48 protein-coding genes (2 of these 48 only partly in view) are annotated in these 55990 nt (G+C 74.2%); 28 read left to right on the forward strand and 20 right to left on the reverse strand.

Annotation, left to right across the window (positions count from 1 at the left end; genetic code table 11):
• On the forward strand, positions 1-229 hold the final stretch of the coding sequence (locus tag LY05_RS12515) for a 50S ribosomal protein L11 methyltransferase (protein WP_072748029.1). It extends 641 nt beyond the left edge of the window; 229 of the gene's 870 nt are visible here — the last part of the coding sequence; the start codon falls outside the window, past its left edge; the stop codon is at positions 227-229.
• 112 nt (positions 230-341) lie between these two features.
• Here the strand turns inward: LY05_RS12515 and LY05_RS12520 are convergent, their stop codons facing one another.
• On the reverse strand, positions 342-2183 hold the full coding sequence (locus LY05_RS12520) for a Na/Pi cotransporter family protein (RefSeq protein WP_148923384.1): 1842 nt from the start codon (positions 2181-2183) through the stop codon (positions 342-344).
• A gap of 89 nt (positions 2184-2272) precedes the next feature.
• Here LY05_RS12520 and LY05_RS12525 point away from each other — a divergent pair, with 89 nt between their 5' ends.
• Entirely contained in the window at positions 2273-2962 is a 690-nt protein-coding gene (locus tag LY05_RS12525) for an ImuA family protein (protein ID WP_249041947.1), read from the forward strand.
• Between the two features lie 1074 nt (positions 2963-4036).
• Here the strand turns inward: LY05_RS12525 and LY05_RS12530 are convergent.
• The 4 genes from LY05_RS12530 to LY05_RS12545 form a co-directional block, all read right to left on the reverse strand.
• Entirely contained in the window at positions 4037-4228 is a 192-nt protein-coding gene (locus LY05_RS12530; protein WP_072748028.1) for a hypothetical protein, read from the reverse strand.
• Positions 4229-4358: 130 nt separating this feature from the next.
• Positions 4359-5456, reverse strand: a complete 1098-nt coding sequence (ychF, locus tag LY05_RS12535; protein ID WP_072748027.1) for a redox-regulated ATPase YchF — start codon at positions 5454-5456, stop codon at positions 4359-4361.
• 75 nt (positions 5457-5531) lie between these two features.
• Positions 5532-6254, reverse strand: coding sequence for an aminoacyl-tRNA hydrolase (gene pth / locus LY05_RS12540; RefSeq protein ID WP_148923385.1), 723 nt, complete (start codon positions 6252-6254; stop codon positions 5532-5534).
• Between the two features lie 89 nt (positions 6255-6343).
• Positions 6344-6973, reverse strand: a complete 630-nt coding sequence (locus LY05_RS12545; RefSeq protein WP_072748025.1) for a 50S ribosomal protein L25/general stress protein Ctc — start codon at positions 6971-6973, stop codon at positions 6344-6346.
• 195 nt (positions 6974-7168) lie between these two features.
• Here LY05_RS12545 and LY05_RS12550 point away from each other — a divergent pair, with 195 nt between their 5' ends.
• The 3 genes from LY05_RS12550 to LY05_RS12560 are packed head-to-tail and all read left to right on the forward strand — an operon-like array spanning position 7169 to position 10112.
• The gene (locus LY05_RS12550) at positions 7169-7975 is read left to right on the forward strand and encodes a (Fe-S)-binding protein (protein WP_148923386.1); all 807 of its coding nucleotides are present in this window, start codon (positions 7169-7171) and stop codon (positions 7973-7975) included.
• Positions 7972-9453: a lactate utilization protein B gene (locus tag LY05_RS12555; protein ID WP_148923387.1), complete on the forward strand. Its 1482-nt coding sequence runs from the start codon at positions 7972-7974 to the stop codon at positions 9451-9453. Before LY05_RS12550 ends, LY05_RS12555 begins: the two co-directional genes overlap by 4 nt.
• Entirely contained in the window at positions 9450-10112 is a 663-nt protein-coding gene (locus LY05_RS12560) for a LutC/YkgG family protein (RefSeq protein WP_148923388.1), read from the forward strand. The genes LY05_RS12555 and LY05_RS12560 overlap by 4 nt, the downstream gene beginning before the upstream one ends.
• Positions 10113-10148: 36 nt before the next feature.
• On the opposite strand, the gene LY05_RS12565 is transcribed toward LY05_RS12560, so the two are convergent.
• Complete coding sequence (locus tag LY05_RS12565) at positions 10149-11072, reverse strand: alpha/beta hydrolase family protein (RefSeq protein ID WP_148923389.1); 924 nt, start codon at positions 11070-11072, stop codon at positions 10149-10151.
• A 156-nt stretch (positions 11073-11228) separates the two neighbouring features.
• Here LY05_RS12565 and LY05_RS12570 point away from each other — a divergent pair, with 156 nt between their 5' ends.
• The 7 genes from LY05_RS12570 (at position 11229) to LY05_RS12600 (ending at position 25952) form a co-directional block, all read left to right on the forward strand.
• Positions 11229-13010 carry an acyl-CoA dehydrogenase gene (locus LY05_RS12570; RefSeq protein WP_211356329.1) on the forward strand — a complete coding sequence of 594 codons (1782 nt, stop codon included), beginning with the start codon at positions 11229-11231 and terminating at the stop codon, positions 13008-13010.
• A gap of 444 nt (positions 13011-13454) precedes the next feature.
• The gene (locus LY05_RS12575; protein ID WP_148923390.1) at positions 13455-16907 is read left to right on the forward strand and encodes a pyruvate carboxylase; all 3453 of its coding nucleotides are present in this window, start codon (positions 13455-13457) and stop codon (positions 16905-16907) included.
• Between the two features lie 60 nt (positions 16908-16967).
• Positions 16968-17996, forward strand: a complete 1029-nt coding sequence (locus LY05_RS12580; RefSeq protein WP_148923391.1) for a class I SAM-dependent methyltransferase — start codon at positions 16968-16970, stop codon at positions 17994-17996.
• A gap of 79 nt (positions 17997-18075) precedes the next feature.
• Positions 18076-20046: an autotransporter assembly complex protein TamA gene (locus LY05_RS12585; protein WP_148923392.1), complete on the forward strand. Its 1971-nt coding sequence runs from the start codon at positions 18076-18078 to the stop codon at positions 20044-20046.
• Positions 20046-24287, forward strand: a complete 4242-nt coding sequence (locus LY05_RS12590; protein WP_148923393.1) for a translocation/assembly module TamB domain-containing protein — start codon at positions 20046-20048, stop codon at positions 24285-24287. Before LY05_RS12585 ends, LY05_RS12590 begins: the two co-directional genes overlap by 1 nt.
• Positions 24288-24417: 130 nt before the next feature.
• Positions 24418-25281, forward strand: coding sequence for an N-acetylmuramidase domain-containing protein (locus LY05_RS12595; RefSeq protein WP_170259000.1), 864 nt, complete (start codon positions 24418-24420; stop codon positions 25279-25281).
• Between the two features lie 44 nt (positions 25282-25325).
• Positions 25326-25952, forward strand: a complete 627-nt coding sequence (locus LY05_RS12600; RefSeq protein WP_148923394.1) for a hypothetical protein — start codon at positions 25326-25328, stop codon at positions 25950-25952.
• 6 nt (positions 25953-25958) lie between these two features.
• Here LY05_RS12600 and LY05_RS12605 read toward each other — a convergent pair whose 3' ends face one another.
• The 5 genes from LY05_RS12605 to LY05_RS12625 all read right to left on the reverse strand — a co-directional run bounded on the left by LY05_RS12605 (position 25959) and on the right by LY05_RS12625 (position 28657).
• A complete protein-coding gene (locus LY05_RS12605; RefSeq protein ID WP_072748016.1) occupies positions 25959-26378 on the reverse strand; it encodes a metallopeptidase family protein in 420 nt (139 codons plus the stop codon).
• Complete coding sequence (hemF, locus tag LY05_RS12610) at positions 26369-27286, reverse strand: oxygen-dependent coproporphyrinogen oxidase (protein WP_148923395.1); 918 nt, start codon at positions 27284-27286, stop codon at positions 26369-26371. Before hemF ends, LY05_RS12605 begins: the two co-directional genes overlap by 10 nt.
• Before the next feature lie 67 nt (positions 27287-27353).
• On the reverse strand, positions 27354-27794 hold the full coding sequence (locus LY05_RS12615; protein ID WP_072748014.1) for an NUDIX hydrolase: 441 nt from the start codon (positions 27792-27794) through the stop codon (positions 27354-27356).
• Positions 27795-27895: 101 nt separating this feature from the next.
• Entirely contained in the window at positions 27896-28219 is a 324-nt protein-coding gene (locus LY05_RS12620) for a DUF6280 family protein (RefSeq protein ID WP_072748013.1), read from the reverse strand.
• A gap of 153 nt (positions 28220-28372) precedes the next feature.
• Positions 28373-28657: a hypothetical protein gene (locus LY05_RS12625; protein ID WP_245728533.1), complete on the reverse strand. Its 285-nt coding sequence runs from the start codon at positions 28655-28657 to the stop codon at positions 28373-28375.
• Between the two features lie 117 nt (positions 28658-28774).
• On the opposite strand from LY05_RS12625, the gene LY05_RS12630 reads away from it, so the two are divergent.
• Positions 28775-29761, forward strand: a complete 987-nt coding sequence (locus LY05_RS12630) for an esterase-like activity of phytase family protein (RefSeq protein ID WP_148923396.1) — start codon at positions 28775-28777, stop codon at positions 29759-29761.
• Positions 29762-30303: 542 nt separating this feature from the next.
• On the opposite strand, the gene LY05_RS12635 is transcribed toward LY05_RS12630, so the two are convergent.
• Positions 30304-31941 (reverse strand): acyl-CoA dehydrogenase family protein, encoded by a 1638-nt coding sequence (locus LY05_RS12635; RefSeq protein ID WP_148923397.1) that lies wholly within the window; start codon positions 31939-31941, stop codon positions 30304-30306.
• 221 nt (positions 31942-32162) lie between these two features.
• On the opposite strand from LY05_RS12635, the gene LY05_RS12640 reads away from it, so the two are divergent.
• Entirely contained in the window at positions 32163-32786 is a 624-nt protein-coding gene (locus LY05_RS12640) for a glutathione S-transferase family protein (RefSeq protein ID WP_148923398.1), read from the forward strand.
• 396 nt (positions 32787-33182) lie between these two features.
• On the opposite strand, the gene LY05_RS12645 is transcribed toward LY05_RS12640, so the two are convergent.
• Positions 33183-34256, reverse strand: a complete 1074-nt coding sequence (locus LY05_RS12645; RefSeq protein ID WP_148923399.1) for a DUF2855 family protein — start codon at positions 34254-34256, stop codon at positions 33183-33185.
• A 317-nt stretch (positions 34257-34573) separates the two neighbouring features.
• Between LY05_RS12645 and LY05_RS12650 the strand changes: the two genes are divergently transcribed.
• The 8 genes from LY05_RS12650 to mscL all read left to right on the forward strand — a co-directional run bounded on the left by LY05_RS12650 (position 34574) and on the right by mscL (position 44753).
• Positions 34574-36286 carry an AMP-binding protein gene (locus LY05_RS12650; RefSeq protein ID WP_148923400.1) on the forward strand — a complete coding sequence of 571 codons (1713 nt, stop codon included), beginning with the start codon at positions 34574-34576 and terminating at the stop codon, positions 36284-36286.
• 115 nt (positions 36287-36401) lie between these two features.
• Positions 36402-36896 (forward strand): hypothetical protein, encoded by a 495-nt coding sequence (locus LY05_RS15200; RefSeq protein WP_170259001.1) that lies wholly within the window; start codon positions 36402-36404, stop codon positions 36894-36896.
• 58 nt (positions 36897-36954) lie between these two features.
• Entirely contained in the window at positions 36955-38739 is a 1785-nt protein-coding gene (locus LY05_RS12665) for a cation:proton antiporter (RefSeq protein ID WP_072748006.1), read from the forward strand.
• A gap of 88 nt (positions 38740-38827) precedes the next feature.
• Complete coding sequence (locus LY05_RS12670; RefSeq protein ID WP_148923402.1) at positions 38828-40057, forward strand: SAM-dependent methyltransferase; 1230 nt, start codon at positions 38828-38830, stop codon at positions 40055-40057.
• Positions 40054-40524, forward strand: coding sequence for a TrgA family protein (locus LY05_RS12675; RefSeq protein ID WP_072748004.1), 471 nt, complete (start codon positions 40054-40056; stop codon positions 40522-40524). The genes LY05_RS12670 and LY05_RS12675 overlap by 4 nt, the downstream gene beginning before the upstream one ends.
• Positions 40525-40626: 102 nt before the next feature.
• A complete protein-coding gene (gene pheS, locus LY05_RS12680; RefSeq protein WP_072748003.1) occupies positions 40627-41709 on the forward strand; it encodes a phenylalanine--tRNA ligase subunit alpha in 1083 nt (360 codons plus the stop codon).
• A gap of 55 nt (positions 41710-41764) precedes the next feature.
• On the forward strand, positions 41765-44197 hold the full coding sequence (pheT, locus tag LY05_RS12685) for a phenylalanine--tRNA ligase subunit beta (protein ID WP_148923403.1): 2433 nt from the start codon (positions 41765-41767) through the stop codon (positions 44195-44197).
• 124 nt (positions 44198-44321) lie between these two features.
• On the forward strand, positions 44322-44753 hold the full coding sequence (gene mscL / locus LY05_RS12690) for a large conductance mechanosensitive channel protein MscL (RefSeq protein ID WP_148923404.1): 432 nt from the start codon (positions 44322-44324) through the stop codon (positions 44751-44753).
• Positions 44754-44931: 178 nt separating this feature from the next.
• Here the strand turns inward: mscL and ald are convergent, their stop codons facing one another.
• Positions 44932-46050: an alanine dehydrogenase gene (ald, locus tag LY05_RS12695; RefSeq protein WP_148923405.1), complete on the reverse strand. Its 1119-nt coding sequence runs from the start codon at positions 46048-46050 to the stop codon at positions 44932-44934.
• Between the two features lie 135 nt (positions 46051-46185).
• Here ald and LY05_RS12700 point away from each other — a divergent pair, with 135 nt between their 5' ends.
• On the forward strand, positions 46186-46662 hold the full coding sequence (locus LY05_RS12700; RefSeq protein WP_148923406.1) for an Lrp/AsnC family transcriptional regulator: 477 nt from the start codon (positions 46186-46188) through the stop codon (positions 46660-46662).
• 10 nt (positions 46663-46672) lie between these two features.
• On the opposite strand, the gene LY05_RS12705 is transcribed toward LY05_RS12700, so the two are convergent.
• The gene (locus tag LY05_RS12705) at positions 46673-47005 is read right to left on the reverse strand and encodes an AzlD domain-containing protein (RefSeq protein WP_072747998.1); all 333 of its coding nucleotides are present in this window, start codon (positions 47003-47005) and stop codon (positions 46673-46675) included.
• Positions 47002-47739, reverse strand: coding sequence for an AzlC family ABC transporter permease (locus LY05_RS12710; protein WP_072747997.1), 738 nt, complete (start codon positions 47737-47739; stop codon positions 47002-47004). The genes LY05_RS12705 and LY05_RS12710 overlap by 4 nt, the downstream gene beginning before the upstream one ends.
• A gap of 120 nt (positions 47740-47859) precedes the next feature.
• Between LY05_RS12710 and LY05_RS12715 the strand changes: the two genes are divergently transcribed.
• The 5 genes from LY05_RS12715 to LY05_RS12735 are packed head-to-tail and all read left to right on the forward strand — an operon-like array spanning position 47860 to position 52394.
• Entirely contained in the window at positions 47860-48729 is an 870-nt protein-coding gene (locus LY05_RS12715) for a formate dehydrogenase accessory sulfurtransferase FdhD (protein WP_148923407.1), read from the forward strand.
• Positions 48726-49385: a molybdenum cofactor guanylyltransferase MobA gene (gene mobA / locus LY05_RS12720; RefSeq protein WP_148923408.1), complete on the forward strand. Its 660-nt coding sequence runs from the start codon at positions 48726-48728 to the stop codon at positions 49383-49385. The genes LY05_RS12715 and mobA overlap by 4 nt, the downstream gene beginning before the upstream one ends.
• The gene (gene mobB / locus LY05_RS12725) at positions 49382-49906 is read left to right on the forward strand and encodes a molybdopterin-guanine dinucleotide biosynthesis protein B (RefSeq protein WP_072747994.1); all 525 of its coding nucleotides are present in this window, start codon (positions 49382-49384) and stop codon (positions 49904-49906) included. The genes mobA and mobB overlap by 4 nt, the downstream gene beginning before the upstream one ends.
• Positions 49903-51210 carry a molybdopterin-binding protein gene (locus tag LY05_RS12730; RefSeq protein ID WP_148923409.1) on the forward strand — a complete coding sequence of 436 codons (1308 nt, stop codon included), beginning with the start codon at positions 49903-49905 and terminating at the stop codon, positions 51208-51210. The genes mobB and LY05_RS12730 overlap by 4 nt, the downstream gene beginning before the upstream one ends.
• A complete protein-coding gene (locus tag LY05_RS12735) occupies positions 51207-52394 on the forward strand; it encodes an MFS transporter (protein WP_170259002.1) in 1188 nt (395 codons plus the stop codon). The genes LY05_RS12730 and LY05_RS12735 overlap by 4 nt, the downstream gene beginning before the upstream one ends.
• A 153-nt stretch (positions 52395-52547) precedes the next feature.
• Here LY05_RS12735 and LY05_RS12740 read toward each other — a convergent pair whose 3' ends face one another.
• From LY05_RS12740 to hisS, 4 genes are all read right to left on the reverse strand, one after another.
• Positions 52548-53387 (reverse strand): pantoate--beta-alanine ligase, encoded by an 840-nt coding sequence (locus tag LY05_RS12740; protein ID WP_148923411.1) that lies wholly within the window; start codon positions 53385-53387, stop codon positions 52548-52550.
• A 100-nt stretch (positions 53388-53487) separates the two neighbouring features.
• Complete coding sequence (gene hisG, locus LY05_RS12745) at positions 53488-54210, reverse strand: ATP phosphoribosyltransferase (RefSeq protein ID WP_072747991.1); 723 nt, start codon at positions 54208-54210, stop codon at positions 53488-53490.
• The gene (locus LY05_RS12750; RefSeq protein ID WP_148923412.1) at positions 54207-55454 is read right to left on the reverse strand and encodes an ATP phosphoribosyltransferase regulatory subunit; all 1248 of its coding nucleotides are present in this window, start codon (positions 55452-55454) and stop codon (positions 54207-54209) included. The genes hisG and LY05_RS12750 overlap by 4 nt, the downstream gene beginning before the upstream one ends.
• Positions 55454-55990, reverse strand: the 3' end of a protein-coding gene (hisS, locus tag LY05_RS12755) for a histidine--tRNA ligase (RefSeq protein WP_148923413.1). It continues 969 nt past the right edge of the window; 537 of the gene's 1506 nt are visible here — the last part of the coding sequence; the start codon falls outside the window, past its right edge — the gene reads right to left on this strand; its stop codon occupies positions 55454-55456. The genes LY05_RS12750 and hisS overlap by 1 nt, the downstream gene beginning before the upstream one ends.

A 55990-nucleotide genomic window follows, 5' to 3' on the forward strand; every position in this document is an offset into this window, starting at 1 on the left:
CGAGGCCGCGCCCTACGGGCTGATCTTCGCCAACATCCTTGCCCGCCCCCTGCGCGGCCTCGCCCCCGACATCGCGCGCATGTGCGCGCCGGGCGGGCGCGCAGTGCTGTCGGGCATCCTCAACGAGCAGGCCGATTGGGTCGAGGGCATGTATCGCGCCCACGGCTTCGCGCGCGAGCGCCGCATCCGCCTGGGCGAGTGGACCACCCTTCAGCTGCGCCGCCTCTGACGGCGCAGGGGCCGGGGCGCGCCGGACCCGTCACGCGGCGCGTCGGCGGCGGAACGGGGCGTCGTCTCCGGCTCCGGCCGCGCCGGGGGCGGCCCTGGGCGCGCCGAACCCGTCAGCGCGGCGCATCGCCGGCGGGCGGCGCAGCGGCGGCGGTCGAGGTGGCCTCGGCTTCGGCTGCGGCCGCGTCGGGGGCGGCTTCGGGCGCGGCGGGAGGCTGCTCGAGCGCGGCGGGAGGCTGCTCGAGCGCCGCGCGCGCCACGCGCCGCGACAGCGAATAGATCAGCCGCAGCACATGCCCGATCTCGAGATCCCGGCGAAACCGCGCCACGGCCTCGGGCGTGGTGGCCGAGGGGGCATGCGTGATCCCCAGCGCCGCGACGCGGCGGTCGATGTCGTCCTCGGCGGCCAGGTTGCGCCGGGCCGCCTCGGCATCCTCTTCGCGCAGCGCGCGCACCGCGTCGGCGACGGCCGAGATGACCGCCTGGCGCAGCGCCTCGTTCACGCCTTGCGAGGCAAGCGCCGGCGCATGCCGCGACGCCAGGATCAGCCGCGCCACGGGGGCGATGCGGTCCAGCACCAGCTCGGACATCGCGTGGAACTCGCTGGCGCACAGCGCAAGGCGCTGCAGCTCGGCCGCTTCGTCCTCGGTCAGGCGGCGCCGGCCCAGCTCGGCCAGGTAGTCGACGATCATCTTGAACAGCGCGTCGGCGCGCTCGCAGGTCCGGGCCGCCTGCTCGAGCCGTGCGCGGTCGCGCCGCTCGAGCGCCTGCGAGGCCGCGCGCAGGGCGTCGAGCGCCATGTCGCCCAGCCGCGCCGTCTCCTGGCGCGCGGCGTGAAGCGCGAAGTCGGGCGCGGCGATCAGCGCGCGGTTCAGGAATTCGGGGCGCACGGCGCCGTCCTCGGGGCGATCGGGAACAAGGCGCCGCGCCGCCGCGGCCAGAAGATCGGCGAAGCCGATCATGACCGCGGCGTTGATCACGTTGAACAGCGTGTTGGCGTTGGCGATGGCGCGCGGCGCCTCGGCGGCGGCGCGCGCGGCGCCCTGCAGCTCGGGGTGAAGCGGCGAGACGGCGCGCGCCATCGCCGCAAGGGCGTCGATGAAGGGCAGCCAGGCCAGCGCCCCGATCAGGTTGAACAGCACATGCACCGCCGCCGCGCGGCGCGCATCCGCGGGCTTGCCGATCGCGGCCAGAACGGCGGTCACGCATGTGCCCACATTCGCGCCCAGCGCCAGGGCGATGCCGGTCTCGACCGACACAAGCCCCTGGCCCGCCATGACCACCACCACGCCCGTGGTCGCCGACGAGGACTGCATCAGCGCGGTCGCCGCCGCCCCCGCCGCCAGCGCCAGGGCGGGGCGGCGGCCCAGCTCGGTCATCAGCGACCAGAAGGCGGGGTCGTCGCGAAGCGGGGCCATGGCGCCGCTCATCATCTCCATGCCCAGAAAGGCCAGCCCCAGCCCCAGCGCCGCGCCGCCCGCGCCGCGGAGGCGGTCGTCGCGCGACAGGAACTCGACCGCGAAGCCGCCCGCCAGCAGCGCAAGCGCCCAGTCGTCGATGCGGAACGCCACGATCTGCGCCGTCACGGTGGTGCCGATGTTGGCGCCCAGGATCACGCCGACCGACTGCGTCAGGGTCATCGCGCCGGCCGAAACCAGCCCCACCACCAGAACCGTCGTCACGGACGAGGACTGGATCACCGCCGTCACCGTCGCGCCGGTCAGCAGCGCCGCGATGCGGTTGCCGGCGAAGCGTTCGAGCACGGCGCGCATGCGCTCGCCGGCCATGGTGCGCAGCCCGACCGACAGGCGGTCCATGCCCAGAAGGAACATCGCCAGTCCGCCGGCAAGCCCCAGCGCCATGCGCGCCAGGCCTTGCTCGCCCTCCTGCTGGGCGGCCAGGGCGGCGCCCGCGGCAAGCGCGGCGATGAGCAGGGCCAGGGCTGGGCGGTGCATGCGCGATCCTTTCGCCGCCGAAGCTAGCCGCCCGGCGTGCGCGCGCAAAGGCCGTTTTGGCGCGGCGGCGGCGGTGATAGAAACAAAGAGTGAACAAGAGGGAATCGCATCGCAATCTTGCAGCTCGGCTGGCGGCGCTGCGCCAGGCCGCCGCGCCGGCGCGGCCGGCGCTGCGTCTGGGGGCGGGGGCCGAGCTGCCCTTGGCCCGCGCGCATGAGCTGTGCGGGGCGGCGCGGATGATCTTCGCCGCGATTCTGGCCGGCGCGCTGGAGGGGGCGGGCGATCGGGGCCCGATCCTGTGGGTGCGCGCGCCGCGCTCGGGCGCACGACTGAACCCCGACGGGCTGGCGGCGTTCTTCGATCCCTCGCGGCTGGTGATCGCGGCGCCTCGGCGCGACGAGGATGTGTTCTGGGCGCTGGAAGAGGCGCTGCGCTCGGGCGCCTGCCGTCTGGCGGTGGCCGAGGCGCCCGGGCGCGCGCCCGGCTTGACGCAGGTCCGGCGCCTGCACCTGGCGGCCGAGGCGGGGGCCGAGGCCGCCGCCGCCCGCGGCGCGCCGCCGCCGCTGGGCGTGATGCTGACGCAGGGCGCGGGCGGCGCGGCGGGCGTCGAGACGCGCTGGCGGGCGGGATTCGCGCCCTCGGCGGCGGATGGCGCCGATCGTGCCCCGCGCTGGCGCATCGAGCTTGCCCGCGCGCGTCTGGCGCCGCCGCGCGCGTGGATCGCGCAGTGGGACGCGACGCAGAGGCGGCTGAGCTTGTCGGATGCGGGCGCCGCGTGATCTTGCGCCCTGACGAACGCGCCGGGGTCGCGCATCGGCGCGGTCGGCTTTCGCTCGGACCCAAGCCATCGCAACGATGGGCCGCGGAACCTTGCGCGCGGGGCCAATGCGCAGGGCGCCCCGCCGCGGGATGGCGCGCGCAGAGGGCCGAGACCGCAGGCCGGCGCGAGCGGGTCGGGCGAGGGAAAGCTGCGCGTGCGGCGCGCCCGCCCGCCGTTCGGGCGCGTATCGCGCTCGGTGCGCGCAGGGTCGGGATTGGGAGCCGGTGCGGGCCGCGGCGGAGCGAAGGAAGCTCGCGTGCGGCGCGATCGCCCGCCATCGCCGTCGCTGCGGCCTGATGTCGGCGCGCGCAGGCTTCCGCCGGAAAAGGCAGGCGGCGGCCGAGGAAAGCCCGCTCCAACGGGCGGGCGGGTTGCGTGAAGGCGGCGCGCGCCGGGCCGGGGGGGCGGCGCGTCCGAACGCGGCACGTGCGATGCCCGGGTTCTCGGATGGGGTGCCCGAGGGCGGCGCGTTGCGGGTCAGGGGCCGGGCGCGCCCGAAAGGCGGCCCGTTCGGGGCCGCGACCGGGGATGGCGTGCCGGGGCGCGGCGCGTGAGTCGCCCGGGATGTCGGATGGCGCGCCAGAGGGTGGGGGGGCCGGGGCTGCGCGCTCGAAAGGCGGCGAGATCCGGGTCGGGGGTGAGGCGCCCGAAGGCTGCGCGTGCGATCCCCGGGCTGTCGGATCACGCCCGAGCGCGGGGCGTGCCGGGGATGGGGTGTCGGAAGGCGGCGCGTGGGGCGCCGGGGTTGTCGGATGAAGGGCGCGAGGGCGGCGTGTCGGGAAGGGGTCGGGCCGTGCGCCAGAGGGCGGCGTGTGCCGGGCGGGGGCCTGGATTGCCGCTACGGAAGGCTGCTTGCGCCGGGCCGGGGCCGAACATGGCGCGCCTGAAGGCTGCGCGTGCGGGGTCTGGGGCTGGCGGCTGGCGCATCCGGCGGATGGCGCGGGCCGGCCTTGCGCTCGGGGCTGGGATGGCGTCCAAGGGGGCTTGCGCGCCGGTGCGTCGCGGTCGGCGTCGCTTGGGCGGGCGGGCGCGCTCAGACGTCGCCGGTTTCGCCGCCGCGGGCGAAGGCCGCGAGGGTGGCGGCGCCGACCAGCCCCGCCGCGCCGATGAGGCTGTAGGCGGCCAGGGCGACCAGGAAGTGCACGCCCGAGAGCAGCGCCGCGACGAAGGCCGCGCCGCCCAGAAGCATGCCGATGATGAGCGCTGCAAAAACCGTGTCCGTCATGTTCGTTCCCCTCGCGTTCACTGGGAACAAAATGCGGACTCTCGATTTCCAAACTCTTAACGCAGGCGCGTCCAAGGGGCGGAAATTGCGCGCGATTTTAGCGAAATGAGGCGCGACCGGGCCCGCGCCCTCAGGTGTTGAACAGGAAGTGCAGGACGTCGCCGTCCGCGACCTCGTAGTTCTTGCCCTCGATGCGCATCTTGCCGGCCTCTTTCGCGCCCTGCTCGCCGCCGCAGGCGACGTAGTCCTCGTAGGCGATGGTCTCGGCGCGGATGAAGCCGCGCTCGAAATCGCCGTGGATCACGCCCGCGGCCTGAGGCGCCCTGGTCCCGGCCTTGATGGTCCAGGCGCGGGCCTCCTTGGGGCCGACGGTGAAGTAGGTGCGCAGACCCAGAAGCTCGTAGCCCGCGCGGATCAGCCGGTCGAGGCCCGGCTCGGACAGCCCCAGCTCGGCCAGGAACTCGGCCCGCTCGGCGTCGTCGAGCTGGGCGATCTCTTCCTCGATGGCGGCCGAGATGACCACCGACGCCGCGCCCTGCTCGGCGGCCATGGCGGCCACCTTCTCGGACAGCGCATTGCCCGTGGCGGCCGAGGCTTCGTCCACGTTGCACACGTAAAGCACCGGCTTGGCCGTCAGCAGCTGCAGGGCGCGCCAGGCGCGCGCGTCCTCTTCGGCCACGGCGACGGTGCGCGCGGGGCGCCCCTGCTCGAGCGCCTCGGCGGCCATGCGCAGCAGGCGGTCCTGGTCGCGCGCCTCCTTGTCGCCGCTCTTGAGCCGCCGCGCCAGGCCCTGAAGGCGGCGCTCGACGCTTTCCAGATCCGCCAGCATCAGCTCGGTCTCGATGGTCTGGGCGTCGGCGATGGGGTCCACGCGGCCCTCGACATGGGTCACGTCGTCATCCTCGAAGCAGCGCAGCACATGGGCGATGGCGTCGACCTCGCGGATGTTGGCGAGGAACTGGTTGCCCAGCCCCTCGCCCTTCGAGGCGCCCTTCACCAGCCCGGCGATGTCCACGAAGGTCAGCCGCGCGGGGATGATCTGCCGCGAGCCGGCGATGCGCGCCAGCTCGTTCAGGCGCGGATCGGGCACCGAGACCTCGCCCACATTCGGCTCGATGGTGCAGAAGGGGAAGTTGGCCGCCTGCGCCGCGGCGGTGCGGGTGAGCGCGTTGAAGAGCGTGGACTTGCCGACGTTCGGCAGCCCGACGATGCCGCATTTGAAACCCATGGCGCTTTCCTCGATACAGCCTCGTTCCGGTCGGCCCGCCGCATGACATGCGCGCGCGGGCCGGTCAAGGGCGGGTCAGGAGAAGCGGCGCTTGAGCCGCTCGAGCGGCGAAAGGGCGGCGTCGTCCTTGGCCCCGTCGCCCCCCGCATCTGGCCCGCGGCGCCCTTCGTCGGCTTTGCGCCCGTCGTCGGCCGCGCCGCCCGGCGGGGTCTGCGCGGCGGGGCGCGGCGGGGGCGCCATGCGCAGCGCGACGGCGTTCATGAAGCCCGAGTCGTCGTCCTCGGCCAGCCTGGGGGCGGCGTCCGAGACGGCGCGCAGCAGATCGTCGAGCCAGGCCTCGTCCGCCTTGGCGAAGTCGTGCAGCACATAGGCGGCCACCTGCGCCTTCTGGGCCGGGCGGCCGATGCCCAGGCGCACGCGCGCATAGTCGGGCCCCGCGTGCTGGTGGATCGAGCGCAGGCCGTTGTGGCCGGCATGGCCGCCGCCGCGCTTGACGCGGCACTTGCCCGGGGCCAGGTCCAGCTCGTCGTGGAAGACGGTCACATCGGCGGGGTCGAGCTTGTGAAAGCGCATGGCCGCGCCGACCGACTGGCCCGACAGGTTCATGTAGGTCTGGGGCTTGAGCAGCAGGACCTTCTCGCGCCCCAGCCGGCCTTCGCTGACCAGGCCCTGGAACTTGGCGCGCCAGGGCGAGAAGCCGTGATCGGCCGCGATGCGGTCGAGGGCCATGAAGCCGATGTTGTGGCGGTTGCGGGCGTATTTCTCGCCCGGGTTCCCAAGGCCGACGAACAGTTTCATGGCGTCATGCTCCTTGCGCGCGGTCCTGAACGCAAGCCGCCGCCCGGCGGGGCCGGGCGGCGGCGAGGGTCAAGGGCGGCCGGGCCCCGTCACTCCTCGGTTTCGGCCTCGGCCTCTGCCTCGGCCTCTTCCTCGTCATCGGCCGAGCGCAGGCTGGAGGGCGCCGAGATGTTCGCGATCACGAAGTCGCGGTCGGTGATGACCGGGCGCGCGCCCTTGGGCAGCGCGACGTCCGAGATGTGGATCACGTCGCCGATGTCGCGGCCGGCCAGGTCCACCACGATCTTCTCGGGGATGTCGCCGGCGGTCACGCGCAGCTCGACCTCGGGACGCACGACGACCAGCGTGCCGCCCTTCTTGATGCCGGGCGCCTCTTCCTCGTTCACGAACTCGACGGGGATGTAGAGGTTGATGCGGCTGCGCTCGGACAGGCGCAGGAAGTCGACATGCGTGGGCAGGTCGCGCACGATGTCGCGCTGCACGCCGCGGCAGATCACGCGGTTGTCCTCGCCGTCGACGCGCACGTTGATCAGCGTGGCCAGGAACTTGCCGGCCTTGAGGCGCTTGATCAGCTCGTTGAACTTCACGTTGATCGCGACGGGGTCCTTGCCGCCGCCATAGATCACGCCCGGAACGAGGCCCGCGCGACGGGCGGCGCGGGCAGCCCCTTTGCCCGTGCCTTCGCGACGCGTGGCTTCGAGAATCGGCATCTCGGCCATGTCATGTCTCCTGTCTGTGAGGCGCGGCGATCCTCCAGGGGTGTAAGCGCCGCGAACCGCGGGCTTTTAGCCGAGTCGGCGGGCGAAGGCAAAGGGAAAGCCGCTCCGATGGCCGCGGCCGCGCGGGCCGGCGCGGCGGGCTTGCGCGCGGGGCGAAGAATTGGATAAATGTTCTGACCAATTCGGGAGGCGCCCATGTCAACCACCCCCGCGCCGCGCGTGGCGCTGTTCGTCACCTGCCTTGTGGACGCGTTCCGTCCCTCGGTGGGATTCGCCGCGCTCAGGCTGCTCGAGGAGGCGGGCTGCGAGGTCGAGGTTCCGGCCGTCCAGACATGCTGCGGCCAGCCCTCGTGGAACTCGGGCGACCGCGAGGGGGCGCGGCGCATGGCCCGGCGCGTCGTCGAGGCCTTCGATGGCTACGATCACGTGGTCGCCCCCTCGGGCAGCTGCGCGGCCACCGTCGCGCGCGACTATCCGGCCATGTTCGAACCCGGCGATCCCTGGCGCGCCCGGGCCGAGGCGCTGGCCGCGCGCACGCACGAGATCGTCAGCTTCCTGACCGACGTTCTCGGGCTGAGCGAGGTGTCGGCGCGGCTCGACGCGGCCGCGACCTATCACGACAGCTGCTCGGGGCTGCGCGCGCTGGGGGTCAAGGCGCAGCCGCGCAAGCTCCTGGCCTCGGTGCAGGGGCTGGAGCTGCGCGAGATGTCCGATCCCGAGGCGTGCTGCGGCTTCGGCGGCACGTTCTGCGTCAAGTATCCCGAGATCTCGGGCGCCATGGTCGCCGACAAGGCCGAGGACATCGCCGCCACCGGCGCCGATCTGGTGCTGGCGGGCGACCTGGGCTGCCTGATGAACATGGCGGGCAAGCTCTCGCGCCAGGGGCGGGCGATCCGCGCGCGCCACGTGGTCGAGGTGCTGGCCGGCATGACCGACGGCCCCGCCATCGGCGAGGCCCCCGAGGCCGACGCCCGCGACGCGCGCAAGGGGAAGGCGACATGACCCATCTGCAGACATCGGACCGCTTCGCGCAGAATGTGCGCGAGGCGCTGGCCGACGCCAACCTTCAGGCGGCGCTGCGCGGCGCGCGCGGCAACTTCATCGCCAAGCGCGCCAAGGCGGCCGCCTTGGTGCCCGAGTTCGACGCCATCCGCGACGCGGCGCGCGACATGAAGAACGCGACGCTGGCCGATCTGGACCTGTGGCTCGAGCATTACGAGCGCAAGGTGACCGAGGCGGGCGGCGTCGTGCACTGGGCCGAAAGCGCCGAGGACGCCCGCGCCATCGTGCTGGACATCTGCCGCAAGGCCGGCGCGCGCACGGTCAACAAGGGCAAGACGATGATCTCGGAGGAATGCGGGATCAACGACTGGCTCGAGCGCAACGGCATCCGCCCGGTCGAGACGGATCTGGGCGAATACATCATCCAGCTGCGCGGCGAGACGCCCAGCCACATCATCGCCCCGGCCGTGCACGTCACCGTGCCGCAGGTGCGCGAAGAGTTCCGCAAGGCCCATGCCGACCTGCCGCCCGACCGCGACCTCGAGGGGCTGGACACGCTGCTGACCGAGGCCCGCCGCGTGCTGCGGCGCAAGTATTTCGAGGCCGAGGTTGGCATCACCGGCGCCAACATGCTGATCGCCGAGACGGGCCAGAGCGTGATCGTCACCAATGAGGGCAACGGCGATCTGAGCCAGTCGCTGCCGCGGGTGCACATCGTGCTGGCCTCGATCGAGAAGGTCGTGCCCACGCTCGAGGACGCCTCGACGGTGCTGCGCCTGCTGGCGCGCTCGGCCACGGGGCAGGAGATGTCGGTCTACACCACCTTCTCGTCCGGCCCGCGCCGCCGCGACGACCCGGACGGCCCCGAGGAATACCACGTCGTGCTGCTGGACAACGGGCGCTCGAACATGGTCGGCGGTCCGTTCCAGGACATGCTGCGCTGCATCCGCTGCGGCGCGTGCATGAACCACTGCCCCGTCTATCAGACCATCGGCGGGCACGCCTATGGCTGGGTCTATCCGGGGCCGATGGGGGCGGTGCTGACGCCGGCGCTGACGGGGATCGAGAAATCGCGCGACCTGCCCAACGCCTCGACCTTCTGCGGCCGCTGCGAAGAGGTCTGCCCCATGCGCATCCCCCTGCCGGGCATGATGCGCCACTGGCGCGCGCAGGAGTTCGAGCGCCGCCTGACCCCGGGCGCGGTGCGCTGGGGGCTGGGCGCGTGGACCTGGCTGGCCGAGCGTCCGCGCCTTTACCGCGCCGCCACCCGCGCCGCGGCGCTGGCGCTGCGGGCGATGGCGCGCGGCGGGCGGCTGCGGCGCCTGCCGCTGGGGCGCGGCTGGACCGCGCATCGCGACTTCCCGGCGCCCGAGGGCGACACCTTCATGGCCCGCTATGCGCGCGGCGAGCGCCCGCCCGCGCGGCAGGCCGCCGCGCCGCCGCCGCGCGCCCAAGCGCAAGACGGAGCGCGGCCATGAGCGCGCGCGACCGCATCCTGTCCCGCATCCGCCGCGCCACGGCGCAGGGCCGCGACGAGGCCGAGCGGCGCGAGGCCGTGCGCGCGCGCCTGGCCGCCGCGGGTCGTCAGACCGCCCCCACCCCCGCCGGCGCCCGCACGCCGCCCGAGGCCCGCCTGGCCCAGTTCGAGGACAAGCTGCGCGCGGTGGACGCCACCGTGTCGCATGTGCCGCGGCTGGCCGATCTGCCCGCGGCGCTGGCGCATGAGCTGCGCGCGCGCAACCTGCCGCCGTCGCTGCGCATGGGCGAGGAGCCGGCCTTCGCCGCGCTCGACTGGACGGGGCTCGAGGTCTCGCGCGGCCCCGGCCGGCTCGAAGAGCCCGCCGCCCTCTCGCGCGCCTGGTTCGGCGTGGCCGAGACCGGCACGCTGGCGTTGCTTTCGGGTCCCGACAACCCGGTGACGCTGACCTTCCTGGCCGAGACGCATTTCGTCGCCCTGCGCCGGGCCGACATCCTGCCCGGGCTGGACGAGCTGTGGGCCGCGCTGCGCGCTTCGGGGCGCGACGCGCGCACGGTCAACCTGGTCACGGGGCCGTCGCGCTCGGCCGACATCGGCCAGGTGCTGCAGCTGGGCGCGCATGGCCCGGTGGCGCTGCATGTGTTCGTGATCGACGACTGAGCCGGCCGGCCCGCGGGCGCGGCGCGGCGCCGCGGCTCAGTCGTCCCAAACGAGCGGCCAGGCGGCGGCGTTCGCCTGGCGGAACAGGCCGACATGACCGATCGCCCGCGTTCCCGCGTCGCGGGGCGAGATCACGCGCAGCTCGGACTCGGCTTCGGGGTGGAACTCGGCCAGGCGGGCCGCGGTGGCGGGCGAGAGGATGGCGTCGTCCTCGATCGCGGCGATGATCAGGCGCCCCGAGAAGGGCGGCGAGACGGGCGCGGGCAGGCGGCCGCCCCAATCGGGCCGGTGCAGGTCGCGGTTGCAGCACCAGCGTTTCCATTCGCGGAACACGCCGGGGGGCATGTCCTCGCCCAGCCCCAGCCGGCTGCCGGGCAGGTAGCCCAGCGCGCGCACGGCCAGAGGCCCCAGAACATGCCAGAACAGAAAGGCCATCGGCATCCCGCGCAGCGGCGCGGCGCGCCACCATGCCGGCCCCGAGGCCACCGCGATCAGCCGCGCCACGCGGTGCGCGTCCTTGTGGAACATGGTCATGAACCCGCCCAGCGAGTGCCCGACGACGCGGATCTCGGCGTCGGGGTGGCGCGCGCACAGCCATGCCAGCGCCGCCTCCTGATCGCACACCCCCCAGTCGGACATGCCGACGGTCGAGCGGCGCAGCGCGCGCGGGCTGCGGTCGTCGGTCGCGCGATAGCCGTAGATCAGGCAGGCGACGCCGCGCTCGGCGGCCAGCCAGCGGGCGAAGCGGGCGTAGTAGTCGCGCGGCACGCCGGTGGCGGGGTGAATCACTGCCGCGACCTCGGGCGTCCGGCCCTCGGGTTCGAACAGGCGCCCGCGCAGCGTCAGCCCCGGCGGGGTCGGACCCGACAGGGTGCGCGCGACGGGGATGCGCACGTCGCTCACGCGCAGCTGCGCCTCCTGGCCCTCGGCGGCGGGCGAAGGGGAATCGGCAAGTGTCATGGTCGGCCGTCGCTCGTTCCGTTCCGCGCGCCATGCGATTGCTTTCGGCGCGATGCTGTGGAACAACGTTCCGCAAGGATCGGCGGCGGGTCAACCGCGACCGCGCGTCAGCGCCCGGCCCCGACCGCGACAAGACGCCAACCGGGGGGGGGGATCATGCCCGACATTCTGCGCCGCGAGGACCTCGACTTTCTGCTCAACGACGTCTTCGACCTCGAGGAGCTGTGCCGCCGGCCCTTCTACGCCGAGCATGAGCGCGCCGACATCGACGCCATGATGGACACCGCCGAGCGCCTGGCCGAAGAGGTGTTCCAGCCCTTCGCCGCCAAGCTCGACGCCAACGAGCCCACCTTCGACGGCGAGCGCGTGCACATCATCCCCGAGGTCCCCGCCGCGCTGGAAACCTACCGCCAGGCGGGCTTTCCGGCCATGGCCTTTCCCGCCGAGATCGGCGGCATGGGCCTGCCCTACATGGCGGCCACGGCCATCGGCGCCTGGTTCGCGGCGGCCAACGGCCCGGCCATGGGCTATCTGAGCCTGACGGGCTGGGCGGCGAACCTTCTGGCCACTCATGGCTCGGAAGAGCTCAAGGCGCGCTATCTGGGCCCGATGTGCGAGGGGCGCTATTTCGGCACCATGTGCCTGAGCGAGCCGCAGGCCGGCTCGTCGCTGGGCGACATCCGCACCCGCGCCGAGCGGCGCGAGGACGGAACCTTCCGCCTGTTCGGCTCGAAGATGTGGATCTCGGGCGGCGAGCACGACATGTCCGAGAACATCATCCACTTCGTCCTCGCGCGCATCCCCGGCGCGCCGCCGGGCGTCAAGGGCATCTCGCTGTTCTGCGTGCCGCGCATCCTGCCCGACGGCGCGCGCAACGACGTGCGGCTGATGGGGCTGAACCACAAGATGGGCAATCGCGGCACGGTGAACACCGCCCTCGCCTTCGGCGAGAAGGAGGGCGCCGTGGGCTGGCTGGTCGGGCAGGAGAATCACGGCCTGGCCTGCATGTTCGTGATGATGAACGAGGCGCGCGTATCCGTCGGCCTGTCGGCCGCCGCGCTGGCCATGACGGGCTATCTGCACGCCCTGTCCTACGCGCGCGAGCGCCTTCAGGGCCGGCCGCTGACGGGGCGCGATCCCTCCGCGCCCATGATCCCCATCATCCAGCACGCGGATGTGCGGCGCATGCTGCTGCAGGCCAAGTGCTACGCCGAGGGCGGCATGGCGCTGTGCCTTTACGCGGCGCGCCTGATCGACGATCTGCGCTCGGGAACCGACGAGGACGCCGCCGAGGCGCGCCGCCTGCTCGAGATCCTGACCCCGATCGTCAAGTCCTGGCCCTCGGAGTTCGGCCTGCGCGCGAACGACAACGCGATCCAGGTGCATGGCGGCTACGGCTACACGCGCGACTACCCCGTCGAGCGCATGTATCGCGACAACCGCCTGAACCCGATCCACGAGGGCACGAAGGGCATCCAGGGCCTGGACCTGCTGGGCCGCAAGGTTCCCATGGAGGGCGGCGCCCCCTTCCGCGCCCTGCTGGCGCGCATGCGCCGCACGCTGGCCGAGGCCGAGGGCGACGAGGCGCTGGCCGACATCCGCGCCGCGGTGGCCGAGGCCGTCGACGGCGCCGAGCGCACCACCGCCGCCATGCTGGCCGCCGCGCCCAAGGCGGGCGCCGAGGCCTTCACCGCCAACGCCACCATCTATCTCGACATGCTGGGGCATGTGACGGTGGGCTGGCTGTGGCTGCGCCAGGCGCTGGCGGCGCGGCGCGCCCTCGCCGCCGGCGGGGCGGGGCGCGAGGACTTCCTGCGCGGCAAGATCGACGCCGCGCGCTGGTTCTGCCGCTACGAGCTGCCGCTGACGCATGCATGGCGCGGCATGATCGAGGGGCTCGACCGCACCACGCTGGACACGCCGCCCGAACATCTGTGAGCGCGCCGGCGGCGCCGGGCCGCCCCCGCCCCCGCCCCCGCCCCCCTTGCGCCCCCGCCGCGGCGGGTCCGAGGGGGCGGGGTCGGCCGCCGCTTCGCCCCCTTCGCCGGGCTCGGCTGCGCCTGATCCGCGCCGGCCGCCGGGCGCGCGCCCGGTGCGACGCCCATGGCCGCGCCGGGGGACGGCTTCGGAGAGGGGTTCGGAGCCGCCCGCGGCCTCCGCGCCCGGCCCCCCGCCGCGCGCGGCGGCCAGCGGCCGCGCCCGCGCGCAACGCCGCCTCCGGCCCCGCCGATCATCCCCCGCTGCGCTCCCCCGCCGCCGCGCCCGCGCCTTGCAGCCTGGTCTGCGCGCGCGCCTTGCCTGCGCGCGCGCTTGCGTGCATTGTGCAGCGCGTCATGGGGCCGCGGGCTCCGCCGTCGTCGCAGAAGGGGTGAGCAGGTCGCAATGCGCAGCTTCCAGAAGATACTCGTCGCCAACCGCTCCGAGATCGCCATCCGCGTCATGCGCGCGGCCAACGAGCTGGGCAAGCGAACCGTCGCGGTCTATGCCGAGGAGGACCGCCTGGGCCTGCACCGCTTCAAGGCCGACGAAGCCTACAAGATCGGCGAGGGGCTGGGGCCGGTCGAGGCCTATCTGTCGATCGACGAGATCATCCGCGTCGCGCGCGAAAGCGGCGCCGACGCGATCCACCCGGGCTATGGCCTGCTGTCCGAGAACCCCGACTTCGTCGACGCCTGCGAGGCCGCCGGCATCGCCTTCATCGGCCCGCGCGCCGAAACCATGCGCATGCTGGGCGACAAGGCGTCGGCCCGCCGCGCCGCCATCGAGGCGGGCGTGCCCGTGGTGCCCGCCAGCCCGGTGCTGCCCGACCCCGACCAGGGCATGGACGAGATCCGCCGCATGGCCGAGGAGATCGGCTACCCCCTCATGCTCAAGGCCAGCTGGGGCGGCGGCGGGCGCGGCATGCGGCCGATCATGGGGCCGGACGAGCTGGAAGAGAAGGTGCGCGCCGGCCGGCGCGAGGCCGAGGCCGCCTTCGGCAACGGCGAGGGATACCTTGAAAAGCTCATCCCCCGCGCGCGCCATGTCGAGGTGCAGATCCTGGGCGACGGCCAGGGCAACATCGTGCATCTGTTCGAGCGCGACTGCTCGGTGCAGCGCCGCAACCAGAAGGTGGTCGAGCGCGCCCCCGCCCCCTACCTGACCGACGAGCAGCGCGCCGAGCTGTGCGAGCTGGCCCTGCGCATCGCCCGCCACGCGCGCTATCAGAACGCCGGCACGGTCGAGTTCCTGCAGGACATGGCGACCGGCGAGTTCCATTTCATCGAGGTCAACCCCCGCATCCAGGTCGAGCACACCGTGACCGAAGAGGTCACCGGCATCGACATCGTCAAGGCGCAGATCCGCATCGCCGAGGGCGCCGACATCGCCCAGGCCACCGGCGTTCCGGGGCAGGAGGCCATCAAGCTTGCCGGCCACGCCATCCAGTGCCGCATCACCACCGAGGACCCGCTCAACAACTTCATCCCCGACTACGGCCGCATCACCGCCTATCGCGGGGCGACGGGCTTCGGCATCCGGCTTGACGGGGGCACCGCCTATTCGGGCGCGGTCATCACGCGCTACTACGACAGCCTGCTCGAGAAGGTCACCGCCTGGGCGCCGACGCCCGAGGAGGCGATCGCGCGCATGGACCGCGCCTTGCGCGAGTTCCGCATCCGCGGCGTGGCCACCAACATCGCCTTCGTCGAGAACCTGCTCAAGCACCCGAAATTCCGCGACAACTCGTATCACACCAAGTTCATCGACGAGACGCCCGAGCTGTTCGACTTCAAGCCGCGGCGCGACCGCGCCACGCGGCTGCTGACCTTCATCGCGGACGTGACCGTGAACGGAAACCCCGAGGTCGCCGGCCGCCCGCGCCCGCCCGCCCATGCGCGCCAGCCCCAGCCCCCGCGCCTTCTGGCCGAGGCGCCCGCGCCGGGAACGAAGACCCTGCTCGAACGCGAGGGGCCCAAGGCCGTGGCCGACTGGGCGCTGGCGCAGCGCGCGGCGCTGATCACCGACACGACCATGCGCGATGCGCACCAGTCGCTGCTGGCCACGCGCATGCGCTCGTTCGACATGCTGCGCGTCGCGGACGCCTATGCGCGCAACCTGCCGCAGCTGTTCTCGGTCGAGTGCTGGGGCGGCGCGACCTTCGACGTGGCCTATCGCTTCTTGCAGGAATGCCCGTGGAAGCGGCTGGTCGAGCTGCGCAAGAAGCTGCCCAACGTGATGACGCAGATGCTGCTGCGCGGGGCGAACGGGGTCGGCTACGCCAACTATCCCGACAACGTGGTGCGCAAGTTCGTCCATCAGGCCGCCGAGTCGGGGGTGGACGTGTTCCGCGTCTTCGACAGCCTGAACTGGGTCGAGAACATGCGCGTGGCCATGGACGCTGTGCTCGAGAGCGGCCGCGTGCTCGAGGGCGCGATCTGCTACACCGGCGACATCCTGGACCCCGACCGCGCGAAATACGACCTGAAGTATTACGTCTCGATGGCGCGGCAGCTGCGCGACGCGGGCGTGCACATGATCGGCGTCAAGGACATGGCGGGCCTGCTCAAGCCCGCCCAGGCGCGCATCCTGATCCGCGCGATCAAGGAGGATGTCGGCCTGCCGATCCACTTCCACACCCATGACACCTCGGGCATCGGCGCGGCGGGCGTGCTGGCCGCGATCGAGGCGGGGGCCGACATCGTGGACGCGGCCATGGACTCGATGTCGGGCCTGACCTCGCAGCCCTGCCTCGGTTCGATCGTCGAGGCGCTGCGCTTCACCGAGCACGAGACCGGGCTCGACCCGGCGGCCATCCGGGCGATCTCGGATTACTGGGAGCAGGTGCGCCTGCAATACGCCGCCTTCGAGACCGAGATGAAGTCGGGCGCCTCGGAAGTCTATCTGCACGAGATGCCCGGCGGCCAGTTCACCAACCTCAAGGCCCAGGCCCGCGCGCTGGGGCTGGAAGAGCGCTGGCACGAGGTCGCGCGCATGTATGCCGAGGTGAACCGCATGTTCGGCGACATCGTCAAGGTCACCCCCTCGTCCAAGGTGGTGGGCGACATGGCGCTGATGATGGTCTCGGCCGGGCTGACGCCGCAGGACGTGCTCGACCCCGAGAAGGAGATCTCGTTCCCCGAGTCGGTGGTGGGCATGATCCGCGGCGATCTCGGCCAGCCGCCGGGCGGCTGGCCCGAGGCGCTGACGCGCAAGATCCTCAAGGGCGAGGCGCCGAGCCTCGAGCGGCCGGGCGCCAAGCTGCCCCCGGTCGATCTCGAGGCCGAGCGCGCGGCGCTGTCGAAGCGGCTGGGCGTTCCGGTCGACGACGAGGATCTGTGCGGCTACCTGATGTATCCCAAGGTGTTCGTCGACTACCGCGAGCGGCACAAGGATTACGGCCCCGTGCGCGTCCTGCCGACCAGGACCTTCTTCTACGGCATGGAGCCGCAGGAAGAGGTCGAGATCGAGCTCGAGCCGGGCAAGCGGCTTCAGGTCGTGCTCTCCGCCATCGGCGAGACGGCCGAGGACGGAACGGTGAAGGTGTTCTTCGAGCTGAACGGCCAGCCGCGCACCATCACCGTGCCCAACCGCCACGTCGCCGCGGCGACGGCGCGCCGGCCCAAGGCCGACCTGTCGAACCCCGCCCATGTCGCCGCGCCCATGCCGGGCATGGTCGCGTCGGTGGCCGTGCAGCCGGGGCGCGCGGTCAAGGCGGGCGATCTGCTGCTGACCATCGAGGCGATGAAGATGGAGACCGCCATCCACGCCGAGCGCGACGGCGTGGTCAAGGCCGTGCACGCCCCCGCCGGCGCGCAGATCGACGCCAAGGATCTGCTGCTGGAATTCGAGGACTGAGGCCCCATGCGCCGCGCGCGGGCGCTGGCCCGGCGCGGCGCTTTCTGCTAGGCCGAAGGCATGTTCGATCCGATGACGCTGCTGGCCGCGCCATTCGCGCGCGGCGATCTGCCCGCGCCGGGGCCCGAGGCGCCGATGGCGGTCCTGCGCGCGCGTCCGCCTTCGGCCCCGGTCTTCGCGCCCGGCGATCTGAAATGCGAGCAGGGCATGCGCCCGCTGCACGATGCGCTGGCGCAGGCGGGTTTCGACGTGACCCCGCGCCTTGACGCGCCCGAGGGCGCCTTCGCGGCCGCCGCCGTCGCGCTGACCCGCGCCAAGGCCGAGAACCGCGCCAATTTCGCCCGCGCCTGGCGCATGACCCGCCCCGGCGGCGCGGTGCTGGCGGCGGGGGCCAAGACCGACGGCGTGGAAAGCCTGCAAAAGGACCTGCGCCGCGTCATCGCGCTTGACGGCGCGATCCCCCGCGACCATGGCCGCGTCATCTGGGCGCGGCGCACGTCCGACACGCCGCCCGAGTTCGACCGCTGGATCGCCGAGGCGGCGCCCGCCATCCGCGTCGAGGGCCGCTTTCGGACCGTGGCCGGCGCCTTCAGCTGGACCGAGGCGGACCCCGGCTCGCAGCTTCTGGCGCAGAACCTGCCGCCGCTGTCGGGCAAGGTGGCCGATCTTGGCGCGGGCTGGGGCTGGCTGGCCGATGCGGCGCTGCGCCGCGGCGCGCCCGAGGCGGTGGACCTGTTCGAAGCCGACGCGGCCGCGCTCGACTGCGCGCGCCGCAACGTCGCCGACCCGCGCGCGCGCTTCTTCTGGGCCGACGCGGCGGGTCCCGAGATCCCGCGCGGGGAATATGACTGGGTCATCTCGAACCCGCCCTTTCACGAGGGGCGCGCGGTGTCGATCGCGCTCGGCCACGGGTTTCTGGAGGCGGCGGCGCGGATGCTGGCGCCGGGCGGAACCTTCATGCTGGTCGCCAATCGCAGCCTGCCCTACGAAAGGCGCCTGAACGAGCTGTTCGGCCAGGTCGAGCAGCTGGCCCTGACGCCGCGCTACAAGGTGCTGAGCGCGCGCCGCCCCCGCCGCCGCCGCGCATGAGCGCGCGTCGCCCGCTTTTCGCCGCATTGGCGCGGGATGGATCGGGGCGGGTCCGGCCGATGAATCGCGAGGAGCGCGGATGAGTTCGTCCCTTCGCCGCAGCTGCGTCGCCGCATGCGTCATGGCCGCGCTGGCCGGCGCCTTGCCGGGCTGCGCGTGGCTTGGGGGCGATGCGGCGCCCGGGCTTGCGCCGGCCGCCGAGGCCTTCGAGGCGCCGCGCACCCAGGTGCGCTACGAGGTCGAGCTGCGCGGCGCGCCGGACGACGATGTGGCCGCGCTGCTCGAGCAATCCCTGGCCCTCTACCGCTTTCAGGACGAGGGGGCGCAAAGCGTCGCCTTCCTGCGCCGCCGCGCCGAGCAGGACGCCGAGCTTGCGCGCAAGATCCTGCGCTCGCGCGGGTATTACGAGGGCAAGCTTGCCTTTCGCATCCTGCGCGGCGAGAAGGCCGCGTCCGGGGCCGCGCCCGCGCCGGCCGCCGATCCCTTCGCGCGCGAACCCGCCGCCCCGGCCGAGGCCGGCCCCGCGCACGAAGCCGCGCCACAGCCTGCGCCCGACGCGGCCGAGCGGGTGCGCGTGCGCCTGCGCGTGAAGCCCGGCCGCCCCTTCATCCTTGCCGAGCACCGTTTCGTCGTCGTCGATCATGGCCAGGGCGCCGCCCCCGTCCCGCCCGACGCGGCGGCGCTGGGCTCGCCCGTGGGGCGGCGCGCGTTGGCCGCGCGCATCCTGGGCGCCGAGCAGGCCGCCGTCGCCGCCCTGCGCCGCGACGGGCGCCCCTTCGCCCGCATCGAGGGCCGCCGCGCCGTCGCCGACATGCAGGCGGCCCGCCTCGAGGTCGAGACCATCCTTTCCGCCGGTCCCGAGCAGCGTTTCGGCCCCGTGCGCTTCGAGGGCCTGTCGCAGGTGCGCGAGGACTACCTGCTCAGCTACCTGCCCTGGCGCGAGGGCGAGCCGGTCGACGCCGACAAGCTGGCCGAGTTCCAGAAGCGCCTCGCATCGACGAACCTGTTCTCGACCGTGGTCGTGCGCCTGCCGGACGGACCGGCGCCGGACGGCGCCGCGCCGGTGATCGTTGCCGCCGAGGAAGGCCCCCCGCGCACGGTGGCGGCAGAGCTGAACCTGTCCACCGCCCGCGGCCCCGAGCTGGCGGCGTCGTTCGTCCACCGCAATCTGTGGGGCGCGAACGAGCGTCTGGGCGCCGAGCTCGATCTGGGCTTCGCGCTGCAGGCCCTGTCGGTCGAACTGCGCAAGCCGCAGTTCCGCCGCGCGGGGCAGGAGCTGGCGCTGGGCGCTTCGGCGCGGCACGAATCCGACGACGCCTTCGAGCAGTCGGCCCTGACGCTGACCGCCGGCGTCCAGCGCGCGCTCGACCCGAGTCTGACCGTGGGCTTGGGCGGGCTGGCCGAGGTCTCGGAGATCGACGACGGCGCCCGCCAGGAGGACGCCTTCCTGCTGGGCGCGCCCGCCTTCGCCCGCTACGAGGGGGCCGACGACCTGATCAATCCCACCCAGGGCTGGCGGGCCGAGCTCAAGGCCGCGCCCTTCGCGGGGCTGGTCGGCGGCCGCGCGGCGCCTTTCCTCGTGGCGGACGCGCGCGGGGCGGTCTACTTCCCGCTGGATGCGGGCGGGCGCACGGTGCTGGCGGCGCATGGGCGGGCGGCGGCGATCCTGTCGGAATCGCTGGGCGACGTGCCCGCCCCGCGCCGTCTTTACGCCGGGGGCGGGGGCTCGGTCCGCGGCTATCGCGAACGCTTCGTCGGGCCGCTCGATTCGGCGGGCGACCCGATCGGCGGACGCTCGGCGCTCGAGCTGGGCGCCGAGCTGCGCTGGCGCGTGCGCGGCGATCTGGGCGCGGCGGCCTTCGTCGACGCGGGTTCGGTCTCGACCAGCGTCTTTCCCGACTTCGCCGAGGGCGTGCAGCTCGCCGCCGGGCTTGGCGCGCGCTACTATTCGCCCGTGGGGCCGCTGCGCCTGGACGTGGCCGCGCCGCTGAACCCCCGGGACGCGGACGACGCGTTCCAGATCTATTTCTCGATCGGGCAGGCGTTCTGATGACCGTATCGCGCCTTGCACGCCTTTCTCGCGCCGCGCTCGTGGGCGCCGCGCTGGCCTTGGCGCCGCCGCCCCCGGCGGGGGCGCAGATCTCGATTCTGGGGCTGAAGAACTCGCTGGTGCAGTTCGCGCTCTCGCAGCTGTCCACGCCGGGAAGCCTCGAGATCACCGCCGAGGGCGTGGCCGAACCCGAGGACGGCGTGACCGAGCTGCGCGGCCTTGCGGTGGCCGACGCGCAGGGCGTGTGGCTGCGCGCCGAGGCCGTGGGCGTCAGCTGGAGCCCCTCGCGCCTGTTGTCGGGCGAGCTGGCGATCCGCGCCCTGACCGCGCGCGGCGTCGAGGTGCTGCGCCGGCCGGTCCTGCCGCCCTCGGAGGCGCCCGCGAAGGACGAAGCGCCGCAAGAGAGCGGCGGCGGCTGGCCGCGCGCGCCGCTGACGGTGGTGGTCGATGCGCTGACGCTGAGCGGCGTGCGCCTTGCGCCGGGGGTGGCGGCGGCGCAGGGGGTGGCGTTCGACGCGCAGGGCGCGGCGCGCGACGAGGGCGACGTGCAGGCGCTTGAGCTGCGCATCGCGCGCACCGATGCGGTCGAGGGCGTGTTCGACCTGCGATATGCGCGCGACTTCGCCGCCGATACGCTGCGCGTCGCGCTTGACGCGCGCGAGGGGCCGGGCGGGCTTGCGGCCGAGTATGCGGGCCTGGGCGCCGGCGCGCCCAGCCGCCTGAAGCTGGACGCCGACGGTCCGCTGAGCAACTGGCGCATGACCGCGGCGCTCGACGTCGAACGGGTGCTGAGCGCGCATGGCTCGGCGCTGGCCGATCTCGAGGCGCCGGTGCGCCTGGAGGCCGACTTCGTGGCCGCGCCCGGTCCCGACGCGCCGCCCGAGGCGCAGGCGGCCCTGGCGCCGCAGGCGGCGCTGGGGCTGCGCGTGGCCGAGGGCGCCGACGGCGTGATCCGCATCGAGCGCGCGCGCCTTGCGGCGCCGGCGCTCGACGCGCGCGCGGCGGGGTTCTACCGGCGCGCGGACCGGGGGCTGGAGCTTGACCTGTCGCTCGAGGCGCGGCGCGCGCTTGCGGCGCTTGTCCCCGGCGTGGATTTCGCGCGCCTCGGCTTCGACGGTCGCCTGAGCGGCGCCGCCGACGACCTGACCGCCAGCGGCGCGGCCACGCTCGAGGGTCTTGCTTCGGACGCGGTCGATGCGGCTTCGGCGCGGCTGGACGTGACAGGGCGCCTGCGTTCGCAGGACGGCCCGCAGGGCGAGCTGACGCTGCAGGGCGCGGCGACGGGCGTGCGCCTCGACCGGCTGACGCCCGATCTGATCGGACCGGCGCGGCTGTCGCTTCAGGCGGCCTATGACGGGCGGCGTGCGACGGTGAAGGCGGCGCGCTTTTCCTCGTCGCTGCTCGAGGCGACGGCCTCGGGCGTCGTGGCGCTGAGCGAGGGCGCGCATGACCTGACCTATGCGCTCGACGCGCCCGACCTTGCGCCGATCGCGCGCGCTTACGGGCGCGAGGCGGCAGGCCGGCTGAGCGCCGCCGGCGCGCTGGGCGGCGCGGTCGGCGCGGCGCGGCTGACCGGCGAGGCGGTTCTGTCCCACGCCGTCGCCGCCGGGCGCAGCTGGGGCGAGGCGCGGCTGACCCATGACGTGACCATCGCCGAAGGCGTTGCGGGCCGCGCCGCGCTGAGCGCGCGCGGCGGGCCCATCGGGCCGGTGGACGCCCAGTTGCGCGGCGCGCTGCGCGGCGTGCGCCTGACGCTGGATGCGCTGTCGTTCGAGGGTTTGCGCAGCGCGCTCGAAGGGCGGCTGGACGCCGATCTCGACGCACGCCTGGCCGAGGGGGCGCTGCGCTTCGAGGCGCGCGACCTGTCGGCCTTCGAGGCCTTCGCCGACCTGTTCCCGCAGCTTGCCGGGGCGGGGCTGGGCGGCGCGGTTTCGGGAACGCTCGAGCTGAGCGCGCCCGAGGGCCGACAGGCCGCGACGCTGCGCGCCCAGGCGCAAGGGGCCCGCGGTTTCGGCGCGGCGATCGAGGCGGCCGAGCTGGCCGGATGGGCGCGCGATCTGTTCGGCGCGCCCGAGGGCGGGCTGACGGCCAAGGCGCAGGGCCTGCGGGCGGGCGACGCGGCGCTGAGCGCGCTCGACGCCGGCGCCGAACTGGCGCAGGCCGACGGCGCGGCCGCGCTGACGCTGCACGCCGACGCGCCCGATCTGCGCCTTGCCGGCGCCGCGGCGCGCGGCCTGCGGTTGCGCGCGCGGGCGGATGACGCGCTGGGCGCGGCGCCGCGGCTCGAGGTCTCGGCCGGCGCGGGCGGCGCCGCCATGGGGGCTGTGCGGCTTGGCCGGCTCGAGGCGCGGGCCTCGGGTGCGCTGGACGCGCTTGACGTGCGCTTCGACGCCGAAGGAGACGCGCCGCGGCGCAAGAAGGCCGGCCGCCGTCCGCTTTTCGCGCGCCTCGCCGCGCGGCTCGATCTGAGCGGCGAGGCGGCGGCCGGGACGCTGACGCGCCTCGAGGCGGGCTTGGGCAAGGCGCGCGCGCGCCTGCGCGCCCCCGCGCGGATCGAAAGCGCGGGCGGCGTGACGGCGCTGCGCGGGCTTGATCTGGCGTTGCCGGGCGGACGGCTCCGGGGCGATCTGGGCGCGGGCGCGCAGGGCGCGACCGGCGACGTGACGCTGAACCTGCCGCGCCTGGTCGAGGCCGCGCGCCTGGCCGGCGCGCCGATCGAGGGCGGCGCCCTGCGCGCGCGGGCCCGCTTCGACACCCGGCCGGGCAAGCCCTTCGCCCGTATCCGCCTGAATGCCGAGGGCCTCGATCCCGCCGGCGTCGAGGCCGAGGATGCGCTCGACGCCGAGGCGCGGCTGGACTGGGACGGAGGCGAGGCGACGGCGCGCGCCAGCCTGTCGGGGCGCTTCGGCGAGCCGGTCCGGCTGCGCGCGCGCGCGCGGGCGCGGCCGGCGGGCGTCCTGCCGGCGCTCGAACCCGGCGCCCCGATCGAGGCCCGGGCCAGCTGGAAGGGGCGTCTTGGGGCGTTCTGGGGCTATGTGCCGGCTCCGGCGCATGTGCTGGACGGCGATCTGGACCTGGATCTGGGCGCCAAGGGACTGCCCGGGCGTCTGCGCCCGACGGGGCGGCTGGTCCTGACCAACGGCCAGTATCAGAACCTTGACCTGGGCACGATCCTGACCGGGATCGAGGCGCGCACCCGTGTCGGCGACGGCGCGGATCTGACGCTGGACCTGCGCGCGACCGACGGCTCGGGCGCGCCGCTGAGCGCCAGCCTGACCGTGGACGGCCAGACGCTGCGGGGGCGCCTGTCCGCCGACGGCGCGATCCTTGTGCGGCGCGACGACGTGACGGCGAAGGTCAGCCTTGACCTCACGGCGGCGGGGCCGTTGAGCGCGCCGCTGATCGCCGGCGAGGCGGTGATCGACCGCGCCGAGGTGCGGCTGGTCAACGCGCTGCCGCCTTCGGTGGCCGATCTGGGCGAAGTCGCGGTCAAGGGCGCGCCGCCGCCGGAAGAGGACGCGCCGCCGCCGGCAGACTCGGACGGCCCGCAGCTGGACCTGCGCGTGCGCGCGCCGGGCGGCGTGTTCGTGCGCGGGCGCGGGCTCGACAGCGAGTGGGAGGCCGATCTGAGCATCAAGGGCCCCGCCGCCGATCCCATCGTCGTCGGCGCCGTCGAGCGCCGCCGCGGCGAGCTGGACCTTCTGGGCAAGACCTTCGAGCTGACGCGCGGGCGCATCGCCTTTTCGGGCGCAAGGCCGCCCGACCCGGCGCTTGACGTCGCGCTTTGGACCGAGAGCGACGACATCGAGGGCGGGATCGTGGTTTCGGGAACCGCGTCGGCGCCGCAGGTGTCGTTCGCCTCGCGCCCGGCGCTGCCAGAGGAGGAGGTGATGCCGCGCCTTCTGTTCGGGACCTCGCGCCAGTCGCTGTCGGCCTCGCAGGCGCTGCAGCTGGCCACGGGGCTGGCGACGCTGCTCAACGGCGAGGCGGGGCTGCTCGACGGGGTGCGGGGGGCGCTGGGCGTGGACATGCTGAGCGTGGACCAGTCGGGCGAGGAAACCGCCGTGCGCGTGGGCAAGTCGCTGGCCGACGGGGTGTTCGTGGGCGCGCGCCAGCCGCTCGACGGCGGGCCGGCCTCTGTCGAGGTCGAGGTCGAGCTGTTCGACGGCGTCTCGGCCACCAGCGAGGCCGGCGGCGCGGGCGGCGCCTCGGTCGGGCTGCGCTGGAAGAAGGATTTCTGAGTCTGCATTGACGGGATGCTAACCATTTTCCGCTAAGTCTCGAGGCGGGACTCGCGCAGGCCGTTCGGCCGCCGCCCGCCACGCGCCAGGCGTCGGCATCGGTCCTGCATGGATCGAGAGGTTGGCGGACATGAACGCTTTCAAGGGATCGGCCCTGCCGATCCGCACGGACGCGCCTTATCGGGCGTTGGCCGACGAGCTCGGCTGCGAGGTCGCGGCCATCAAGGCGGTGGCCGAGGTGGAAAGCCGCGGCGCGGCCTTTCTGCCCGACGGGCGGCCGACGATCCTGTTCGAACGGCATGTCTTTCGCCGCCTGACGGGCGGCGCCTTCGACGCCGCCGCGCCCGATCTTTCGGCGCCGGCGCCGGGGGGCTACGGGCCGGGCGGCGCGGCGCAATACGCGCGCCTCGAGCGCGCGACGGCGCTCGACCGCGAGGCGGCGCTGCGCGCGACCTCGTGGGGGCGCTTCCAGATCATGGGCTTCAACGCCGAGCTGGTGGGCTTTGCGGGCGTCGAGCCCTTCGTCGCCGCGATGTGCGAAAGCGAGGCGGCGCAGCTGGCCGCCTTCGGCGCCTATGTGCGCGCCGCGGGGCTGGCCGGCGCGCTGGCGCGGCGCGACTGGGCGGCCTTCGCGCGCGGCTACAACGGCCCCGACTGGCGGCGCAACGCCTATGACCGCAAGCTGGCCGCGGCCTATGCCCGCCATGCCGGCGACGGGAGGGGCGAAGGGCCGAGCGACCGGGCGGCGGGCGCGTTTCGCGTGCGCGGGGTGCGCGAGCTGCAGGCCGCGCTGGATTACCTGGGCGCAGACCCCGGCCCCGCGGACGGGCTGATGGGCCCGCGCACCGCCGCCGCCATCCGCCGCTTCGAGCGCCAGTGCCGCCTGCCGCCCACGGGCGCGCCCGGCCCCGCCCTGATGGCCGCCGTGCAGGCGGTGTATTTCGCTCTGGGCGGACCGGAGCGCCCCGAAGCGGCCCTGCGCGGCGCCGCGTGACCTTGCCCGCCGCGGCGCCCCCTGCAAGCAGAAAGGACCCTTCCATGCCCCTTGTTTCGCTGATCCTGCCCATTCTTTCCGCGGTGGCGCCTTCGCTGGTCAAGGCCGTGGCCGGCGACGACGAAAACGCGCAGGTCATCTCGCGCACCGTGCGCGACGTGGTGGCCGAGGTGACCGGCGTCGCCGTCACCACCGCCGAAGAGCGCGACGAGGCCCTGCGCCGCATCCGCGAGGACGCCGAGCTGCGCGCCGAGCTCAAGCTGCGCCTGGCCGACATCGCCCTGCGCGAGACCGAGGCCCTGCTGGCCGACCGCGCCGATGCGCGCCGGCGCGACGTCGAGCTGACCCGCGTCACCGGCCGCGTCAACGACCGCGCCACCAACATGCTGATCGCCGCCTTCGCCGCGGTGGCGGTGATCACGGTGGCGCTGATCGTGCTGAACTTCTACGTCTCGGCCGAGAACGACCGCTACATCGGCGCGGTGATCGGCTTCCTGACCGGGGTCGGGGGCATGTTCGCGCGCAACATCGGCACGGCGTTCGATTTCGAGTTCGGCTCGTCGCGCGGCTCGCAGATCAAGAGCAGCCAGATCGAGGCGCTGTCGGCGCAGATCGCGCGCGCGCCCGAGGCGCCGCTCGAGGCCTTCCGCCGGCGGCTGGCGGCCTACTGAGCGCGGTCACTCCCACCAGCGGTCCACCTGGGCGATGTCCTCGTCGGACCAGCCCAGGTGGTGCGCGATCTCGTGCACCAGCACATGCGTCACCAGCCGCCCCAGGGCCACGTCGCCGCGGGCGATCCATTCGTCGAGGATCGGGCGGCGGAAGAGGATGACCTCGTCGGGCAGGCGCACGGGATCGTCCACGCTGCGCTCGGTCAGCGGCACGCCGCGGTAGAGGCCGGTCAGCTCCCACGGGTCGTCCAGCCCGGTCTCGGCCAGCATGTCGTCGTCGGGCAGCTCCTCGACGCGGATGACCAGGCCCTCGCACGCGGCGCGCACGCCCTCGGGCAGGCGCGCGAAGGCCTCGCGGGCCATGCGGGCCAGGTCCTCGGCGTCCGGCGCGCGGGCGCCGGCCAGGCGCGGGCGGGTCAGGGCCATTTGGCGACGGGCGGCAGGCTCATGAGCACGGCGTCGGGGTTGTGCCCGGTCTCGAGCCCGAAGCGCGTGCCGCGGTCATAGACCAGGTTGAACTCGGCGTAGCGGCCGCGCTTGATCAGCTGCCATTCGCGCTCTTCCTCGGTCCAGGGCTCGCGCATGCGTTTGCGCGTCAGGGCCGGGAAGGCGTCGAGGAAGGCCTCGCCCACGTCGCGGGTGAAGGCGAAGTCGGCCTCCCAGTCGCCGGTGCACAGGTCGTCGTAGAAGATGCCGCCCACGCCGCGCGGCTCGTTGCGGTGGCGGATCATGAAATACTCGTCCGCCCAGGCCTTGAAGCGCGGGTAGTAGTCGGGATCGTGCCGGTCGCAGGCGGCGCGCAGGCGCTGGTGGAAGAAGGCGGTGTCCTCGGGGACCTCGACCATGGGGTTGAGGTCGGCGCCGCCGCCGAACCACCAGGCCTGCGGGGTCCAGAACATGCGCGTGTTCATGTGAACCGCCGGCGTGCGCGGCGAGCGCATGTGCGCCACAAGGCTGATGCCGGCGGCCCAGAAGCGCGGGTCGCGGTCAAGGCCGGGAATGGACTTGCGCGCGGTCAGGCTGGCGCGGGCGCGTTCGGCCAGGCGTCCGTGAACCGCCGAGACGTTGACCCCGACCTTCTCGAACACGCGCCCGCCGCGCATCACGCTCATCACGCCGCCGCCCCCGTCGGCGCCGTCCTCGTCGCGGCGGAAGGTGGGGGTGCGTTCGAAGCGGCCGGGGGGCAGATGGGCGTGGGGGCCCTGGTCAAGCTCGTCCTCGATCGCCTCGAAGGCGGCGCAGATGCGGCCCTGCAGCTGCTCGAACCAGGCCTTCGCGCGCGCCTTGCGCGCCTCGAACTCGGGATCGGCGTCGGTGGGGGGCGTTTGCGTCACGGGCGTCTCCTTCGCGGCTGGCCTGGCGATGTAGCCGCGCGCGCCGCCTGCGCGCAAGGGGCGCGGGTCAGAAGCGCGCCAGCAGCTCGGCCAGCTCGGGCTCGGTCACCACGCCGGCGGCGTCGCGCAGCGCGAACCAGCGGCGCTGGCGCTGGTGCGCCTCGGGCCAGTCTTCGGCCAGCGACAGCACGCGCGCGGGATAGACGATGACGCGCACGGCGCGCGGCTCGCCGCTCTTGAGCCGCTTGACCGCCGGGTAGTCGCCAAGCGGGCGGGGCGCGGCGAGGGCGATGCGCACGCCCGCTTCCTCCCACGCCTCGCGCAGGGCCGCGCCGGCTTCGCCGAGGCGCGCGATGGGCCAGCCCTTGGGCAGGATCCAGCGCCCGCCGCCGCGGCTGGTGACCAGCAGCCCCTCGCGGCCGCAGGGGGCCTCGCGCCAGCAAAGGGCGGCGATCTGGGTGTCGCGCGCGGTCTGGCCGCGCGGCTTGGCGTCGGCGGTGATCGCCATGGCGCCGCCCTCCTGGCGGATCGGAAATCGGGAAAGGGGATCGTCGCAAATGCGAGCGGGCGGCCGCACGGGCCGCCCATCGCGCAGGGTCCTGGGCGCGCTCAGGCCGCGATCTTGTCCGAGCCGCCCTCGGAATCGTCCGAGTCATGCTCGCCGCGCAGGGCGACCGAGGTGCGCACGCCCTTGGCGACGAAGTCCATCATGCCCTTGACGGTGCGCTCGTTGGGATCGATCCCGGCGCACATGAGAACCTCGCGCCCGTCGCGCGAGCGCGCCCAGCGGGCGATGGCCTCGACCCCGGTTCCGTTCTTGCGCTGGTCGGCGATGGCGTCGTCCAGAGCGGCCAGCACCACGGCTGCGAACATCTTGCGCGCCCGCATGCCCTGCTCATGCGAAAAAGACTGCTTGTCGGCGTCGTCGAACATCGCGCCGCTTCTCCTCGTGATTTTGAGTGCAAAGGATTACTGCGGCGCAATATGACGCTTTCGCGACGCCAGGGTAGCCCATGCGGCGCATGGCAGATATGCGCTCAGCGCATGGCTGGCGCGTTCTCGCAACGTCCGCAGTCTCTTGCGTCGTTATCGTGGCAAATTCTGCGAGCGAAGAAAATGCCTCAATGCGCCCATCAAGGCCGCCGCATGCGACATGTCGCCGCGGGCGCGGGCGGCGCGGATGTCGTCGGCGATCATTTGCGCGACGATTCGGGGGCCCTTCTCCTGATGCATCAGGTAGTCGGCCAGCGCCGCCGCGGCGGCTTCGGGAATGTGCTCATGCTCGGCGACGGCGTCGATCTCTTCGCGCGTCAGGCCGGTCATGCCGATGATGTCCTCGATCGAGATCATGCCGATTCTCCCCTTTTCCATTCCCATCATGCGCCTTGCCGGCGCGCGGGGCCTTGACCGGTGTCAAGCGGCGGGCGCTTGGCGCGCGGGGGGCGGCGGTCTAGGCTGGCGCCGGATCCGGGCGCGAGGAAGGACGGCATGGGCATGCGGCGAAAGGCGGCGCTGGCTCTGGCGCTTGGGCTGGCGGGGGCGGCGGGCGCCTGCGCCCTGGGCGGGGCCGAAGGCGAAAGCGCGCGCCCGGTCGAGCTGCGCCTTGACGCGGGCGCGCGGGCGGTCTTCGCCGGCGGGATCGAGCTGCGCTCGTCGCGGCCGACCTTCGGCGGGCTTTCGGGGATCGAGGTCTCGGCCGACGGGCGGCGTTTCGTCGCCGTTTCGGATGCGGGCCGCTGGGTCGAGGGCGCGCTGGAGCGCGGCGCGAATGAGCGCCTGACCGGCTGGCGGCTCGAGATTCTGGCGGGGATGCTGGGCCCCGACGGCGCGCGCGCCGCCTATTCCGAGCGCGACGCCGAGGGGCTGGACATCGCCGCGCCCGACCTGTCGGGGCCGCGGCTGGTCTCGTTCGAGCGCGACCACCGCATCGCGCGCTTCGCCGGTCCGCGCGCGCCCGAAGAGCTGCTCTGGAGCCTGCGCGCCTGGAGCCGCATGCCCATCAACAACGGCTTCGAGGCGCTGGCCCGCCGCCCCGACGGCGCGCTGCTGGCGATCCAGGAGGCCGATGCGGGGCCGGGCCGCCAGGCGGCGCAGCTCCTTTTCCCCGACGGCCGCGTCCTGCCGCTGGCGCTGCCCAGAGAGAAGGGGTTGATCATCACCGGCGCCGATTTCGGCCCCGACGGGCGGCTTTACGTGGTCGATCGCGGGCTGAGCTTCTGGCGCGGCTTTCACATGCGCCTTCGCCGCCTGACGCTGGAGGGCGCGCGCGTGATCGCGGAAGAGGAGCTGGCGCGCATCTCGGGCGTCATGGGCGCGGACAACGCCGAGGGCATCTCGATCTGGCGCGACGGCGCGGGGCGTCTGCGCGCGCTGGTGGCGACGGACGACAACTTCAACATGCTTCAGCGCACGCTGCTGCTGGAATTCATCCTGCCCGAGGCGGACGCGCCGCAGGCCGGGGCCGGCGGCGGCTGAAGGCGCGCGGCGCGCAAGGCCAGGGCGCGGCCAGCCGCAGCGCCCGTCTCGCCAGGCGGTCGGGTCGGGCATGGCGGGCGGTATCGGCGCGACGGCGCAAGGTCGTCCCGGCGCGGGCGCCGTGGCTGACGGGCGTCGGCCGGCTTGGATGGGGGGCGGATGGCGCAAGCCCGGTCGGGGCGGCGGCGGTTGGAACGAGGGCGGTTGGGGCGAGAGGGGATGGGGCGTGAAGGGCCGAGGCGACGACGCTTGGGACGAGGGCGCCGCGCGCGACCTGCGCCGCCGTTTCCCCGGCCCGTCGCATGGGCCCTTGGCCCGGACCCGTGGCGCCGGCCGCTCGCCCTTGTCCGTCGCCCCGGCACGTCCGGCACTTTCGCGCTGCGAGAGGGTGGGGCGGGCCGGCGCACCGGCCAATCGCTTGGGCCCTTCGTCCCGGCCAGCCGCGTCGGCCAGCCGCGCAGGCCCGCAGCCCCGGCCCGCCGGCCCCTCGGCGCCGGATGCCGCGATGGCGGGGGCGCCTCTCGCGCCGCCCCTTCGCGCGGTCAGATCAGTGCCGCGATGCGCGCCGCGTCCACCCCCTGGGGCAGGGCGCCATGGGTGCGCCCCCAGTCGCCCCCCAGCCGCGTGCGGCAGAAGGCGTCGGCCGCCGAGCCGTCGCCGTGGCGCAGCAGCTCGGAGCCCTGCAGCAGAAGCGCCAGCCGCTCGGCGATCCAGCGCGCCTCGGATTCGTGCGGCCCGCGGCTCAGCGCCGCCTCGGCCTCGGCCAGCGCGGCGTCGTAGCGGCGGTCGGCGCCACGCGCGCCGCGCAGCTCGCCCAGCAGGGCGTCCACGGCCTGCGGCGCGCGCGCCATGGTGCGCAGGATGTCGAGGCAGATGACGTTGCCCGACCCCTCCCAGATCGAGTTGAGGGGCGCCTCGCGGTAGATCCAGGGCATGGGGCTTTCCTCGACATAGCCCGCGCCGCCCAGGCACTCCATCGCCTCGTAGGCGACGACGGGGCAGCGCTTGTTGGACCAGAACTTGGCCAGCGCCACCGCGATGCGGGCGAAGGCGCGCTCGGCCGGGTCGCGCTCGGCGGCGTCGAAGGCGGCGGCCACGCGCATGGCCGCGGCCAGCGCGCCCATCCAGTCCAGCGCCAGATCGGCCAGCACGGCGGTCATCAGCGGCTGATCGATCAGCCGCTTCTGGAAGGCCGAGCGCCCGCGCGCCCACCAGGCGGCCTCGTCCAGCGCGCGGCGCATCAGCGCCGCCGGGGCGACGGCGGTGTCGAGGCGCGTGTGATGCACCATCTCGAGTATGGCGTTGACGCCGCGTCCCTCTTCGCCGACCAGCTCGGCCCAGGCGCCGTGATACTCGATCTCGGACGAGGCGTTGGCCTTGTTGCCCAGCTTGTCCTTGAGCCGCATCAGCTGGAAGGCGTTGCGCGTCCCGTCGGGCGTCCAGCGCGGCATCAGGAAGCAGGACAGCCCCTTGTCGGTCCAGGCCAGCGTCAGGAAGGCGTCGGACATGGGCGCCGAGCAGAACCACTTGTGCCCGGTCAGGCGCCAGCCCTCGCCGTCGCGCGCGGCGCGGGTGGTGTTGGCGCGCACGTCCGATCCGCCCTGCTTTTCGGTCATGGCCATGCCGAAGGTCAGCCCGGCCTTTTCCGGCGCGGGCCGCGAGGCCGGATCGTAGCGCCCCGACAGCGCGCCCCATTCCCACCTGGCGGCCAGCTCGGGCGTCGCGCGCAGCGCGGGCACGGCGGCGTAGGTCATGGTCATGGGGCAGCACACGCCCGGCTCGATCTGGGTGGACATGTAGACCATGGCCGCATGGGCCACATGCCCGCCGGGCGCGCCGCTCCAGGCGCGGGCGGCGTAGCCGCCCTCGAGCCCCCGGCGCATCAGGGCGTGATAGGCGGGGTGAAAGGCGACCTCGTCGATGCGCCGCCCGGCGCGGTCGAAGGGCCTGAGCTCGGGCGCGAAGCGGTTGGCCGCGCGGCCGTCCTCGACCGCCTCGGGCGCGCCCCATGCGGCGGCGTAGCGGGCCAGGGCGGGGGCCTCGTCCGGCGCAAGGCGCGCGACGGCCGCGCGCAGGGGGCCGTCGCCCTCCCACAGCGCGACGGCGTCGCGCGGCTCGGGCTGGTTGAAGACCTCGTGCGTGGCCAGATCGGCGCGGGGGCGAAGGGGCGCGGTCATCATCTCCTCCTTTTTGCGCAGATTGGGCGCGCGCCCCGCGCCGCCGTCAAGGCGGTCGTGGCGTCAGGCCCGGGCGCCGCGGGGCGGTTCGGGTCCGGGGCGGCGAGGGTCCGGCGCGGGGCGCGGCACGGGGCGCGGCTCGGGGCCGGGGCGGCGCGGCGCTTGCGCCCGGCGCGCCGGCGGGCATGATCGCAGGCCCAACGCCATAGCCAGGGAGCAGGACCATGATTCTATACGGGCGCGACCTTTCGCCCTTCACCCGCCGCGTCGCGATCTGGTGCGCCCTTCAGGGCCGACCCGTCATCCGCCGTCCGCTGATGGTCAGCGGCGAGGATTTCGACGCCCTCAAGCGCATCAACCCCCTTGGCCGCGTGCCGATCCTGCAGCTGGACGACGGCGCGACGCTGATCGAGACCTTCGCCATCATCGACTGGCTCGAGGACACGGCCGAACCGGGCGCGCGCCTTCTGCCCGAGACCGGCCTGCCGCGGCGCAAGGCGATGCAGGAGATCGCCTACGCCAATTCGGTCGCCGAGAAGGCCGTGGCGCTGGTCTACGAGCACAACCGCCGCCCCGAGCAATACCGCTGGCCCGAATGGTGCGCGCGGCTCGAGGGGCAGATCCGCGGCGGCCTCGAGGCGATGGAGGCCCACGCCCCCGAAGAAGAGGGCTGGCTGGGCGGCGCCACGCCCTATGGCGGCGACGTGGCCTTCGTGTGCGCCTACGACTTCATCGCCGCGACCAACCCGCGCCTGCTCGAAGGGCCGTCCTATCCGCGCCTTGCGTGGCTGTCCGAGCGCGCGAACCGCATGCCGGCCTTCGGCGACTCGCGCCCCGAGCCGGCCTGAGCGCCCGGCCCGCCGGGCGCTTGGGGCGCGGCCGACAGGAAGGCGCCGGCGGCGTGGCGGGTTCCCGCGGGCGGGGGCGAGGGTTCGCGCCGGCGGCGGGGCGCCGACGGCCGCGATCGCCCGCGCGGCGGCGCCGTCCGGCATGATCGCCGAGCCGCGGCCGATGCGGGGCCGCGGCGGATGCGGGGGGGCCGCGGCGGATGCAGGTGGCCGCGGGTGGTCCGAGCGCGCAGAGCGCGTGGTCGATCAGGCTGCCCGCGACGCCGCGCGACGCATCATCGCCCGCGCGCGGAACGCCGCGCTTGCGCGGAGGCGAGGGGGTGGGGCCGCCTGCGATCCGCCGCGCGCCGCGCCGCCCGCGCGTCGCGCAGGCGCAAGGGGTGGCGCGCTTGCGCTTCAGTCCAGCGTCACGATCAGCCCCTGGTCGGGGGCGACGCGGCCTTCGGCGGCCTCGGCCCAGGCCGCCTGCGCCGCCTCGGGGCCGTTGACCCGCGTCACCTTCAGCCAGCGGCGCGAGTCGCGCGCCAGCCGCTCCCACGCGCCGTGGATCTCGGCCTCGATCCGCTCGCGCCCCCACTCGGCGCGGCGCTTTTCCGACTGGCGCGGCGCGAAGAAGAATTCCGGCTTGGGGCCGGGCAGCGCCGTGCCGGGCGCGAACTTGTCCCAGTGGCTGGTGCCCACCGCGATCGAGCGCGTCAGCGCGTCGCCCAGCCGCGCATGGACCGCCTCGCGCACCGGCGCCGAGCCGGCCATGTCCACGAAGACCGACGGCGCCTGCGGCAGCGCCTGGGCGATCTCGTCGTAAAGGACCACGCGCGCATAGGGGCCCAGCCCCTCGACGAAGGCGCGGTTGCCCGCCGAGGTCAGCCCCGTCACCTTGCGCCCCGCCTCGGCCAGAAGGCTGGCCAGCCCGATCGCGGTCTTCGAGCTGGCCGAGGACAGCACGAACGCCTCGGCGCCGAACCAGTCGTTGTCGCGCAGATAGTCGAACAGCAGGAACGAGGTCGCGTAGAGCGGCTGGAGCAGCGCCATGCGGTCCTCCATGTCCTCGTCCATCGGGGGCAGGGCGTCGAGGCGGCGATAGGCGTTGTAGATGATCGGCAGCTCGCGCCGGTGGGCGGCGCCGTCGAGAAAGCCCGCCGGGGTGACGCGCTCGGGCGCGGCGACGAAGGCCTGGGCCATGGGCAGAAAGCCGTAGACCCGCGCGCCCTCGGGCAGATCGGGGTGCAGGCTGCGCTCGACCTCGGCGAAGCCCCATACCGGCGTCAGGCCCCATTCCTCGTCCACCGGAAAGAACTGCCAGTAGCGCAGCACGTCGCCGCTGGCGGCGTAGGTGACGTTGTTGGCCGTCAGGGCGAAGCGCCGGACGCGCAGCCGCGCCTCGCCGGGGGCAAGGGGGCGCTCGGGCGCCGCGACCGCGCGGGTGCGGCGGATGTCGTCGCGGCGGGTCTGGATCTGAAGGTCGCTCATGGGGGCTCCGTATTTCTTGCGGTTTCGCGGCATTCTGTAGCGGAACGGCGTTTCGCGAAAGCCCCCGCATGCGCCTTGCGCGGGCTTTCATCTTGACGTTGCGTCAGATTCGCGGCTAGCATTCCTGGCATCAGATACGCATGGCGCTCGCGTCATGCGCGACGCGCGGCCGAGTCGGCGGCGCACCGGGCCTCGGCCAACGCCGAGGTCCGATTTCTTGCGATCCCCTTTTCAAGCGATCTCGCGGCCTCGACCGTCGGCGCCGCTTGCGCCCGGCCCGCGCGCGGCTATGCTGCGTTGCGTCAAGGAGCGTGCCCATGATCGAGCTTCCCCGCCGCCCCGATTGGGACAGCGTGCGCGCCGACTTCCGCTGGCCGCGGCTGGCGCAGTGCAACATCGCCGAGCAGATCTGCGGCGTCTGGGCCCGCCGCGCCCCCGACCGCGTGGCGCTGATCTATCTGCGGCCCGACGGCGCGCTGCGCGAATACACCTACGCGCAGCTGGCGCGCGCCGCCGCGCGGCTGGCCAACGCGCTGGCCGCGCACGGGCTCGGGCGCGGCGACCGCTGCGCGGTGCTGCTGCCGCAGACGCCCGAAGCGGCGCTCACCCACATCGCGTGCTACATGCTGGGCGCGGTGGCGACGCCGCTCTTCACCCTGTTCGGCGAAGACGGGCTGCGCTACCGCCTTGCCGACAGCGGCGCGCGCATCGTGGTCACCGACGAGGCCAGCCTGCCCAAGATCGCCGCCATCCGCGACCAGCTGCCCGAGCTGCGGGCCGTCTTCTCGATCGACCGCCCCGGCCCCGGCGCCTGGGGCTTCTGGCAGGAGCTGGGCAAGGCCGCCGAGCTGGCCGCCCCCGCGCGCACCGGCCCGGACGATCCCGCCTTCCTCAGCTACACCTCGGGCACCACGGGCCCGCCCAAGGGCGCGCTGCATGGCCACCGGGTGCTGATGGGCCACATGCCCGGCTTCATCGCTCAGCACGACTACGCCCCCGCGCCGGGCGACCGCATCTGGACGCCGGCGGACTGGGCCTGGATGGGCGGACTGACCAATGTGATGATGCCCGCCCTGGCGCTGGGCATTCCCGTGGTCGCGCACCGCATGCCGAAATTCGACCCCGAGCGCGCCGTCTGGCTCATGGCCCGGCTCGAGGTGCGCAACGCCTTCATGCCGCCGACGGCGCTCAAGCTCATGCGCCAGGCCGGGCTGCGCGCGGCCGCGCCGCTGCGCTCGCTGGCCTCGGCGGGCGAGGCGCTGGGCGCCGAGCTGCTCGAATGGGGGCGCGAGGCCTTCGGCCTGACCATCAACGAGGCCTATGGCCAGACCGAGTGCAACCTTGTGCTGGGCAATTGCGCGGCGGCCTTCGCGCCCCGGCCGGGCTCGGCGGGCAAGGTCACGCCGGGGCACGAGGTGGCGGTGATCGACGCCGAGGGCCGGCCGCTGCCCGACGGCGAGACGGGCGAGATCGCCGTGCGCCGCGGCAGTCCCTCGATGTTCCTGCGCTACTGGAACAAGCCCGAGCGCACGGTCGAGAAATTCGCCGGCGAGTGGATGCGCACCGGCGATCTGGGCCGGCGCGACGCCGAGGGCTACTTTCACTTCGCCTCGCGCGCGGACGACGTCATCACCTCTTCGGGCTACCGCATCGGGCCGACCGAGATCGAAGACTGCGTCGCCGGCGATCCCGCCGTGGCGATGGCGGCGGCGGTGGGCCTGCCCGACCCGATCCGCACCGAGGCGGTGACCCTGTTCGTGGTCCTGCGCGACGGCGCCGCGCGCGACGGTCTGGCCGCGCGTCTGACCGCCCGCGTGCGCGAACGCATCAGCCCCCATGTCGCGCCGCGCGCGGTGCGGGTGGTGGACGCCCTGCCCATGACCGCGACGGGCAAGATCATGCGCCGCGAGCTGAAGCGCCAGGCGCTGGAGCAGGCCGCCTCGGCCGCCGGGCGGGGCGACGCGGGCGACGGGGGCGCAGCGGGCGACGGGTGCGACGGGGGCGACGGGGGCGCCGCGCCGTCGCGCTGACCGCCGGCGCCCGCTGCGCTCTTGCCGCGGCGCGCGGCGTTAACCGGACCGCAATGCGCGCGCGCGCACCATGCGGGCGGCGGGCGCCGGGTCCGCCGCATCCGTCGGAGGAGTCATGCGCGCCGTCCCGCCCTTGCTTCTGGCCGCCCTTCTGGCCTTGCTTGCGACCGCCCTTGCGCCGACGGGCGCCGCGCTTGGGCGCGGGCGCTTGTCCCCTCGGCGGCCCCGCGACGCGCGCCGGTGCGGGGGGCTGACGCGGCCCGCCCGGGGGTCCGACGCTTTCCGGCCCGCGGCGGCTCTGGCGGCGGCTCTGGCGTCGGCGCTGGCGGTCGGCGCGGCGCCCGCCGGCGCGGCGGCGGCCGAGCTTGAGGCGCGCCTGCGTCAGGACGTTCCCGCGGGCGTGTGCTGGCACGAGGGGCGCGAGTATTCGCCCGGCGCCGTGGTCCGGCGCGAGCTTCCGCGCGGCTGCACGCGCGAAGGCACGCGGCTGCTGCGCATGTCCTCGACCCTTGTGTGCGAGGCGGGCCCCGAAGGGCCGCGCTGGCGTCCGCTCTACGAGATCCCGCTCAAGAACGTCACGCGCGAGGTCGGGCCAGATTGCGAGCCCTAGCGGCCCATGCGCGCCGCGTGTAACGTGCGCGCCGGACCACGGTGAGGGGGCGCGCAGCATGACCGACACGACCACGGCGATCGCGCTGATCGGCGCGCTGGGCATCGGGGCGCAATGGCTGGCCTGGCGCTTCCAGCTGCCCGCCATCGTGCTGATGCTGCTGGCCGGCATTCTGGCGGGGCCGGCGACGGGGCTCGTCAGCCCGCGCGCGCAGTTCGGCCCCGTCATCGACGCCGCCGTCGGCGCCGCCGTGGCGCTGATCCTGTTCGAGGGCGGGCTGACGCTGAACTTCAACGAGCTGCGCACCGCGCGCCCCGCCGTGCGCCGTCTGGCGGCGCTTGGCGCGCCGCTCGGCTGGCTGACGGCGACGCTGGCCGCGCATTGGGTGGCGGGGCTGAGCTGGGAGGTGGCTGCCGTGTTCGGCGGCGTGCTGGTGGTGACGGGGCCGACCGTAGTCACGCCGCTCTTGCGCCAGGCGCGGCTCGACCCGCGGCCGGCCTCGATCCTGCGCTGGGAGGCCATCGTCAACGACCCTCTGGGCGCGCTGGCGGCGGTGCTGGCCTTCGAGATCGTCGCCGCGCTGGCGGCGGCGGGCGGCCACGCGGTGCCCATGGCGCTGGCGCATCTGGCGCTGGGGGTGGCGATCGCCGGCGCCGCGGGCTGGGCGGCGGGCAAGGCGCTGGCCGCCGCGTTCCGCCGCGGCGCGGCGCCCGAATTCCTGAAGGCGCCGGCCATGATCGCCGCGGTGCTGGCGGTGTATGCCGCCTGCGATTCCCTGCTGCACGAAAGCGGGCTTCTGGCCGTGACGGTGATGGGCGTGGTGATGGGCAACGCGCGCCTGCCCTCGCTGGGCGAGCTGCTGCGCTTCAAGGAAGCGGTGACCGTGCTGCTGGTCTCGGGCGTTTTCATCGTGCTGGCCGCGGGGCTGGACGCGCCCATGATCGCGGCGCTGGACTGGCGCGCGGCGCTGTTCGTGCTGGCGGTGATGTTCGTGGCCCGCCCGGCGGCGGTGCTGGCCTCGCTGATCGGCACGAACCTGCCCTGGCGCGAGCGCGCGATGATCGCCTGGATCGGCCCGCGCGGCATCGTGGCGGTGGCGATCTCGGGCTTTTTCGGCGCGCGCCTGGCCGAGCTGGGCGTGCCCGACGCGCACATGCTGGCGCCGCTGGCCTTCGCGCTGTCGGCGGCCACGGTGGTGGCGCACGGCTTCTCGATCGGACCGGCGGCGCGGCTTCTGGGGCTGACCTCGACCGAGCCGCCCGGGGCGCTGATCGTGGGCGGCTCGCCCTGGAGCGCGGCGCTGGCCGAGACGCTGCTCAAGGCCGGGGCGCCGGTGCTGGTCGCCGACCGCAACTGGTCGCATCTGCGCCATGCGCGCGTGCTGGGCGTGCCCACCTATTACGGCGAGATCCTGTCCGAGCAGGCCGAGCACAGCCTGAACCTGAGCCGCTACGGCTGGCTTCTGGCCACCACCGACAATGACGACTACAACGCCCTCGTGTGCACCGATTTCGCGCCCGAATTCGGCCGTCGCAACGTGTTCCAGGTCGGCCGCTCGGACGAGGACGAGGGCGAGCGCGGCCTGCCCGTGACGCTGGGCGGCCGACCGCTGGGCGCGGGGGGCGACCATGCCGCCTATGCCGAGCGCTTCGCGCGCGGCTGGCGCTTTCGCCGCACGGCGCTGACCGAGGATTACGGCTTCGAGGACTGGCGCCGCGACCAGCCCGAGGCCGAGCTGATCGCCGTTCAGGGGCGCAGCGGCGCGCTGGCCTTCTCGGGGCCGGACGATCCGATCACGCCCCGCCCCGGCGCGGCGATCATCTTCTTCGGCCCGCCGAAATAACGCCCGCGGCGGCTTTTCGCGCGCGGATGTGGCGCTTTTTGCGAATTTGGCGCTAATCTTCGTCCTGTGAGGACAAGGGAGCGTCACGATGAGCGTGAAGTTGACGAGCGCAAAGGGGCAGGGCGGCCTGCCGCGGTGGTTCGGCTCCGTGTTCGGCGCGGTGTCGCGCATCGAGCGCGGCGCGTTGGAGTTCGTGCTGCCCGACGGGCGCGTGTTCCGCGCCCAGGGGCCCGAGCCCGGACCCGAGGGGCGCGTGATCGTGCGCGACGGGCGCACCTTCGCGCGGCTGGTGCGCGACGCCGACATCGGCTTCGCCGAGGCCTACATGGACGGATGGTGGGACACGCCCGATCTTCAGGCGGTGCTGGACGTGGCGCTGCTGAACAACGACCAGGTCGCCCGCCGCTTCAGCGCCGCCCCGCTGGCGCGCATGATCGAGCGTCTTCGCCACTGGATGAACCGCAACACGCGCGAGGGCGCGCGGCGCAACATCGCGGCGCATTACGATCTGGGCAACGCCTTCTACGCGCGCTGGCTGGACCCGACGATGACCTATTCCTCGGCGCTGTTCCGCGGCACGCAGGAAACGCTCGAGGCGGCGCAGATCAACAAATACGCCGCCATCTGCGATTCGATCGCCGCGCCCGAGGGGGGGCATGTGCTCGAGATCGGCTGCGGCTGGGGCGGCTTCGCCGAATACGCCGCGCGCGAGCGCGGGCTGCGCGTCACGGGGCTGACCATCTCGCGCGAGCAGCACGATTACGCCCGCCGCCGCATTCACGAGGCGGGCCTGTCCGAGCGCGTCGAGATCGTGCTGCGCGACTACCGCGACGAGCGCGGAACCTATGACGGCATCGCCTCGATCGAGATGATCGAGGCGGTGGGCGAACGCTGGTGGCCCGTCTATTTCGACGCCGTGCGCGAGCGCCTGCGCCCCGGCGCGCGGGCGACGATCCAGGCCATCACCATCGCCGACCGCCTGTTCGACGGCTACCGGCGGGGGGTGGACTTCGTGCAGAAGCACATCTTCCCCGGCGGCATGCTGCTGTCGCCCTCCGAGCTGCGCACGCAGGCGCGGCGCGCCGGGCTCGAGATCGTGGGCGGGTTCGAGTTCGGCCAGTCCTATTCCGAGACCTTGCGCCGCTGGCGCGCGCGGTTCCTCGAGGAATGGGACGAGATCGCGCCCCTGGGCTTCGACGAGCGCTTCCGCCGCATGTGGGATTTCTACCTGGCCAGCTGCGCCGCGTGCTTCCTGGCCGGCACCACCGACGTCACGCAGGTCACGCTGCGCGCGGCGGGAGCGGGAGCGGGCCGATGAGCGCCCTCGCCGCGCGCGACCGCTGGTCGGCCGGGCGTCTGGTGGCGGCGGCGGGGCTGGCGCTGGCGGCGATGGGGGCGGCGAACGTGATGTTCCAGGTCGCGCCCCCCGCGCCGGGCGAGCCGGTGGGCCCGGTCTATCTGGCCGCCGCCGCCGCGGGCGCGCTGGCGGGCTGGGCGCATCTGGGCCGGCAGCTGGGGCGCGGCTTCGCCCATGCCATGGTCATGGGGCTGGGCGCGGCGGGGCTGGCGGCGCTGTATGCGCTGCTGGCCGGGGCGCTGCGCGACGTGGTGCATGTCTATTCCTATGCGGGCTTTTCCAGCGTCATGCGGCTGCTCGACTACATGGCGGTGCGGTTTCTCGAGCATCTGTGGACCTTCGCGCGGCCGCGGCCCCTGGGCGCGCTGGCGGTCGGGGCCATGATCGCCGGCGTCTTCGCCGAGCATTACCACCGCCTGTGGCGCTGAGAACGCCGGGGCGGGGTTGCTTTTGGCGCTGCAGATGGTATCGCCTGCCACGGCGACGGCGCGATGCGCGCGCCGCCGGGGACGACATGCCGGGGGATAGACATGCAGGGCCTTGACGAGCTGCGCGACCGCCACCTTGCCGCCATCGAGGCGGCCCGCTCGGAAGAGGAGCTGGAGGCCGCGCGCCTGGCCGCGCTGGGCAAGAAGGGCGAGGTCAGCCTGCGAATGCGCGAGCTGGGCCGCATGACGCCCGAAGAGCGCAAGCTGGCCGGCCCGGCGCTGAACGCGCTCAAGGAAACGCTGACCGAGGCGCTGGCCGCGCGCAAGGCCGCGCTGGCCGAGGCGGCGCTGGCCGCCCGGCTCGAGGCCGAGCGCCAGGACATGACGCTGCCCGCGCGCCCCGCGCGCGCCGGCACGGTGCATCCGGTCAGCCAGGTGACCGAAGAGATCGTGGCGATCTTCTCGGATCTGGGCTTCGCGGTGGCCGAGGGGCCGCAGATCGAGACCGACTGGCACAATTTCGACGCGCTCAACATCCCGCCGGACCATCCCGCGCGGCAAGAGCACGACACCTTCTTCATGCACCGCGCCGAGGGCGACGAGCGCCCGCCCCATGTGCTGCGCACCCACACCTCGCCGGTGCAGATCCGCGCCATGCTGGACCAGGGCGCGCCGATCCGGGTGATCGCGCCGGGGCGGGTGTATCGCTGCGACTACGACCAGACGCACACGCCCATGTTCCACCAGGTCGAGGGGCTGGCGATCGACCGCGACATCTCGATGGCGCATCTCAAATGGGTGCTCGAGGAGTTCTGCCGCGCCTTCTTCGAGACGCCCTCGATCGAGCTGCGCTTCCGCGCCTCGCACTTCCCCTTCACCGAGCCCTCGGCCGAGGTGGACATCCGCTGCTCGTGGCGCGACGGGCAGCTGAAGCTTGGCGAGGGCGACGACTGGATGGAGATCCTGGGCTCGGGCATGGTGCATCCCAAGGTGCTCGAGGCCGCGGGCATCGACCCGGCGCAGTGGCAGGGCTTCGCCTTCGGCATCGGCATCGACCGGCTGGCGATGCTCAAATACGGCATTCCCGACCTGCGCGCCTTCTTCGACGCCGATCTGCGCTGGCTGCGGCATTACGGCTTCGGCGCGCTGGACGTGCCGACGCTGCACGCGGGGCTGAGCGGCTGAGCGCGCGCGCCGCCGCCCGCCCCTTCGCGCACCCGACATTCACGAGGCCCCGACGATGAAGTTCACCCTATCCTGGCTCAAGGACCACCTGGAAACCGAGGCGAGCCTCGACGAGATCGCCGACGCGCTGACCGATCTCGGGCTCGAGGTCGAGGGGATCGAGGACCCCGCCAGGACGCTGGGCGCCTTCACCATCTGCCGCGTCATCGAGGCGGTCAAGCACCCCAACGCCGACAAGCTGAAGCTGTGCCGCGTCGAGGCCTGGCCCGACGGTCCCGACAAGCCCTCGCAAGAGGTGCAGGTGGTGTGCGGCGCGCCCAACGCGCGCACCGGGCTGATCGGGGTGTTCGCGGCGCCCGGCACGCATGTGCCCGGCACGGGGGTGGATCTCAAGCCCGGGGTGATCCGCGGGGTCGAGTCGAACGGGATGCTGTGCTCGGAGCGCGAGCTGATGATCTCGGACGACCATGACGGCATCATCGACCTGCCGCAGGACGCTCCGCTGGGCGCGCGCTACATCGATTACGCCGGGCTGAACGATCCGGTCATCGAGATCGCCGTCACCCCCAACCGCCCCGACGCGCTGGGCGTGCGCGGGATCGCGCGCGATCTGGCGGCGCGCGGGCTGGGGCGGCTGCGGCCGGCGCCGACGCAGCCGGTTCCCGGCGCCTTCCCCAGCCCGATCGGCGTCTCGATCGACCCCGAGGCGCGCGAGGGCTGCCCGCATTTCGTCGGCCGCGTCATCCGCGGCGTGCGCAACGGGCCCTCGCCGCAATGGCTGCAGCGCCGGCTGCGGGCGATCGGGCTGCGGCCCATCTCGGCGCTGGTCGACGTGACCAACTACCTGACCTTCGACCGCGCCCGGCCGCTGCACGTGTTCGACGCGGCCAAGGTGCGGGGCGATCTGCGCGTGCATCTGGCGACGGGAGTCGAGCGCCTGACCGCCCTTGACGAGAAGGAATACCAGCTGCCGCCCGGCGCGCTGACCATCTCGGACGAGGCCGGGCCCGAAAGCATCGGCGGCATCATGGGCGGCGCCGCCACCGGCTGCGACGAGAACACGGTGGACGTGTTCCTCGAATCCGCCTGGTGGCGGCCCTCGGACATCGCCGCGACGGGGCGCAAGCTGCGCATCAATTCCGACGCGCGCTATCGCTTCGAGCGCGGCGTGGACCCCGCCTTCACCCGCGAGGGGCTCGAGCTGGCCACGCGCATGATCCTCGATCTGTGCGGCGGCGAGGCGTCCGAGGTGGTCGAGGCCGGCGCGCCGCGGATCGAGCGGCGCAGCTACCGCCTCGATCCGGCGCGCTGCGTCTCGCTGGTGGGCATGGACGTGCCCGAGGCCGAGCAGCGGCGCATCCTGTCCGATCTGGGCTTCGAGATCCGCGACGAGGACGGCGCGATCATGGTCTCGCCCCCCAGCTGGCGGCCCGACGTGCTGGGCGAGGCCGACCTGGTCGAGGAGGTGGCCCGCGTCGCCTCGCTCTCGCGCCTGCCCGCGCGCCCGCTGCCGCGGCCCGAGCCGGGCGTGCCCGCGCCGCGCCTGACCCCGATGCAGAAGCGCGCCGCGCGCACCCGCCGCAGCCTGGCCGCGCAGGGCTTCCACGAATGCGTGACCTACTCGTTCATCTCCGAGCGCGACGCGCGGCTGTTCGGCGGCGGCGGCGACGAGATGCGCCTTCAGAACCCGATCAGCTCCGAGATGAGCCACATGCGCCCCTCGCTGCTGCCGGGCCTTCTGGCGGCGGCGGCGCGCAACCAGGCGCGCGGCTTCGCCGATCTGGCGCTGTTCGAGCTGGGGCCGGTCTTCGACGGCCCCGAGCCGGGGCAGGAGCGCCTGGTCGCCGCCGCCGTGCTGACCGGGGCGGCGGCGCCGCGGCACTGGGCCGTGCCGCGCCGTCCCGTCGACGCCTGGGACGCCCGCGCCGCCGCCGAGGCGGCGCTGGCCGCCGCCGGCGCGCCGGTCGATCGGCTGACGACCCTGCCGACCGCGCCCGCCTGGTTCCACCCGGGCCGTTCGGCCACGCTGGCGCTGGGGCCCAAGAACCCGCTGGCCGTGTTCGGCGAGCTGCACCCGCGCGTCGTCGAGGCCATGGGCCTGAAGGGCCGGGCCATGGGCATGAGCGTCGACCTTCAGGCCATCCCCTTCCCCAAGGCGCGCGGCACGGCGCGCCCGCCGCTTCAGGCATCGGACCTGCAGGCGGTCGAGCGCGACTTCGCCTTCGTGGTCGCCGCCGACGTGCCGGCCGAGCAGCTGTTGCGCGCGGCGCGCGGCGCGGACAAGGCGCTGATCGAGTCGGCGTCGGTGTTCGACGTCTTCGACGGCCCCCGCGCCGCCGAGGCGCTGGGCGAGGGGCGCAAGTCCATCGCGCTGACCGTCCGCCTTCAGCCGCGCGAGCGCACCTTGACGGATGAAGAGATCGAGGCCGTCTCGGCGCGCATCGTCGCCGCCGTGCGCAAGGCCACGGGGGGCGAGCTGCGCGCCTGAGCGCGGCCGCCCCCGCTTGCGCCGCGCCCCGCCCGGGCGCGGCGTCACGCATTCGCCCCATTTGGCGGTCATTCATGTCCGCCTCAGGCGCGCCGCGCCGCCGCAACGCCGTCAGGAGGGGCACATGCTGAAGGAATTCAAGGAATTCGCCGTCAAGGGCAACGTCGTGGACATGGGCGTCGGCATCGTGATCGGCGCCGCCTTCACCTCGATCGTCAAGAGCTTCGTCGAGGACATCGTCAATCCCTTCATCGGGCTGTTCACCGGCGGGATCGATTTCTCGAACCTGTTCATCAACATCTCGGGGCAGGAGGTGGCGTCGCTGGCCGAGGCGCGCGAGAAGGGGCTGGCGGTCATCGCCTATGGCTCGTTCCTCAACGCGGTGGTCAGCTTTCTGATCGTCGCCTGGGTGCTGTTCCTGGTGGTCAAGGGGGTCAACACGCTCAAGCGCCGCGTCGCGGCCGAGGAAGAGGCCGCCCCCGCCGCGCCGCCCAAGCCCTCGCGCGAAGAGCAGCTTCTGGAAGAGATCCGCGACCTTCTGGCCCGCAAGGCCTGATCGCCGGCGCATGGCGCGTGCGGGCGCAGGGTCCGCGCCCGCCGCATTCGGCCACGCGCCCGCCGCATCCGGTCACGGGCCGGCCGCCCGGGCCCGCCCGTCGGCTTTGTCCCGCCGGCCCGGTCCCGCCGGCCCGGTCCCGCCGGCCCCGGCCGCGCGCGGCCGGCGGGACGAGGCGTCACAGGTCGAGCGCCTCGCGCGGGTCGATGGCCTCGAGCCCCTGCGCCTCGGCCACGGGGCGCGAGGTCAGCTTGCCCGCATGCACGTTCAGGCCGTTCAGCAGGTGGGGGTCGTCCTGGCAGGCCTTGCGCCAGCCCTTGTCGGCCAGCGCCAGCATGAAGGGCAGCGTGGCGTTGCCCAGCGCGATGGTCGAGGTGCGCGGCGTGGCGCCGGGCATGTTGGCCACGCAGTAATGCACGATGCCGTCCACGATGTAGATCGGATCGTCATGCGTGGTGGGGCGCGAGGTCTCGAAGCACCCGCCCTGGTCGATGGCCACGTCCACGATCGCGGCGCCGGGCTTCATCTCGGCCAGCTGCGCGCGCGACACCAGCTTGGGCGCGGCGGCGCCGGGCACCAGCACCGCGCCGATGACCATGTCGGCCTGGGCGACCAGCTCTTCGGTCGCCGCGCGCGAGGCGTAGCGGGTGACGAAATGGCCGCGGAAGGCCTCGTCCAGATGGCGCAGCCGCGGGATCGAGCGGTCCAGCACGGTGACCTGCGCGCCCATGCCCGCCGCCACCCGCGCGGCGTTGGTCCCCACCACGCCGCCGCCGATGACGACCACCTGCGCGGGGCTCACGCCCGGCACGCCGCCCAGCAGAACGCCGCGCCCGCCATTGGCCTTCTGCAGCGCCCATGCGCCCATCTGCGGCGCGAGGCGCCCGGCGACCTCGGACATGGGGGCCAGCAGGGGCAGGCCGCCATGATCGTCGGTGACGGTCTCGTAGGCGATGGCGGTCACGCCGCTGGCCATGAGGTCGCGGGTCTGCTCGGGGTCGGGGGCGAGGTGCAGATAGGTGAACAGGACCTGGCCCTTGCGCAGCATGCGCCGCTCGGCGGGCTGGGGCTCCTTGACCTTCACGATCATCTCGGCCTCGGCGAAGACCGAGGCGGCGTCGGGAAGGATGCGCGCGCCCGCCTCGACATAGTCCTGGTCGGCGAAGCCGGCGCCGCGGCCGGCGCCGGTCTCGATCAGCACCTCGTGGCCATGGGCGACGGCCTCGCGCGCGGCGGCGGGGGTGACGCCGACCCGGTGCTCCTGATTCTTGATTTCGCGTGGGCAACCGATCTTCATGTTTCGGACTCGCATTTCGCGCGCGGCCGACGCGGCCGCGCATCTGCCGCATGTTGACGCAGCTGCCGCGAAATGTGCATGCAAAGATCGTGTGTGCGGCGCCGAAGCGGCGCAATGATCGGCGGCGGAGGCGGCATGGAGCCGAAGAATGTTCAACTCGACGCCCGAGACCGGGCGATTCTTGCGATTCTGCAGCGCGAGGGGCGCATCCCCAACGCCGAGCTGGCGGCGCGGGTGAACCTGTCGGCCTCGGCCTGCCATCGGCGCGTGGCGCGGCTCGAGGCGGCGGGGGTCATCCGCCGCTACGCCGCGCTGGTCGATCCGCGCGCGGTGGGGCGGCGCTCGACCGTCTTCGTCGAGATCACGCTGCGCGGGCAGAGCGACGAGCTTCTGCGCCAGTTCGAGGCCGCGGTGGCGCGCATTCCCGACGTGCTCGAATGCCACCTGATGGCCGGCGCGGCCGACTATCTGCTGAAGGTCGCCGCGCGCGATCCCGAGGATTTCGCGCGCATCCACCGCCAGCACCTGTCGCGCCTGCCGGGGGTCAGCCAGATGCAGTCCAGCTTCGCGCTTCGCCGCGTGGTCAGCACCACGGCGCTGCCGCTGGACTGAGGCGGCGGGCTCAGCCCATCAGCGCCTGCGCGGCGTAAAGCGCGCCCATCCCCGCGACCACGGCGCCCAGCATGCGCCCACTGAACGCGCCCACCATCAGCGCGGCGGCCGCGCCTGCAAGGCGCGCGGGGTCGATCTGCCCGCCCGCGGCGGCCGGCCACGCGATCAGCGGCGCGACCAGCGCCGGCAGCACCGCCGTGGGCACGTAGCGCAGCAGCCGCATGGCCCAGCCCGGCATGGGGCGCCCGCCGATCAGGCCCAGGAACGAGAAGCGGATCAGGAAGGTGCCGAGGCCAAGCGCCAGGGTCGCGCTCCAGAACACGGAATCGGGAATGGGGGTCATGCGGCGTTCCTCCGCTCGTCCTGCGCCTCGGGGGCCGGGCGGCGGCGTTCGAGCGCCAGCTCGACCGCCGCGCCGGCGCCCATGCCCGCCGCCGAGGCCAGCAGCAGCCCCGAGCCGTAGGGCGCCCAGGCCAGCGCCAGCGCCGCCGCGCTGGCGACGAAGGCCGCCGCCAGGTTGGGCAGGCTGCGCAGCATGGGCGCGACGATGGCCACGAAGGTGATCGGCACGGCGAAGTCGAGCGCGTATTCGGGCGGGATGCGCGCGCCCAGCGTCGCCCCCGCCAGCGTGCCCAGGAACCAGACGGGCACGACCGGCAACAGCACGCCGAAATAGAACGCGATCTTGCGCGGCAGGGGCTCGTCCGGGCGGCGCGAATAGCGCGCGATGGCGGCGGCGTAGGCCTGATCCACAAGGAAATACGCCGCCAGCGCCCGCACCCACAGCGGCGCCTTGCCCAGATGCGGCGTCAGCGAGGCCGAATACATCGCCATGCGCAGGTTGACCGCCAGCGCGGTCAGCACCGCCAGCGCCGCGGGCGCGCCGTCGGACAGCATCTGCACCAGCGCGAATTGCGACGCGCCCGCGATCACCAGCGAGGTCAGCGCGAAGGTCTGCATGAGGTCCAGCCCCGCCTCGGTCGCCACCACCCCGAACAGCGCCCCGAAGGGCAGGATCACGAGAAGAAAGGGCGCGCCGGCGGCAACTCCCTCGACGAACGCGCCTCGGGTGCGCATGCGCGGAACTCCTCTTGCCGTATCGTTGCCTTGCCGCGTTCGCAGACGCGCCGCCTTGCGCGCGCGGCGGCTCAGGCATAGCCTGCCCGCGCCGCGAAGGCCAATGAAGGTTCGTGCCCCATGTCAGAAGAATTCCTGATCGCCCCCGATCCCGCCGCGCCCGGCCTCTCGCGCGAGGTCGAGGGCGTGGACCACGAGGGCGCGCGCCGCCGCATCCGCGTGGTCGAGGAGCGTCCGCTGACCATCTTCCTCAACGCGCAGGAGATCGTCACCGCCATGACCATCGGCGACTATCCGCGCCATCTGGCGGTGGGCTATCTGCGCAACCAGGGCATGCTGCGCCCCGACGACGAGATCACCGCCGTCGATCACGACGAGGAGCTGGGCGTGGTCGTGGTGCGCACCCGCCGCGCCACCGATTACGAAGAGAAGCTGCGCCGCAAGACGCGCACCTCGGGCTGCGCGGTGGGCACGGTGTTCGGCGACATGATGGAGGGGCTCGAGGGGCTGACCCTGCCGCCGGCCGAGCTGCGCGCCTCGTGGCTCTACGCGCTGGCGCGCAAGATCAACACCGCCCCGAGCCTCTATCTCGAGGCCGGCGCCATCCACGGCACGGTGCTGTGCCGGCAGGACCGGCCGCTGGTCTACATGGAGGATGTCGGCCGCCACAACGCGGTGGACAAGATCGCCGGGTGGATGACGCTGGAAGGCGAGGGCGGCGCGGACAAGATCCTTTACACCACCGGGCGGCTGACCTCGGAGATGGTCATCAAGACCGCGCTCATGGGCATTCCGGCGCTGGCCTCGCGCTCGGGCTTCACCGCCTGGGGGGTCGAGATCGCGCGCCAGGTCGGGCTGACGCTGATCGGGCGCATGCGCGGGCGGCGCTTCGTGTGCCTGAGCGGCGAAGAGCGGCTGATCTTCGACGCCGATCCCGCCGCCGTGGCCGACGAGCCCGAGGCGCTGCGCCGCAAGGGCGCGCGCGAATGAGCGCGCGGCCCCCCGCCCCGGACCTGCGCCCGCCCGGCGTGATCCTCGCCGGCGGGCGCGCGACGCGCATGGGCGGCGGCGACAAGGGGCTGCGGCTGGTGGCCGGGCGCTCGCTGATGGCGCGCGCGATCGAGCGGCTGCGCCCGCAATGCGGCCCGCTTGCGCTCAACGCCAACGGCGATCCGGCGCGGCTGGCGGGCTTCGGCCTGCCGGTGCTGCCCGACGGCGCGCCCGGCTTTCCGGGGCCGCTGGCCGGCGTGCTGGCGGCGATGGACTGGGCGGCGGGGCTGGGGGCCTCGCATGTGGTCACCGCGGCGGCGGACACGCCCTTCTTCCCCACCGATCTGGTGCGGCGCCTGGCCGAGGCCGCGCACGCGGCGGGCGCGCCCATGGCCATGGCCGCCACCCCCGATCCCGAGCGCCCCGGCCGTCTGTGGCGGCACCCGACCTTCGCCCTCTGGCCGACGGCGCTGCGCGAGGACCTGCGCGCCGCGCTGGCTTCGGGCGTGCGCAAGGTGGTGCTGTGGACCGACGCCCATGGCTGCGTCGATGCGCCCTTCCCGGCGGGGCCGTTCGATCCGTTCTTCAACGTCAACGCCCCCGATGATATCGACGAGGCCGAGCGCATCGTGCGCGCCAACCCGGAGCTGAGATGACCCAACGCGTTTACGGAATCGTCGGCTGGAAGAACTCGGGCAAGACGACGCTGATGGAGCGGGTCGTGGCGCGGATCGTGGCGCGGGGCTTCAGCGTCTCGACCGTCAAGCATGCGCATCACGAGGTGGACGTGGACCGCCCCGGCAAGGACAGCCGCCGCCATCGCGACGCCGGCGCGCGCGAGGTGATGCTGGCCTCGTCGCGGCGCTGGGCCTTGATGCACGAGCTGCGCGGCGCCCCCGAGCCCTCGCTCGAGGCGCTGCTGGCGCGCATGTCGCCGGTCGATCTGGTGCTGGTCGAGGGTTACAAGCGCGACTCCCACCCCAAGGTCGAGGCGCACCGCGTGGGGCGGGGCGCCCCGCTGATCGCGAACGAGGACCCCACCGTGCGGGCCGTGGCCTCGGACGCGCCGCTGGCGGGGCTGCACGTGCCCAATCTGCCGCTCGACGACGCCGACGCCGTGGCCGATTTCATCTTGGCCGAGCTGGGGCTGATCCCGGCGCGGGAGGGCGCGCGATGACCGCGGGCGACGGCGCGGGCGAGGGCGTGGACGAGGGCGCGGGCGGGCTGCCGCCGCGGCTGCGCGACGATTGCTTCGCCCTGCCGCCGGGCGTGAGCTGGACCCCGGCGGCCGAGGCGCTCGAGCGTCTGCGCGAGGCCTGCGTTCCCGTGTGCGAGGCGCGCTCCGTCCCGCTCGAGCGGGCGCTCGGCGCCATCCTGGCCGAGCCGGTGCGCGCGGCGCGCGACAACCCTCCGCAGGCCAACTCGGCGGTGGATGGCTATGCCTTCGCCCATGCCTCGCTGCGCGGCGCCGATCCCGAGACGCTGACCCTGCTGCCCGGCCGCGCCGCCGCGGGCCGCCCCTTCGCCGGGCGCGTGCCGCCGGGCGCGGCGCTGCGCGTGCTGACCGGCGCGGTCATTCCCGAGGGTTGCGACACCGTTGTCATGCAGGAGGACGCGGCGGCCGAGGGCGGCGTTCTGCGGCTGCGGCCGGGGCTGAAGAAGGGCGCCAATCTGCGCCGTGCGGCCGAGGATTTCGCCGCCGGCGAAGCGATCCTGCCCCAGGGCCGGCGCCTGGCGCCGCAGGATCTGGCGCTGGCCGCGGCGGCGGGGCTGGCCGAGCTGCCCGTGCGCCGCCCCTTGCGCGTGGCGGTCCTGTCCACAGGCGACGAGCTGCGCCCCCCCGGCGCGCCCCTGGCGCCGGGGCAGCTGCACGACGCCAACCGCCCCATGCTGCTGGGGCTGGCGCGGGCCTGGGGCTTCGAGGCGCGCGACCTTGGCTGCGCCCCCGACGACCGCGACGCGCTGCGCGCCGCGCTCGACGCGGGCGCGGCCGAGGCCGATGCGATCCTGACCACGGGCGGCGCCTCGGCGGGCGACGAGGATCACGTCTCGGCCATCCTGCGCGCCGAGGGGGCGCTGAACCTGTGGCGCGTGGCCATCAAGCCGGGCCGGCCGCTGGCGCTGGCGACGTGGCGCGGCGCGGCGGTGTTCGGCCTGCCGGGCAATCCGGTGGCGGCCTTCGTGTGCGCGCTGATCTTCGCGCGCCCGGCGCTGTTGCGCCTGGCCGGCGCGCGCTGGGAGCTGCCGCGCGGCCGCGCCTTGCCCGCCGCCTTCGCCAAGCGCCGCAAGCCGGGCCGGCGCGAGTATCTGCGCGCGCGCCTTGACGCCGAGGGGCGGGTCGAGGTCTTCCGCTCCGAGGGGTCGGGGCTTGTCTCGGGGCTGAGCTGGGCCGAGGGGCTGTGCGAGCTGCCCGAGGACGGGGCCGAGATCCGGCCGGGCGATCCGGTGCGCTTCGTGCCCTTTTCCGAGTTCGGGCTTTGAGCGCGCGCCCGCGGGGCGGGCGCGCGGTCCTGCCCGCATTTCGCACCGGCGCCTTCTATGCCGCCGTTTTCGCGGCGCTGGGGGTGCATCTGCCCTTCTGGCCGCTCTGGCTCGAGGATCGGGGGCTGAGCGCGGCGCAGATCGGGGTCTATTCGGCGCTGGCGGTGGCGGCCAAGGTGGCGGTCGGCCTGGCGGCGCCGGCGCTGGCCGACCGTTTCGAGGCGCGCCGCGCCATGCTGGCTGGGGCGGGGCTGTTCGGCGCGGCGGCCTTCGCGGCGCATCTGCTGGCGGCCGAGGCGGCGGCGCTGGTGGCGCTGAGCGTCGCGGCGGCCGCGACCTTTTCGGCCATGATGCCGGTGGGCGAGGCGTTGGGCGCCGCGGCGGCGCGCGATTTCGGCTTCGACTACGCGCGCGTGCGGGCGGTCGGCTCGGCGGGGTTTCTGGCGGCCAGCCTGCTCATGGGCGCGGCGGTGGCGCAGGCGGGGCCCGGGGCGGCGCTGTGGGCGATCGTGGCCTGCCTTCTGGCGGCGGCGGCGCTGGGGCGCACGCATCCGGGCGGCGGGCGCGCGCGCGCGCTCGGGCGGCCCGATCTCGGCCAGATGCGGCGCCTGTTCTCGGACGGGCGCTTTGCGCTGTTCCTGCTGGCCATCGGCATGGCGCAGGGCGCGCATGGGGTGATCTACGCCTTCGGCTCGCTGCATTGGCGCGCGCTGGGGCTGGACGAGGGGCGCATCGGCGCGCTGTGGGCCTTCGGCGTGGCGGCCGAGATCGCGCTCATGGCGCTGGCGGGGCGGGCGTTGGTGCGAAGGCTGGGCGCGGCGGGGGCGATCGCGCTGTCGGGCGCGGCGGGGGCGGTGCGCTGGGCGGCGATGGCCTTCGACCCGGTCGGCGCGGCGCTGTGGGCGCTGCAGGGGCTGCACGCGCTGACCTTCGCGGCGGGGCACCTGGGCGCCATCGCCTTCGTCTCGGCCGCCGCGCCCGAGCGCCTTGCCGGCGCGGCGCAGGGCGCGCTGGGCGCGCTGGCGAGCGGCGCGCTGATGGCGGCGGCGACGGCGCTGGCGGCGGCGATCTATGGCTGGGCGGGCGGCGGGGTCTACTGGATCCCGGCGCTGATGTCGGCGGCGGGCGCGGCGGCGGCGCTGCGCCTCGGGCGCGTCTGGCGCGGCGAGCGGATCATGGATTGAGACGCCCGCCCGTGAGACGCCCGCCCGGCGCGTCCGTCCGGCGCGTATGGCGGCTGGCGCGGCGATGATGGGACCGGGCCGCCGGGACGCGCCGCGTGCCGGGCCGGTGCGCGGCGCTGCGCCTTGGGCGGGCGGGGCGTTCGGGCGGCGCGGTCAGTCCTCGACGGGCACGTTGTCGATCAGCCGCGCGTCGCCGATGCGGATGGCGCCGAAGACCCGCCCTGGCCGGGCGCGGTCATGCGCGGTCTGCTCGGCCAGCGTGTCGGGGTCGCGCAGGTCCAGATACTCGACCTCGGCGCCGGCGTCGGCCAGCGCGTCGGCGGCGGCGTCAAGGGTCTGGTCCACGTCGGCGCCGGCGCCGATGGCGCGCGCGGCGCGCGTCAGCTCGCGATGCAGGCGGCGGGCCACGGCGCGGTCGGCGTCGTTCAGCGCAAGGGCCGCGGCGCTCAGGGCGACGTCGTCCTGGTCGCGCTCGGTGGGCGCGGGCAGGATGCGCGCGCTCAGCCCCAGATCCTGCGCCGCGCGCCGCAGCAGCGCCAGCTTCTGCCAGTCGCGCTCGCCCACCATCGTCACGTCGGGCTGGGCGATGATCATCAGGCGCAGCATCGCGCACAGGAAATCGTCGAAGGCGGCGGGGTCCTCTTCGCCGCACAGCACCTCGCTCAGGCCGGGGACGGCGATGCGGGTGCGCCGGTCGGGGGGCAGGCACTCGTCCAGCGGGGGGATGTAGAGCGCGTCGGCCCCCTCCTGATCCAGAAGGTCGGCGTCGCGCTGCAGGCGGGCGGAGTCGGCGGCGGCGTCCTCGTCGCCCTCGGGCAGCAGAACGGCCAGCACGCGGTCCGCCTCGCGCTGGGCCTCGCGCACCAGGCTCAGATGTCCGTCATGCAGCCCCGGGCGCATCGCGGCCAGCGCCACGGTTTCGCCGAAGGCGCGCCAGGATTTGACGCGCGAGCGAAGCTGGGCGGCGGAGCGGAGCGTCGGCAGGTTGTTCATGGCGTCCAAGGCGTGCTGCGCGCCCCATGGGCGCGGGAAGGGTGTGCGAGTCGATGAAGCGGACGGGCGGCCGCGCTCAATTCGCGACTGCCGGGCGAACCTATGGCGTCGCGCTCGCCTTTTCAAGCAGCCGCACGCCCAGCGCCCCTTCGAGCCGCTCGGCGAGGGCGCGGCGCGGCGCGTCCCAGGGCGCGGCGCGCGAGACGCACAGATTGGCCTGGCTGCGCAGGATCAGCCCGTCGGCAAGGATCTTGAGGTGGTTGGCGCGCAGCGTCTCGCCCGACGAGGTGATGTCCACGATCGCCTCGGCCGTGCGGTTCTTGGCCACGCCCTCGGTGGCGCCCTGGCTGTCGACCAGGCGATAGTCGGCGACCCCGTGGCGGGCGAAGAAGCGCCGCGCCAGGAGGTGATACTTGGTCGCCACGCGCAGGCTGAAGCCATGGCGGGCGCGGAAATCGGCGGCGACGGCGTCTAGGTCGGACATGGTCTCGACATCGACCCAGGCGGCGGGAACGGCCACGATCAGATCCGCGTGGCCAAAGCCCAGGGGCGCCGCCAGGGTCACGACGCGGCGCCAGTCGGGGATCTTCTCCTGCACGAGATCCTCGCCGGTGACGCCCAGATGCAGGCGCCCGGCGGCCAGCTCGCGCGGGATCTCGGCGGCCGACAGCAGCACCAGCTCGACCCCCTCGACGCCGCGCACGCGTCCGGCGTATTCGCGCTCGGCGCCGGCGTTCTCGATGGTCACGCCGCGCTCGGCGAACCAGGCGGCGGTCTTGTCGCGCAAGCGCCCCTTCGAGGGCAGGCCCAGGCGGATGGTCATGCGCGCGTCTCCTCGGCGGGGGCGGGGCGGGAGGCCGCGCCCTCGGGGGCGCCCGGCGGGCCGGCTTCGCCGGCGCCCTCGTCGTCGCAGGCGGCGCGGCGCGCGGCGATGAGCGCCTCGGGGCGGACCACGCCGCCCACCGCCGGCAGCGTGCGGCCGCCGCCCAGCCTGCGGGTGAGCGCATCGTAGCGCCCGCCGCCGCCCAGCGGCGGCAGGTGCGGCGCGGCGGGAGCGCGGAACTCGAACACGAAGCCGTCGTAATACTCCAGCGCCCGGCCGAACGAGGCGTCGAAGGGCAGCGCGGCGGCGTCGACGCCGCGGCGGGCCAGCGCCTCGAGCCGCGCCTCCATGCGGTCGAGCGCGGGCGTCAGCGCGGGCGCCTCGGCGGCGATGTCGCGCAGCTCGGCCAGCGAGCGCGCCGAGGGGCCGCGCACGGCCAGCGCCCGCTCGATCAGCGCGATGCGCCCGGGGTCGAGCGGCGGCAGGGCCGCGTCCTCGGCCAGCTGGCGCGCGCGCTGCATGATCTCGTCCAGCCCGCGCAGCCCGACCAGCTTGTGCCGGCGGATGTGGCGGCGCAGGGGCTCGTCGCCGGCGCGGACGGCCTCGAGCAGGGCGCGGCGCTCGGGGCCGGGTTCGGGGCGGGCGGGGCCGAAGCTTTCCAGCAGGGCGCGAAAGCGGGCCGGGCGCCAGATGTGCCGGCGCAGCGCGGCGCGGCGGCGCTCGGGGCCCTCGACCGTGTCGATCATGGCCAGCGCGACGGCCAGGTCGCCGGTCAGCGCGCTCAGCTCGGGGGCGTCGGGGCCTTCGCCCAGGGCGCGGCGGATCAGGTCGAAGGCCTCGGCGTCGGCTTCGATGGGGTCTTCGGCGCCCAGGATCTCGACGCCCGCCTGAAGGTATTCTGTGGGCCGCGACGAGCCCGGCTCCTGCCGCCGCCAGACGGGGCCGCAATAGGCGTAGCGCGCGGGCGTGGCGCCGTGGGCCATGTGCAGGCGCACCACCGGCGCGGTGAAGTCGGGCCGCAGCACCAGATCGCCGGCCACCGGGTCGTGGGTGACGAAGGCGCGCGCGCGGATGTCCTCGCCGTAGAGCTCGAGCATGATGTCGGCGGGCTGAAGGGTCTCGGGCTCGACCGCGACGGCGCCGGCGGCGGCGAACAGGGCGTTGATGCGGGCGGTCTCGGCGGCCAGCTCGGCCAGGCCCGCCCCCAGCCGCCCGCCGGGAAGATAGGCGCGCGAGGCGGCCATCAGCCCCGCTCCGCCCGCGCCAGCATGCGGCGCACCTCGGCCACCAGCTCGGCGCGGGGGACCTCGATCTGGGCGGGCTGGGCCTTCCATTCCTCGTTGGTCTCGATCTGCGCGGCCAGCCGCGCGCCCAGCGCCAGGTCCTTGAGCTGGACGACGCCGCGGGCGCGCTCGTCCTCGCCTTCGATGACGGCGACGGGGGCGGCGCGGCGGTCGGCGTATTTGAGCTGCTTGCCCATGGCGCCGCCGCCCAGGAACATCTCGGCGCGGATGCCGGCGGCGCGCAGCTCGGCGGTCATGCGCTGGTAATCGGCCAGGCGCGCGCGGTCCATGACGGTGACCACCACGGGGCCGGGCGCCTCGTCGCCGGCGCGGCCGACGGCGCGCAGCGCGGCCAGAAGCCGGTCGACGCCGACCGAGACGCCGCAGGCCGGAACGCTCTGGCCGGTGAAGCGCTTGACCAGGTCGTCGTAGCGCCCGCCGCCGGCGACCGAGCCGAACTGGCGCTTGCGCCCCTTTTCGTCGAGGATCTCGAAGGT

This window comes from Oceanicella actignis, from assembly GCF_008124525.1.
GTDB lineage: Bacteria > Pseudomonadota > Alphaproteobacteria > Rhodobacterales > Rhodobacteraceae > Oceanicella > Oceanicella actignis.

What these genes read in the sequence shown, in the direction of transcription:
- LY05_RS12555 (WP_148923387.1), top strand. Translation starts at nt 7,972, where the DNA reads ATGACCCATCTGCAGACATCGGACCGCTTCGCGCAGAATGTGCGCGAG.
- LY05_RS12520 (WP_148923384.1), bottom strand. Translation starts at nt 2,183, where the DNA reads ATGCACCGCCCAGCCCTGGCCCTGCTCATCGCCGCGCTTGCCGCGGGC.
- hisG (WP_072747991.1), bottom strand. Translation starts at nt 54,210, where the DNA reads ATGACCATCCGCCTGGGCCTGCCCTCGAAGGGGCGCTTGCGCGACAAG.
- LY05_RS12595 (WP_170259000.1), top strand. Translation starts at nt 24,418, where the DNA reads ATGAACGCTTTCAAGGGATCGGCCCTGCCGATCCGCACGGACGCGCCT.
- LY05_RS12635 (WP_148923397.1), bottom strand. Translation starts at nt 31,941, where the DNA reads ATGATGACCGCGCCCCTTCGCCCCCGCGCCGATCTGGCCACGCACGAG.
- LY05_RS12550 (WP_148923386.1), top strand. Translation starts at nt 7,169, where the DNA reads ATGTCAACCACCCCCGCGCCGCGCGTGGCGCTGTTCGTCACCTGCCTT.
- LY05_RS12560 (WP_148923388.1), top strand. Translation starts at nt 9,450, where the DNA reads ATGAGCGCGCGCGACCGCATCCTGTCCCGCATCCGCCGCGCCACGGCG.
- LY05_RS12640 (WP_148923398.1), top strand. Translation starts at nt 32,163, where the DNA reads ATGATTCTATACGGGCGCGACCTTTCGCCCTTCACCCGCCGCGTCGCG.
- LY05_RS12625 (WP_245728533.1), bottom strand. Translation starts at nt 28,657, where the DNA reads ATGGAAAAGGGGAGAATCGGCATGATCTCGATCGAGGACATCATCGGC.
- LY05_RS12590 (WP_148923393.1), top strand. Translation starts at nt 20,046, where the DNA reads ATGACCGTATCGCGCCTTGCACGCCTTTCTCGCGCCGCGCTCGTGGGC.
- pheT (WP_148923403.1), top strand. Translation starts at nt 41,765, where the DNA reads ATGAAGTTCACCCTATCCTGGCTCAAGGACCACCTGGAAACCGAGGCG.
- LY05_RS12615 (WP_072748014.1), bottom strand. Translation starts at nt 27,794, where the DNA reads ATGGCGATCACCGCCGACGCCAAGCCGCGCGGCCAGACCGCGCGCGAC.
- LY05_RS12705 (WP_072747998.1), bottom strand. Translation starts at nt 47,005, where the DNA reads ATGACCCCCATTCCCGATTCCGTGTTCTGGAGCGCGACCCTGGCGCTT.
- pheS (WP_072748003.1), top strand. Translation starts at nt 40,627, where the DNA reads ATGCAGGGCCTTGACGAGCTGCGCGACCGCCACCTTGCCGCCATCGAG.
- mobA (WP_148923408.1), top strand. Translation starts at nt 48,726, where the DNA reads ATGAGCGCGCGGCCCCCCGCCCCGGACCTGCGCCCGCCCGGCGTGATC.
- LY05_RS12715 (WP_148923407.1), top strand. Translation starts at nt 47,860, where the DNA reads ATGTCAGAAGAATTCCTGATCGCCCCCGATCCCGCCGCGCCCGGCCTC.
- LY05_RS12730 (WP_148923409.1), top strand. Translation starts at nt 49,903, where the DNA reads ATGACCGCGGGCGACGGCGCGGGCGAGGGCGTGGACGAGGGCGCGGGC.
- LY05_RS12750 (WP_148923412.1), bottom strand. Translation starts at nt 55,454, where the DNA reads ATGGCCGCCTCGCGCGCCTATCTTCCCGGCGGGCGGCTGGGGGCGGGC.
- pth (WP_148923385.1), bottom strand. Translation starts at nt 6,254, where the DNA reads ATGAAACTGTTCGTCGGCCTTGGGAACCCGGGCGAGAAATACGCCCGC.
- LY05_RS12570 (WP_211356329.1), top strand. Translation starts at nt 11,229, where the DNA reads ATGCCCGACATTCTGCGCCGCGAGGACCTCGACTTTCTGCTCAACGAC.
- LY05_RS12585 (WP_148923392.1), top strand. Translation starts at nt 18,076, where the DNA reads ATGAGTTCGTCCCTTCGCCGCAGCTGCGTCGCCGCATGCGTCATGGCC.
- mscL (WP_148923404.1), top strand. Translation starts at nt 44,322, where the DNA reads ATGCTGAAGGAATTCAAGGAATTCGCCGTCAAGGGCAACGTCGTGGAC.
- LY05_RS12545 (WP_072748025.1), bottom strand. Translation starts at nt 6,973, where the DNA reads ATGGCCGAGATGCCGATTCTCGAAGCCACGCGTCGCGAAGGCACGGGC.
- LY05_RS12665 (WP_072748006.1), top strand. Translation starts at nt 36,955, where the DNA reads ATGACCGACACGACCACGGCGATCGCGCTGATCGGCGCGCTGGGCATC.
- LY05_RS12605 (WP_072748016.1), bottom strand. Translation starts at nt 26,378, where the DNA reads ATGGCCCTGACCCGCCCGCGCCTGGCCGGCGCCCGCGCGCCGGACGCC.
- LY05_RS12565 (WP_148923389.1), bottom strand. Translation starts at nt 11,072, where the DNA reads ATGACACTTGCCGATTCCCCTTCGCCCGCCGCCGAGGGCCAGGAGGCG.
- LY05_RS12670 (WP_148923402.1), top strand. Translation starts at nt 38,828, where the DNA reads ATGAGCGTGAAGTTGACGAGCGCAAAGGGGCAGGGCGGCCTGCCGCGG.
- LY05_RS12700 (WP_148923406.1), top strand. Translation starts at nt 46,186, where the DNA reads ATGGAGCCGAAGAATGTTCAACTCGACGCCCGAGACCGGGCGATTCTT.
- LY05_RS12740 (WP_148923411.1), bottom strand. Translation starts at nt 53,387, where the DNA reads ATGAACAACCTGCCGACGCTCCGCTCCGCCGCCCAGCTTCGCTCGCGC.
- mobB (WP_072747994.1), top strand. Translation starts at nt 49,382, where the DNA reads ATGACCCAACGCGTTTACGGAATCGTCGGCTGGAAGAACTCGGGCAAG.
- LY05_RS12600 (WP_148923394.1), top strand. Translation starts at nt 25,326, where the DNA reads ATGCCCCTTGTTTCGCTGATCCTGCCCATTCTTTCCGCGGTGGCGCCT.
- LY05_RS12575 (WP_148923390.1), top strand. Translation starts at nt 13,455, where the DNA reads ATGCGCAGCTTCCAGAAGATACTCGTCGCCAACCGCTCCGAGATCGCC.
- LY05_RS12630 (WP_148923396.1), top strand. Translation starts at nt 28,775, where the DNA reads ATGGGCATGCGGCGAAAGGCGGCGCTGGCTCTGGCGCTTGGGCTGGCG.
- LY05_RS12580 (WP_148923391.1), top strand. Translation starts at nt 16,968, where the DNA reads ATGTTCGATCCGATGACGCTGCTGGCCGCGCCATTCGCGCGCGGCGAT.
- LY05_RS12530 (WP_072748028.1), bottom strand. Translation starts at nt 4,228, where the DNA reads ATGACGGACACGGTTTTTGCAGCGCTCATCATCGGCATGCTTCTGGGC.
- ald (WP_148923405.1), bottom strand. Translation starts at nt 46,050, where the DNA reads ATGAAGATCGGTTGCCCACGCGAAATCAAGAATCAGGAGCACCGGGTC.
- LY05_RS15200 (WP_170259001.1), top strand. Translation starts at nt 36,402, where the DNA reads ATGCGCGCCGTCCCGCCCTTGCTTCTGGCCGCCCTTCTGGCCTTGCTT.
- LY05_RS12645 (WP_148923399.1), bottom strand. Translation starts at nt 34,256, where the DNA reads ATGAGCGACCTTCAGATCCAGACCCGCCGCGACGACATCCGCCGCACC.
- LY05_RS12650 (WP_148923400.1), top strand. Translation starts at nt 34,574, where the DNA reads ATGATCGAGCTTCCCCGCCGCCCCGATTGGGACAGCGTGCGCGCCGAC.
- LY05_RS12675 (WP_072748004.1), top strand. Translation starts at nt 40,054, where the DNA reads ATGAGCGCCCTCGCCGCGCGCGACCGCTGGTCGGCCGGGCGTCTGGTG.
- LY05_RS12620 (WP_072748013.1), bottom strand. Translation starts at nt 28,219, where the DNA reads ATGTTCGACGACGCCGACAAGCAGTCTTTTTCGCATGAGCAGGGCATG.
- LY05_RS12710 (WP_072747997.1), bottom strand. Translation starts at nt 47,739, where the DNA reads ATGCGCACCCGAGGCGCGTTCGTCGAGGGAGTTGCCGCCGGCGCGCCC.
- ychF (WP_072748027.1), bottom strand. Translation starts at nt 5,456, where the DNA reads ATGGGTTTCAAATGCGGCATCGTCGGGCTGCCGAACGTCGGCAAGTCC.